Origin of the sequence: Paenibacillus cremeus, assembly GCF_007786445.1 — a bacterium.
GTDB classification, from domain to species: Bacteria; Bacillota; Bacilli; order Paenibacillales; family NBRC-103111; genus Paenibacillus_G; species Paenibacillus_G cremeus.
In genome coordinates, this window is record NZ_VNJI01000037.1 from 1 (window position 1) to 57,671 (window position 57,671).

At 54.2% G+C, this 57,671-nt stretch carries 51 protein-coding genes (1 of these 51 running past the window's edge); 35 read left to right on the forward strand and 16 right to left on the reverse strand.

Annotation, left to right across the window (positions count from 1 at the left end; genetic code table 11):
* The first annotated feature begins 438 nt into the window (after window positions 1-438).
* Both FPZ49_RS23705 and FPZ49_RS23710 read left to right on the forward strand, forming a co-directional pair.
* Complete coding sequence (locus FPZ49_RS23705) at window positions 439-1,467, forward strand: DUF3231 family protein (protein WP_261381570.1); 1,029 nt, start codon at window positions 439-441, stop codon at window positions 1,465-1,467.
* Window positions 1,468-1,544: 77 nt separating this feature from the next.
* Window positions 1,545-2,711: a C40 family peptidase gene (locus FPZ49_RS23710; RefSeq protein ID WP_144851732.1), complete on the forward strand. Its 1,167-nt coding sequence runs from the start codon at window positions 1,545-1,547 to the stop codon at window positions 2,709-2,711.
* A gap of 319 nt (window positions 2,712-3,030) precedes the next feature.
* On the opposite strand, the gene FPZ49_RS23715 is transcribed toward FPZ49_RS23710, so the two are convergent.
* The gene (locus FPZ49_RS23715; RefSeq protein WP_144851734.1) at window positions 3,031-4,086 is read right to left on the reverse strand and encodes a ThiF family adenylyltransferase; all 1,056 of its coding nucleotides are present in this window, start codon (window positions 4,084-4,086) and stop codon (window positions 3,031-3,033) included.
* Entirely contained in the window at window positions 4,083-4,796 is a 714-nt protein-coding gene (locus tag FPZ49_RS37305; protein WP_144851736.1) for a molybdenum cofactor biosynthesis protein MoaE, read from the reverse strand. The genes FPZ49_RS23715 and FPZ49_RS37305 overlap by 4 nt, the downstream gene beginning before the upstream one ends.
* Window positions 4,797-4,905: 109 nt before the next feature.
* Between FPZ49_RS37305 and FPZ49_RS23725 the strand changes: the two genes are divergently transcribed.
* From FPZ49_RS23725 to FPZ49_RS23785, 13 genes are all read left to right on the forward strand, one after another.
* Window positions 4,906-5,385 carry a molybdopterin-dependent oxidoreductase gene (locus FPZ49_RS23725; protein WP_144851738.1) on the forward strand — a complete coding sequence of 160 codons (480 nt, stop codon included), beginning with the start codon at window positions 4,906-4,908 and terminating at the stop codon, window positions 5,383-5,385.
* A 30-nt stretch (window positions 5,386-5,415) separates the two neighbouring features.
* Window positions 5,416-6,858, forward strand: a complete 1,443-nt coding sequence (locus FPZ49_RS23730; RefSeq protein WP_144851740.1) for a bifunctional metallophosphatase/5'-nucleotidase — start codon at window positions 5,416-5,418, stop codon at window positions 6,856-6,858.
* 100 nt (window positions 6,859-6,958) lie between these two features.
* On the forward strand, window positions 6,959-7,765 hold the full coding sequence (locus FPZ49_RS23735; protein ID WP_144851742.1) for an undecaprenyl-diphosphate phosphatase: 807 nt from the start codon (window positions 6,959-6,961) through the stop codon (window positions 7,763-7,765).
* A 179-nt stretch (window positions 7,766-7,944) separates the two neighbouring features.
* Complete coding sequence (locus FPZ49_RS23740; protein WP_144851744.1) at window positions 7,945-9,051, forward strand: HD-GYP domain-containing protein; 1,107 nt, start codon at window positions 7,945-7,947, stop codon at window positions 9,049-9,051.
* 133 nt (window positions 9,052-9,184) lie between these two features.
* The gene (gene yfkAB, locus FPZ49_RS23745; RefSeq protein WP_144851746.1) at window positions 9,185-10,312 is read left to right on the forward strand and encodes a radical SAM/CxCxxxxC motif protein YfkAB; all 1,128 of its coding nucleotides are present in this window, start codon (window positions 9,185-9,187) and stop codon (window positions 10,310-10,312) included.
* A gap of 77 nt (window positions 10,313-10,389) precedes the next feature.
* Complete coding sequence (locus FPZ49_RS23750) at window positions 10,390-11,757, forward strand: hemolysin family protein (protein WP_144851748.1); 1,368 nt, start codon at window positions 10,390-10,392, stop codon at window positions 11,755-11,757.
* Window positions 11,758-11,773: 16 nt separating this feature from the next.
* The gene (ytvI, locus tag FPZ49_RS23755) at window positions 11,774-12,823 is read left to right on the forward strand and encodes a sporulation integral membrane protein YtvI (RefSeq protein WP_144851750.1); all 1,050 of its coding nucleotides are present in this window, start codon (window positions 11,774-11,776) and stop codon (window positions 12,821-12,823) included.
* A gap of 127 nt (window positions 12,824-12,950) precedes the next feature.
* The gene (locus tag FPZ49_RS23760; RefSeq protein WP_144851752.1) at window positions 12,951-13,841 is read left to right on the forward strand and encodes a YitT family protein; all 891 of its coding nucleotides are present in this window, start codon (window positions 12,951-12,953) and stop codon (window positions 13,839-13,841) included.
* Between the two features lie 160 nt (window positions 13,842-14,001).
* On the forward strand, window positions 14,002-14,205 hold the full coding sequence (locus FPZ49_RS23765) for a spore coat associated protein CotJA (protein WP_144851754.1): 204 nt from the start codon (window positions 14,002-14,004) through the stop codon (window positions 14,203-14,205).
* Between the two features lie 24 nt (window positions 14,206-14,229).
* Complete coding sequence (locus tag FPZ49_RS23770) at window positions 14,230-14,496, forward strand: spore coat protein CotJB (protein WP_144851756.1); 267 nt, start codon at window positions 14,230-14,232, stop codon at window positions 14,494-14,496.
* Between the two features lie 32 nt (window positions 14,497-14,528).
* Window positions 14,529-15,098 carry a manganese catalase family protein gene (locus FPZ49_RS23775; protein ID WP_144851758.1) on the forward strand — a complete coding sequence of 190 codons (570 nt, stop codon included), beginning with the start codon at window positions 14,529-14,531 and terminating at the stop codon, window positions 15,096-15,098.
* Between the two features lie 28 nt (window positions 15,099-15,126).
* A complete protein-coding gene (locus tag FPZ49_RS23780) occupies window positions 15,127-15,729 on the forward strand; it encodes a DUF975 family protein (protein WP_261381571.1) in 603 nt (200 codons plus the stop codon).
* 222 nt (window positions 15,730-15,951) lie between these two features.
* Window positions 15,952-16,599, forward strand: a complete 648-nt coding sequence (locus tag FPZ49_RS23785) for an HAD family hydrolase (RefSeq protein WP_144851854.1) — start codon at window positions 15,952-15,954, stop codon at window positions 16,597-16,599.
* 88 nt (window positions 16,600-16,687) lie between these two features.
* Here the strand turns inward: FPZ49_RS23785 and FPZ49_RS23790 are convergent, their stop codons facing one another.
* From FPZ49_RS23790 to FPZ49_RS23820, 7 genes are all read right to left on the reverse strand, one after another.
* The gene (locus FPZ49_RS23790) at window positions 16,688-17,839 is read right to left on the reverse strand and encodes a YheC/YheD family endospore coat-associated protein (RefSeq protein WP_144851760.1); all 1,152 of its coding nucleotides are present in this window, start codon (window positions 17,837-17,839) and stop codon (window positions 16,688-16,690) included.
* 14 nt (window positions 17,840-17,853) lie between these two features.
* Window positions 17,854-19,044 carry a YheC/YheD family endospore coat-associated protein gene (locus tag FPZ49_RS23795; protein WP_144851761.1) on the reverse strand — a complete coding sequence of 397 codons (1,191 nt, stop codon included), beginning with the start codon at window positions 19,042-19,044 and terminating at the stop codon, window positions 17,854-17,856.
* Window positions 19,045-20,412, reverse strand: coding sequence for a YheC/YheD family endospore coat-associated protein (locus tag FPZ49_RS23800; RefSeq protein ID WP_144851763.1), 1,368 nt, complete (start codon window positions 20,410-20,412; stop codon window positions 19,045-19,047).
* A 234-nt stretch (window positions 20,413-20,646) separates the two neighbouring features.
* Window positions 20,647-21,840 (reverse strand): YheC/YheD family endospore coat-associated protein, encoded by a 1,194-nt coding sequence (locus FPZ49_RS23805; RefSeq protein WP_144851765.1) that lies wholly within the window; start codon window positions 21,838-21,840, stop codon window positions 20,647-20,649.
* Window positions 21,841-21,858: 18 nt separating this feature from the next.
* Window positions 21,859-23,232 (reverse strand): YheC/YheD family endospore coat-associated protein, encoded by a 1,374-nt coding sequence (locus FPZ49_RS23810; RefSeq protein ID WP_144851767.1) that lies wholly within the window; start codon window positions 23,230-23,232, stop codon window positions 21,859-21,861.
* Between the two features lie 246 nt (window positions 23,233-23,478).
* A complete protein-coding gene (locus tag FPZ49_RS23815) occupies window positions 23,479-24,291 on the reverse strand; it encodes an HAD family hydrolase (protein WP_144851769.1) in 813 nt (270 codons plus the stop codon).
* A gap of 15 nt (window positions 24,292-24,306) precedes the next feature.
* A complete protein-coding gene (locus tag FPZ49_RS23820) occupies window positions 24,307-25,068 on the reverse strand; it encodes a DeoR/GlpR family DNA-binding transcription regulator (protein WP_144851771.1) in 762 nt (253 codons plus the stop codon).
* 195 nt (window positions 25,069-25,263) lie between these two features.
* On the opposite strand from FPZ49_RS23820, the gene FPZ49_RS23825 reads away from it, so the two are divergent.
* Both FPZ49_RS23825 and FPZ49_RS23830 read left to right on the forward strand, forming a co-directional pair.
* Window positions 25,264-26,373, forward strand: coding sequence for an acyltransferase (locus FPZ49_RS23825; RefSeq protein ID WP_144851773.1), 1,110 nt, complete (start codon window positions 25,264-25,266; stop codon window positions 26,371-26,373).
* A gap of 94 nt (window positions 26,374-26,467) precedes the next feature.
* A complete protein-coding gene (locus FPZ49_RS23830) occupies window positions 26,468-26,746 on the forward strand; it encodes a hypothetical protein (protein ID WP_261381572.1) in 279 nt (92 codons plus the stop codon).
* Window positions 26,747-26,842: 96 nt separating this feature from the next.
* On the opposite strand, the gene FPZ49_RS23835 is transcribed toward FPZ49_RS23830, so the two are convergent.
* On the reverse strand, window positions 26,843-27,160 hold the full coding sequence (locus FPZ49_RS23835) for a hypothetical protein (protein WP_144851775.1): 318 nt from the start codon (window positions 27,158-27,160) through the stop codon (window positions 26,843-26,845).
* Between the two features lie 149 nt (window positions 27,161-27,309).
* Between FPZ49_RS23835 and FPZ49_RS23840 the strand changes: the two genes are divergently transcribed.
* Window positions 27,310-28,656 carry a DRTGG domain-containing protein gene (locus tag FPZ49_RS23840; RefSeq protein ID WP_144851777.1) on the forward strand — a complete coding sequence of 449 codons (1,347 nt, stop codon included), beginning with the start codon at window positions 27,310-27,312 and terminating at the stop codon, window positions 28,654-28,656.
* A 131-nt stretch (window positions 28,657-28,787) separates the two neighbouring features.
* On the opposite strand, the gene FPZ49_RS23845 is transcribed toward FPZ49_RS23840, so the two are convergent.
* The 3 genes from FPZ49_RS23845 to FPZ49_RS23855 all read right to left on the reverse strand — a co-directional run bounded on the left by FPZ49_RS23845 (window position 28,788) and on the right by FPZ49_RS23855 (window position 30,053).
* Complete coding sequence (locus tag FPZ49_RS23845; RefSeq protein WP_144851779.1) at window positions 28,788-29,081, reverse strand: YtpI family protein; 294 nt, start codon at window positions 29,079-29,081, stop codon at window positions 28,788-28,790.
* Between the two features lie 130 nt (window positions 29,082-29,211).
* Complete coding sequence (locus FPZ49_RS23850; RefSeq protein ID WP_144851781.1) at window positions 29,212-29,721, reverse strand: hypothetical protein; 510 nt, start codon at window positions 29,719-29,721, stop codon at window positions 29,212-29,214.
* Window positions 29,721-30,053 (reverse strand): YtrH family sporulation protein, encoded by a 333-nt coding sequence (locus FPZ49_RS23855; RefSeq protein WP_144851783.1) that lies wholly within the window; start codon window positions 30,051-30,053, stop codon window positions 29,721-29,723. The genes FPZ49_RS23850 and FPZ49_RS23855 overlap by 1 nt, the downstream gene beginning before the upstream one ends.
* A gap of 117 nt (window positions 30,054-30,170) precedes the next feature.
* Here FPZ49_RS23855 and FPZ49_RS23860 point away from each other — a divergent pair, with 117 nt between their 5' ends.
* From FPZ49_RS23860 to FPZ49_RS23895, 8 genes are all read left to right on the forward strand, one after another.
* Window positions 30,171-33,812 (forward strand): DNA polymerase III subunit alpha, encoded by a 3,642-nt coding sequence (locus FPZ49_RS23860; RefSeq protein WP_144851785.1) that lies wholly within the window; start codon window positions 30,171-30,173, stop codon window positions 33,810-33,812.
* 223 nt (window positions 33,813-34,035) lie between these two features.
* Window positions 34,036-34,527: a phosphatidylglycerophosphatase A family protein gene (locus tag FPZ49_RS23865; RefSeq protein ID WP_144851787.1), complete on the forward strand. Its 492-nt coding sequence runs from the start codon at window positions 34,036-34,038 to the stop codon at window positions 34,525-34,527.
* Between the two features lie 109 nt (window positions 34,528-34,636).
* The gene (locus tag FPZ49_RS23870) at window positions 34,637-34,828 is read left to right on the forward strand and encodes a glutamate decarboxylase (protein WP_144851789.1); all 192 of its coding nucleotides are present in this window, start codon (window positions 34,637-34,639) and stop codon (window positions 34,826-34,828) included.
* A gap of 56 nt (window positions 34,829-34,884) precedes the next feature.
* Entirely contained in the window at window positions 34,885-35,811 is a 927-nt protein-coding gene (gene accD, locus FPZ49_RS23875; protein WP_144851791.1) for an acetyl-CoA carboxylase, carboxyltransferase subunit beta, read from the forward strand.
* Window positions 35,801-36,781 (forward strand): acetyl-CoA carboxylase carboxyl transferase subunit alpha, encoded by a 981-nt coding sequence (accA, locus tag FPZ49_RS23880; RefSeq protein ID WP_144851793.1) that lies wholly within the window; start codon window positions 35,801-35,803, stop codon window positions 36,779-36,781. Before accD ends, accA begins: the two co-directional genes overlap by 11 nt.
* Window positions 36,774-38,534, forward strand: coding sequence for a pyruvate kinase (gene pyk, locus FPZ49_RS23885; protein ID WP_144851795.1), 1,761 nt, complete (start codon window positions 36,774-36,776; stop codon window positions 38,532-38,534). Before accA ends, pyk begins: the two co-directional genes overlap by 8 nt.
* 104 nt (window positions 38,535-38,638) lie before the next feature.
* Window positions 38,639-39,064: an acyl-CoA thioesterase gene (locus FPZ49_RS23890; RefSeq protein WP_144851797.1), complete on the forward strand. Its 426-nt coding sequence runs from the start codon at window positions 38,639-38,641 to the stop codon at window positions 39,062-39,064.
* Between the two features lie 134 nt (window positions 39,065-39,198).
* Complete coding sequence (locus FPZ49_RS23895; protein WP_144851799.1) at window positions 39,199-41,286, forward strand: RNA degradosome polyphosphate kinase; 2,088 nt, start codon at window positions 39,199-39,201, stop codon at window positions 41,284-41,286.
* Here FPZ49_RS23895 and FPZ49_RS23900 read toward each other — a convergent pair.
* Entirely contained in the window at window positions 41,252-42,811 is a 1,560-nt protein-coding gene (locus FPZ49_RS23900; protein ID WP_144851801.1) for a Ppx/GppA family phosphatase, read from the reverse strand. The genes FPZ49_RS23895 and FPZ49_RS23900 overlap by 35 nt on opposite strands.
* Before the next feature lie 148 nt (window positions 42,812-42,959).
* On the opposite strand from FPZ49_RS23900, the gene FPZ49_RS23905 reads away from it, so the two are divergent.
* From FPZ49_RS23905 to FPZ49_RS23935, 7 genes are all read left to right on the forward strand, one after another.
* Window positions 42,960-43,355, forward strand: a complete 396-nt coding sequence (locus tag FPZ49_RS23905; protein ID WP_144851803.1) for a DUF1640 domain-containing protein — start codon at window positions 42,960-42,962, stop codon at window positions 43,353-43,355.
* A 273-nt stretch (window positions 43,356-43,628) separates the two neighbouring features.
* Window positions 43,629-44,741 (forward strand): citrate synthase, encoded by a 1,113-nt coding sequence (citZ, locus tag FPZ49_RS23910; RefSeq protein WP_144851805.1) that lies wholly within the window; start codon window positions 43,629-43,631, stop codon window positions 44,739-44,741.
* 194 nt (window positions 44,742-44,935) lie between these two features.
* Complete coding sequence (icd, locus tag FPZ49_RS23915; RefSeq protein ID WP_144851807.1) at window positions 44,936-46,231, forward strand: NADP-dependent isocitrate dehydrogenase; 1,296 nt, start codon at window positions 44,936-44,938, stop codon at window positions 46,229-46,231.
* Window positions 46,232-46,540: 309 nt separating this feature from the next.
* Window positions 46,541-47,482 (forward strand): malate dehydrogenase, encoded by a 942-nt coding sequence (gene mdh, locus FPZ49_RS23920; protein WP_144851809.1) that lies wholly within the window; start codon window positions 46,541-46,543, stop codon window positions 47,480-47,482.
* A 205-nt stretch (window positions 47,483-47,687) separates the two neighbouring features.
* Window positions 47,688-48,281 (forward strand): TetR/AcrR family transcriptional regulator, encoded by a 594-nt coding sequence (locus FPZ49_RS23925; RefSeq protein ID WP_144851811.1) that lies wholly within the window; start codon window positions 47,688-47,690, stop codon window positions 48,279-48,281.
* Entirely contained in the window at window positions 48,278-51,397 is a 3,120-nt protein-coding gene (locus FPZ49_RS23930) for an efflux RND transporter permease subunit (RefSeq protein WP_144851813.1), read from the forward strand. The genes FPZ49_RS23925 and FPZ49_RS23930 overlap by 4 nt, the downstream gene beginning before the upstream one ends.
* A gap of 103 nt (window positions 51,398-51,500) precedes the next feature.
* Entirely contained in the window at window positions 51,501-51,926 is a 426-nt protein-coding gene (locus FPZ49_RS23935) for a hypothetical protein (protein WP_144851815.1), read from the forward strand.
* Window positions 51,927-52,152: 226 nt separating this feature from the next.
* On the opposite strand, the gene yfbR is transcribed toward FPZ49_RS23935, so the two are convergent.
* On the reverse strand, window positions 52,153-52,734 hold the full coding sequence (gene yfbR, locus FPZ49_RS23940) for a 5'-deoxynucleotidase (RefSeq protein ID WP_144851817.1): 582 nt from the start codon (window positions 52,732-52,734) through the stop codon (window positions 52,153-52,155).
* Between the two features lie 120 nt (window positions 52,735-52,854).
* Window positions 52,855-54,000: a polysaccharide deacetylase family protein gene (locus FPZ49_RS23945; protein ID WP_144851819.1), complete on the reverse strand. Its 1,146-nt coding sequence runs from the start codon at window positions 53,998-54,000 to the stop codon at window positions 52,855-52,857.
* A 245-nt stretch (window positions 54,001-54,245) separates the two neighbouring features.
* Between FPZ49_RS23945 and FPZ49_RS23950 the strand changes: the two genes are divergently transcribed.
* Both FPZ49_RS23950 and pnpS read left to right on the forward strand, forming a co-directional pair.
* Window positions 54,246-55,784, forward strand: a complete 1,539-nt coding sequence (locus tag FPZ49_RS23950) for a fumarate hydratase (RefSeq protein ID WP_144851821.1) — start codon at window positions 54,246-54,248, stop codon at window positions 55,782-55,784.
* Window positions 55,785-56,002: 218 nt separating this feature from the next.
* A protein-coding gene (pnpS, locus tag FPZ49_RS23955; RefSeq protein ID WP_144851823.1) for a two-component system histidine kinase PnpS crosses the window boundary here: on the forward strand, window positions 56,003-57,671 show its 5' portion. 128 nt of this gene lie beyond the right edge of the window; 1,669 of the gene's 1,797 nt are visible here — the first part of the coding sequence; the start codon lies at window positions 56,003-56,005; the stop codon falls past the right edge of the window.

The window sequence follows — 57,671 nt, forward strand, 5'->3', positions numbered from 1 at the left end:
GTTGCTGGACACTTCCATGATACCAAACAAAGAAGGTGTTTTTTTGTCAAGAGAAGGAAAAAATGCGCTCCGTCCTTACAGCCGTAGGGCGTTTAAGCTAATTTGTAGCTGCGAAAGTTGAGTAAAATAATTCGTGATACAGAAATCATCGGGAACCCGCATAAATAAAGGATTTATGATAAAATGCGATATTCCAAAATCAACCCCAATATGGTTGAAATAATAAAGTTCGAGATGGAAGGCAGTATTGGATAACCTTGATACATCAAGGTTTCTAGTGAACATAAAGAACGTGTCCGCTGTGACCGATCACGCTTGCGTGCTCTAGTCACTCGGACACGTTTTTTTTGTGCTTGAAAAAAATCCTACGATTTATCTGTATATTTCCGATCCAAGAGAACATTCTATTTTCATATGGAAAAATTGGAGGAATTTTGATTGGGTATTTTTGGATCAACCAAGATAAATAAATTAACTGCTGCGGAAGTATCCGCATTTTGGCTTCAGTATATGGGCGATAGTATGGCGATCTGTGTTTACAACTATTTTCTTAAAATTGTTGAGGACAAACCTATTAAGTCGATACTAGCGATCGGATTACAATTAGCGGAGAACCAGATATCGAAGATCAATGAATTTATGAAACGAGGTGGATTCCAAACTCCAATCGGATTTACGGAAAAGGATGTGAATCCGAATGCTCCACGCTTATTTTCGGATCCATTTTTACTTTTTTACTCCTACATTATGACGATCCATGGGTTAACGGCTTATAGCTTGGCCATCACGAATTCCGAGCGACAAGATGTCCAAAATTATTTCTTTGAATGTTTGGCAGACTCAAAAGAATATTTCCAAAAAATAGTCCAAACCGCAAAATCGCAACCCCAATCCAAGTATACAAGTGTTCCATGGATTCCTTCGCCGCTTGGGAATGAGTTTGTGAATTCAAGGGGAATCATTTCGAATTTAATCGGTGACAAAAGGCCGCTGAATAGCTCGGAGATTAGCAATCTATTCTTTAATTCCATGAAAACGGGAATGGTCAAATCCTTAAGTTTAGCCTTTAGTCAAGTGGCCAAGACAGAAGATACTCGTGATTTTATGTTGAAAAATGTGAAATTGGCAGGGAGAGATGCGGAAAGCTTTAACAAAATATTAAAGGAGGATCATTTGCCCATTCCTGAGAGCTGGGATGCGGAGATTTCGGATTCTACGATAAGTCCGTTCTCGGATAAATTGATGATGTTTCACTGTGCATTTTTAATCAATGCAGCCCTTTCATATTATGGAGCAGCCATAGGCTCCAGCTTAAGATCGGATATCATATTAAATTACACAAAAGTATTTACACATGCGACAGAGGCTGGCGCTTCTTGTTACAATATTTTGGTTAAACATGGGTGGTTAGAGAAACAGCCGGAAGCGATTGACAGGAGGTCTTTGGCACAAGGTTCAGAGAAATGAGACGCCTATGCATAGGCGAGGCTCGCTTTTCCCATGCTATGAGCGAGCAAAAAACCTACAGCAAGGAGCATGAGAGCATGAAGGGATTGCGATTGTCTTGGCGGTGTACGGCGTTAACGGCATTATCCATTATGGTGGCAGCAACAACGGGCTGTGGAGCGCAGCTGTCTAAGGAACAGAAGGAAAGTGGACAAGTAGGTATGCCGCGCACGAGCGGATATGCAGCCGACCGAAAACTCAGCGAGGAGCTGAACGGATACAAGAAGATGCCAGGCGCTTCGTCGTCCGGTTCTAGCACAGCCCAGTCCCAATCCAATGGAAATACGATTAAGCTTCAATCCGCGGCTCCGGCATCGGGGGACATGTCCATTCCGATCGTCAGCATTGGGGGAAAAGACTACATTGTAGCCGCTGATTTGGCCAAGGCGCTGGGCTTCAATACGGATTGGAATGCGCAGGATCAAACCTTTCAAATGGGCGATAACGATGCGGAATATCTTCTAAAGCCGGGCAGCACCACAGCCACTAAAGAAGAGGATCAAATCAGCTTGAGCGATCCGCCGATCCTTCATAATTCACAGCTGCATATTCCGGTGTCGGCATTGAACTTATTCTCGGAGGATGTAAATACGGAGGCTCAAGGCAAAACACTAGTGCTGCACGCGTCGGATTTGGCCGTGGATGCCGCGATGGACGGACCGGAAGAAGCGAATACGGGGGCTGAGGACGATTTTGAAGACGATCCGGCGGATCCGTTGAAAGGCGAGAGCGATACAGAGCCTTCGGCTGCTCCTACGGCCTCTTCCATCAATGAGGACGAACCGGCCGTACCGGTGATCAAAAATATTAACATCAACGGTGTCATTCAGAATGCGAAACGGTACATGGGAGTCAAATACAAGTTCGGGGCGAAGCCTTACCCTGTCTCCGGAAGGTTTGACTGCTCTACGTTTACGCAGTACAATTTTGCTAAATTTGGTGTGAAGCTCCCGCGCGTGGCCAGGGCGCAATCTAAGGTAGGGACGACGGTAAGCAAAAAGCAGCTCCGAAAGGGGGATTTACTCTTTTTCTATGTACCAGGTCGGTTCCGCACGAATAAGGTTGTAGGCCATGTGGGGATTTATATGGGCAATCAAAAAATGATCCACTCCTCGCCGGAGCCGAAAAATGGGGTGCAGATCAGCATGATCAACAAACCGTATTGGAAAAAGACGTTCCTCAAAGCCGAACGGATTGCATATTAGGCGAAAACGCAGGAAAAAGACCGACAGAATTCACAGTTCATGTGATCTCTGTCGGTCTTTCAGCGTTAAGGCTGCCGTGATAGCGGAACTGAGTTCCTCTATTGGGCTGCGAGCAAGCCATTTCCGAAGCTTGGCGGAACTGGCTTCCGATATTTGATCATTTGGGCTCCATACTGAGCCGATTGGAGGCAAATAGCGGATCGCTGTTCCGCTAGTGAGTGGACAAGTGCGGGATTCGACTGGATAACGGAATACAGTTCCGTAAAGTCCGTCAAGCGCACGCATATCACAAAATGCAGCTCGAATGGGCCGCGCTGCCTTACATGCCGATATAGCGGCTGTATAAGCTCTTGGCCTGGATTGGATCATCGGTGCCCTGAACGATCATACGTCCGTCCGGGAACAGCACGAGGGTGATGTCGCCCTCCAGGTGCAGCTTCAGCAGGAACGGGTTTTGCTCCACGCGGCCGAGCGGCCTCAGTTTGTCCGCCCATTCGGATAACTTCAGGTGGGCGGGGCGCACCGGCTGGATTTGGACGGAATTGCGCCCGCACAGCGACTGAATCGTGTCCTCCTCGATTGCGGAGTCCAAATATTCGAAGCGGCGCTCTCCGCAGCAGGGACAGTCCGGCTTGCGGGCCTTGGACACGTCGACGGCCGCGTATTGGTTGTGCCACAGGTCCCAGTGGACCATTTTGCGGTTGCGCTGGGCGTCAGCCCCTACCAGCAGCTTGAGCGCCTCCGTCGCTTGATGCGACGCGACGGTGTGGATGATCGAGCCGATGACTCCGGACGTATCGCACGTCTCCGCCGTGCCCTGCGCCGGCGGCTGGCCAAACAGGCACCGCAGGCATGGCGTCTCGCCCGGCACAATCGTCAGGCTCACGCCGCGGGAGCTCACGGCGCCGCCGTAAACCCACGGGATACCGTGCTTAACGCTCACGTCATTGAGCAAAAACCGCACGGAAAAGTTATCCGTGCCATCCAAAATGAGCTGCACATCCGTCAGCAGCTCTTCTACATTGGTCGCGTTCAAATCCGCGACCACAGGCTCGATCGTCACCCCCGAGTTGGCCGCGCGCAGGCGCGCAGCCGCGGCTTCCGCCTTGGGTGACGATCCGACCGCGTCGGCTTCGTCATAGAGCATCTGCCGCTGCAGATTGCTCTTTTCGACGAAGTCGCGGTCGATCAGGCGCACGAAGCCGACACCGGCGCGCACCATGTGGTTCGCGAGCACGGTGCCGAGTGCGCCCATCCCTACAATCGCGACGCGCGAGCGCAGCAGCTTCGCTTGCCCCTCCGCGCCGATCGGCGCGAACAGCATTTGCCGCGAATAGCGCTCGGCATCAGCTACTATACCTAGGTGATCGATCATGATGGAGCTCCTCCTATGCTGGCGGTCGGATTCCAAGGGCCTAGCTGGTGGCCCTTCCATTCGGAGCCATCCTCCCAAATTTCCTTTTTCCAAATCGGGACGATTTGCTTCAGCCGTTCAATCGCATACCGGCTGGACTCATAAGCGGCGTCGCGATGAGGCGAGGAGACGGCGATCACGACGCTGATCTCCCCTACAGGAACGCGGCCCAGCCGATGTGTTATCGCACATAGCGTGCCTGGAAACCGCTCCCCGATCTCATCGACGATCTGCTGCATCGTCCGCAGCGCCATCGGTGTGTACGCTTCATATTCGAGCAGCACCGTGCGCTGGCCGTTCGTGAACTCACGGGTCGTGCCGATGAACGAAATCGCCGCCCCATGATGGGGGTGGAGCACCTTAGCCGTGACATCCTCGACCCGGATCGGCTCCAGCGTAATCTCCACGGGCTCTAAAGCGGGCTCTCCCCCGGAAACCGGCGGAATCAGCGCCACCTCGTCCTGTTCGTAAATCCAGCTGTCTGCTTCCGCATACGCTTGATTTACCGCCAGAAAAGCCTGCTCCAGCGCCCCTGCGGCAGAGGGGAATAGCCCCTTTAAATGGTCTTTTAATTGGGCAGGCGACAGCCTGTCCCCTTCTATGTCGAGCGTCAGCATCGGTCCGCCGAGCTGTTCCGCCAAACCTGCAAATACCAGCAGCTGCAGCTTCATTTTACATGCCTCCTACCACACGGTAATTCCTCAAGCATATCATATTTTAGCAAATAAATGATATAATGTAGGATGTGTTTTCAGTGGGACAGGGGATGGAGGCATATCGATGAAAATCGCGGTATATGATGAAATACACGGCTCAGCCGAGCTGGAGGTACAGGAGCTGGCTGGCCTTGGTCCGATGCAGCTGCGTGCGGAGGAACGCATTCCCGGAGTCACGGGCAAAGCGTTTGATCTGATGGCGTGGTATGAGGCGTGGTGCCGCATACGCAAAGGCAGCGTGCTTCAAAACCCGACTCGGCTTCAAGTGGAAGCGGCCGATGAGTTTCAGGCGTCGGTGCCTTGGAACGAGCTGGGGCAGGCGATGTTTTTATACGCACAGGAAAATGGCGAGCCTCTGCAAAAAGGGTACCCGATCCGTCTTTACGTTCCTGATGGCAGCAGCGAGTGCCTGAATGTGAAAAGCGTCGTACGCATCCGTTTTGATTATGGGAACAGCGAGGATCTAACGGCAACCTATGGCTTCAAAAATGTCGTCTCCCCCGATCAGCTAAAAAAGGGGAAAGCACCGAATTCAAATACATAGCTGCCAGTTTTGCACAAAGGGGGCATAGTGTTGAATAAAACGAATTCAATCAGGCTGCGCATTGTTCATACCAACGATATTCACAGCCGATTTGAAGCGATGCCTGCCATTGCCTCGATAGTGGACAGCCTGCGTTCGGAAGCAGGAGCGGAGCGTACGCTTACGCTGGACATCGGTGATCATATCGACCGGATGTGGCCGGCGACGGAAGGGACGCGGGGCCGCGCCAATATCGCGGTCATGAATGCAACAGGGTATGATGCCGTGACCATCGGCAATAACGAAGGACTAACCTATTCTTCAGAGGTGCTCTCCGAGTTGTACGGGCGTCACGCTGAATTTGCCGTCGTGCTGGACAATATGAGGGAGGCGCAGTCCGGAGAGGTTCCCGCATGGGCGAAGCCGGCGCATATCATTGAAAAAGCCGGCGTACGGTTCGGCCTAATCGGTGTGACCGCGCGCTTTACGGATTTTTATCGCTTGCTGGGGTGGGACATAGAGGACCCGTTCGAGGCCGTCCGCCTTGCGGTGGAGGCGCTTCAGCCGCAGACGGATCTGATCATCGTGATGTCGCACTTAGGTTTGCGCAATGATGAACGGCTAGCCGCCGAGGTGCCGGGCATCGACCTGATCCTGGGCGGGCATACGCACCACCTGCTGGAGCAGCCTCTGCTCATCGGCGACACGCATATTTGCGCCGCAGGCAAATTTGGGCAATACGTTGGCGTCGTCGATGTGGACTGGGATCCGCAAAGCAGACTGCGCGCCGGGTTAACCGCCCGGGTCATCCCTGCAGCCGAGGCGCCGCAGATGACGGCGGTGAAGCAGCTGATCGAGCGGTTCGCAGGTGAAGCTGCTGAGGTGCTGGATCAGGAGGCGGTGCGCTTGTCCGATGCGATCGCCGTAGATTGGTATGAGGAGTCGCCTCTAGGCAACTTACTGGCGGCAGGACTGCGGCGGCGTACCGGTGCGGAGATCGGTCTCGTGAACGCGGGGCAGCTGCTGAAGGGGCTTCCCGCAGGCGCGATCAGCGCGGGGATGCTGCTGGAGCTGTGCCCTTCGCCGATCAACCCCTGCCGATTGAAGCTGACAGGCGCCCAGCTGATCCAGGCGCTGGAGGAATCGCTTTTGCCCGAGTTCCAAGAGAAGCCGATCTATGGGTTTGGCTTCCGCGGCAAGGTGCTTGGCTCCCTCAGTGTAGACGGAATGGAGATCGAATATGAGCCTCAAGGCGAGCCCTATCATAAAGTCCGAAGCATCCGCGTAGGAGCGGAGCATCTGGTACCGGAGCGGGAGTATACGGTCGGCATGATTGACATGTTCACGTTTGGCATCGGGTACATGTCCCTCAGCCAAGGAACGAAGATCGAATACTTTTTGCCGGAGTTTTTGCGCGATGTGCTGCTGCGGGAGCTGAAAAGCCCCCAAGCGATAGTTGAAAGCCGTGCTAAGCGGTATACAAAGCTTTTGTAAAAAAAGCACGAAGGATTGCACAAAACCAGGAAAACAAGCTAGAATAGGAACTGCTGTACAAACCTAACAACTATTTTCGAGAACACGTAGGAGGCTTTATATGTACGATTGGTGGGTAGCGGTAATAATCGGGATTGTGGAGGGCTTGACGGAGTTTTTGCCTGTCTCCTCCACTGGCCACATGATTTTGGCGGGATCGCTTCTAGGCATTCCGGATTCGGACGAAATGATGAAGACGTTCGAGATCGTCATTCAGCTCGGCGCGATTTTGGCGGTGGTGATCGTTTATTGGAAGCGGATCCTGCGCCTGTTTGGACTTAGCAAGGATAAACCGAGATCGGGCAGAGGAATGAATTTGATTCATATCCTGCTGGCGATCGTGCCGGTGTTGCTGCTGGCTTATGCCACAAAGGATTTTATTAAGCATTATTTATTCTCGCCGTATACGGTGCTGATTGGCTTGGTGCTGGGCGGGATTTTGCTGATCATCGGGGAAAAGAGCAAGACCGAGATTACGGCTCACGACGTGGACGAGCTGTCCTATAAGCAGGCCTTCATCATTGGTCTGTGGCAAATTTTGTCCTTATGGCCGGGCTTCTCCCGTTCCGGATCGACGATTGCCGGCGGGATGCTGGCCGGTGCTAGCCGCGGGGCGGCAGCCGATTTTACCTTCATAATCGCGATTCCGGTTATGGTATGCGCTACCGGGTACGAGATGCTCAAGAGCCTCGACCAGTTTACTTCGAATGTATTCGGCTTTTTTGCCATCGGCTTTATCGTTTCGTTTGTAGTAGCGCTGCTGGCGGTCGTCACCTTCATCAAGTTCGTTCAGAAGTTCAACCTGTCTTACTTTGCCTACTATCGCTTCATCATCGCTGTGCTCTACTGGCTCTTTCTGCTGCGATAGTACCAAAAATAGGATTAATTTCATATAAAAATTTGCCGGAAACTAGGACAAAAGGTCTATGTTTCCGGTTTTTTTGTCAAAAAAGCTAAAAAAATATATTGCTTCTTCCGATTGAATCTTATACGCTAAGCCTATATGACTTTTTTGTAAATTTTTCTTAAGAAAGATGGGGCACCTGCATGCGCTTGCTTCCTTTAACGATGGTTAAACCTGGCATGAAGCTGGGTAAAAGAATATATAACGAAGAAGGCTTGACGCTGCTTGGCGAACGGGTCGAGTTAACGCAGAGCCTGCTTTATCGCTTGGGTGATCACGGTGTGGATTTTGTGTACATCGACGATCCGAGAACGAGAGACATCGTGGTCCAGGATATGATCTCGGATGAGACGCGGATGCGGGCGATCTCCGAGATTCGGGGCTCCTTCCGTACGATCATGCAGGATCAGATGAAGCGCAAAGCGGTCGGCAGCCTGAACGTAGGCAAGACGTTTGGCAGCATGATGAGCATGATTTTGGACGATCTGACCTGTCATAAGGATGCGATGATCATGCTGTCCAACATCAGTGTGATGGACAACTACTTGTTCCAGCATTCGCTCAACGTCTGTATTTACGCTACGATGCTAGGGATGTCCTATGGCTATTCCCGGGATGAGCTGATGACGCTGGGGCTGGGCGGATTGCTGCACGATGTGGGCAAGACGCAGATCCCGCTCGAGCTGCTCCGCAAGAAGGAGCCGCTGACAAACGAGGAGTACGAGCGGATCAAGAAGCACACGACCTTCGGCTATCAATTTCTGAAGGACGAGCCCAACATCCCGCTGATCTCGGCCCACTGCGCGTTTCAGCATCATGAGCGGATGGACGGAAGCGGCTACCCCCGCGGGCTTAAAGGCGATGAGATTCACGAATATGCCCGTTGGGTCGGGCTCGTCGATTCGTACGATGCGATGACGACGCACCGCGTTTATCGCAATGCTATGCTTCCACATCAGGCGATGGAAATTTTATTTACCGGCTCCCAGACGCTGTATGAGAAGAAGATGATTGAGCTGTTCCGCGATAAAATCGCCATTTATCCCATCGGCATCACCGTTACGCTGAATACTGGGGAATCCGGTGTCGTAGTCGATCTGAATGCGAAGATGCCGCATCGACCGGTCGTACGTATTTTGCAGGATGCGGATGGTCAAGAATTGATGAATCCGTCCGTCGAGATCGATTTATCCAAGAAGCTGTCGGTCATGGTGACCGGTGTCAATGAGGACAAGATGGAATTTTCGTAAGCTGTGCACATAAAGCCTAGTTTCCTGAAATGGTGGGAAGCTGGGCTTTTTTGTAGTATTAAGATACAATGGGTAATATATTGGGTAATATAGTTTAAAAAAACTTTTGGCAAAGACAGGTGTATGGAACAAGATGTACGATCAAGCAGCAAAACAGGCACTCGAGCCGATCAGCCCGCAATACGATCCGTGGGATCCCATTCGCTCCAAAGAGCGGCATGGGGAACACCGGCTGACTAGTGTGGAGCTTACGGTGACCAATCTATGCAATATGCGGTGCGAGCATTGTGCCGTAGGTGAATCGCTTACCCTGACGGAAGGTCCGCGCATCCCGCTGGCTGTGATTTTGAAGCGGCTGGACGAAGTGGAAGAGCTGGAGACGATCAGCATTACGGGCGGTGAGCCAAGCTATCACGAGCAAACCGTACGCGACTATATAGTCCCTATTCTGAAGTACGCCAGGCAGCGCGGAGTTCGATCACAGATCAATTCCAACGTCACGCTGGACTTGTCGCGATACGAGCAGATGGCGCCTTACCTGGATGTCATGCATATTTCCTTCAATTATTTGAATGCGGATGATTTTTACCAGGTCGGGTTTGTTAATTCCGCTCGCAAGGTGGGTAAGGAAACCGCGGTGAAAATGTACGATCGAATGGTCGACAATACGGTGGCGCTCGCCAAGGGCGGCATGTTCGTCTCCGCCGAGTCGATGATCAACTATCGTACGCATGAGAAGCTGACCGCGATTCACCGATTGATCGAGGAAATGGGCTGCCGGCGCCATGAGGTACATCCGATGTATCCGAGCGCCTTCGCTTCCAAGCTGCCGGTGCTGACGCTGGAGCAAACCCGCGCAGCCATTCATGGCCTGCTGGACGGCCGCAGCCGTGATTTGTGGATGCTGTTCGGCACACTTCCTTTCTACGCCTGCAGCTCGCTCGAAGCGGATCTGAAGCTGGTGAAACGGCTTCGCGAGGAGCCGAATGTCACGGTGCGCAACGATCCGGACGGCCGCAACCGGTTGAATGTGAACTTGTTCACAGGCGATGTGTACGTGACCGATTTCTCCGATGTCCCGTCACTCGGCAATGTCCACACGGATCGGCTGGACGAAGTGTACGCAAGGTGGAAGGCGCACCCGCTCGGCGTCACGGTCGACTGCTACTGCCCGGCGGCCCGCTGCTGCGGCCCTAACCTTCTGGTAGCGGATATGTATTATAAGCAAACGGATTTTACGTCACGGCAAGCGGTAGTTTAAGCGATTTTATCGTTTTAGCAGGTTAAGCAACACTGGGTCTCTTCGTTATTTTTATCAGCAAAGGAGTTTGAACATCCTTGGGAAATGGCCATACAGGGTTTGATTTCGGATCGATCGTGCTGAATATCCTCCTGGTGCTGATCCTGGTCCTTCTGAACGGCTTTTTTGTGGCGGCTGAATTTGCCCTTGTGAAAGTCAGACAAACCCGTTTGCAGCAGCTTGTCAGCGAGGGCAACGGGAAAGCGAAATATGCGCTGGCCGTAACGAAAAAGCTGGATGCCTACCTCTCCTCGACACAGCTGGGCATCACGCTCGCCTCTCTAGGCCTTGGCTGGGTGGGGGAGCCGGCGATTGCCCATCTCATTGTGGATCCGACCTTTGAGGCCCTGGGATTAGAGAATGCTTGGTACGCCAACGCAATATCGTTTGCGATTGCGTTCGCCGTCATTACGTTTCTCCATATTGTGCTGGGCGAGCTGGCGCCCAAATCGCTGGCCATCCAAAAGTCGGAGGCTGCCTCGCTGTGGCTGTCCGCACCGTTAATGGTGTTTTATAAGATTTTTTTTCCGGCGATTAATTTGCTTAATGGCGCAGCTAATCGCATGCTGCGGCTGGTCGGCGTCGAGCCCGCGTCAGAGCATGAAGGGGCGCATACGGAAGAGGAAATTCGGATTTTGATGGACCAGAGCGCGAAAAGCGGTCACATCAACAAAGACGAGCTGGCGCTCTTCGACAACATTTTCGAGTTCTCCGATCGGGTGGCAAGGGAAATCATGCTGCCGAGAACCGATATGGAATGCTTATTTACCCAGCTGTCGTTTACGGACAATTTGAAAATTGTCTATGAAACGAAGCATACGCGCTATCCGGTGGCAATGGATGACAAGGACGAGATTATCGGCTTCGTGCATATGTCGGACCTGCTGCTCGCAGACCCCGAGAAGGATCACGATCTGCGGGAATTTCTCCGTCCGGTGCTGATGGTGCCGGAGTCGATGGAAATCAGCCATGTGCTGAAGCTGATGCAGAAGAAGCGCTCCCAGCTTGCGGTCGTTATCGACGAATATGGCGGTACGGCCGGGCTGATCACGACGGAGGATATTTTGGAGGAGATCGTCGGCGAAATTCACGATGAGTTCGACGAGAAGGAGCGCGCTGAGGTGGAGAAGCAGGGCGACGTCTACTCGGTCGACGGTCGTATGCTGCTTGAGGAGCTGGACGACCTGCTTGGTCTTGGCATTCACGACGAGGAGGTCGATTCCATCGGCGGCTGGTTGTTCAAGCAGCTGGAGGGCAGCGTAGCCAAAGGCAAGCGCCTGGAATACGAGGGCTATTGCTATGAAATTTCGGAGGTCGAGAGGCTTCGCGTCCTGCGCGTGACCATTCGCCGCCTGCCTAAAGAAGAAACGGCCGATGCCGTGGCCAGCCACCAGCACAACGAATAGGGGGGAACGCTCTTCGATGTCGCTTCGTACGCTCGTGTTTTGCTTTTTAGGTGTAGTGCTTTTGTATGGTTTGTTTACGATCGGCTTCCCGTTTTTGCTCGCCATGCTGGTGGCTATCCTGCTGGAGCCGGTCGTACAGGCATTAGTCCGGTATTTTCGGATGGGGCGGATGCTCTCTGCCGCGGCGGCGTGCACGCTGTTCACGGGCCTGATTCTCGGGTTTGTGTATCTGGTCGGTTTCAAAATGGTTACCGAGCTGATCCAGTTCTGGAATAATGCGCCGGATTATATTAACGAGGCGCAGTTGTTTTTCGAGGACGCAACCGCAAAAACCCAGCTGTTCTATGAGACACTGCCTGCGGGCATGGCGCTTCAGCTGCAAAAATGGATCGAAACCGGTCTCACGGTGCTGACTGAGAACATTAAGACGATCGTGACTGCGATCTCCGGTTACTTCGTCAGTGTGGCGAAAACGATCCCGAGCTTATTCATTTTCTTTGTTGTCTTCGTCATAGGGCTCTACTTGATCTCGTTCAGCCTGCCGAAGCTGCATGAATCGTTCCTGAATTTGTTCGATAAGCTGTCCCGAGGCAAGGTGACGGCCGTGCTGGCGGATTTGAGGCGGGCCATTCTGGGGTTTATTTTCGCCCAGTTTATGATCAGTGTGCTGACTTATGTGGTGACGCTGGTCGGCTTGCTGGTGCTTGGAGTCGATTATCCGCTCGCCATTGCTCTATTGATCGTGGGGGTGGACGTTCTTCCGGTGCTGGGAACGAGTGTGGTCCTCATACCGTGGGCTGTTTACAGCATGCTGTCGGGCAACTCGCATTTGGGAATTGGGCTCTTGGTGCTGCTGCTCGGCCTGATGATTTTCCGCCGGTTGATCGAGCCGAAAATTATTGGAGATGCCGTCGGGATCAACGCGCTTGCCGCTTTGGTCAGCATGTACGTTGGGTTTCAGCTCATCGGAGTGATCGGCTTGATTCTCGGGCCGGTGCTCATTATTGTGTATCAAGCGCTGCGTAAAGCGGGGCTGTTGAAAATTAACATTAAACTGGATACTTAACGCTAACGAAGCTGGCTTTCCTACGGAAAGTCCAGTTAACGCTTACGAAGTCAGTTTTTCCTTCGGCAAAACTCGGCAAATGCTTACGAAGCTGGCTTTCCTACGGAAAGCCCTGAGGGGGAATCGCATGAACGCAGGTATTCAAAGAACCAAAATCAAACAGCATTCAAAGCTAGCCCTGTCCAAAATTATTCGCCGTGCCGTATTTATTATTTTTGGAGCGGCGCTCGTCTCCGTGGGACTGGAAATTTTCCTCGTACCCAACAATATCATCGACGGCGGCATTGTCGGTATATCCATTATTACCTCGGCTTTATCAAAAATCCCCATCGGGGTCTTCCTGCTCCTGTTCAACCTCCCGTTCTTATTCGTCGGTTATAAACAAATTGGTAAAACGTTCGCTTACTCCACTCTTTTTGCGGTCATGATCATGTCGATCGGAACGTGGCTTTTGCATCCTGTTCCACCGCTTACGATTGATCCGCTGCTAGCTGCCGTGTTCGGAGGAATCATTCTCGGCATCGGTGTCGGCATGGTCATCCGCTCCGGCGGTTCGCTCGATGGGACTGAGATTGTCGCCATCCTGTTCAGCAAGAAGGCCCCGTTCTCCGTCGGCGAGATCGTCATGTTCTTCAACCTCTTCATCCTGGCCAGCGCGGGCTTCGTGTTCGGCTGGGACCGGGCGATGTACTCGCTCATTGCCTACTACATCGCGTATAAGATGATCGATGTCACGATTGAAGGCTTCGATGAGTCCAAGTCGGTCTGGATCATCAGCGAGAACAGCCGCGAGATCGGCGAGGCGATCATGCAGAGGCTAGGCCGGGGCATTACGTACTTGCAAGGCGAAGGCGGGTTTACCGGCGGCAACAAGCGGGTCATCTTCTGCGTCATTACGCGGCTGGAAGAAGCGAAGATGAAGGCAATCGTCGAGGAAAAGGACCCTGGGGCGTTCCTAGCCGTGGGCAACATCCATGACGTGAAGGGCGGCCGCTTTAAGAAGAAGGATATTCACTAAGCTTAAGAATGGATCGAACTTATACAAGCCATTGTGCTCACCCTAGGGGAAGGTTAACAGCCCTAGGGTGGGCTTTTTTTATTTGCATGCTTTTTACACATAATGGACTAGCCAGCCCTGTATACATATTCATAGCAATCCTAAGGAGGCATGCCGCCGAATGGAACAGGTAAAAGTGTGGTACCCCTATGTCGGTCCCTTCGATCCTTGTCCGCCCATTAGAGAGAAGTTCTACAGTACGCCGCCGCAGCTCTATATGACATATCAGCCGATGAATTTGCCGCAGTTCTCGCCGCAGGAGGCGCTCCGCTACGGGACGCTGTGGCCTGCACTGTACAGCCCGTATCAGCCTAAAATGACGTAAAGCAGAACGAAAGGAGCGGCCCTCATGAAAGAAAATGTACTGCCAGACCGGTATTACACCATGCTGCAGGAGCTGCAGGCCGTTGATTTTGTGCTTGTGGAGCTCACCCTTTATTTGGATACGCACCCGTTAGATGGAACAGCGCTTCAGCAGTACAACCAAATGGCTCAAAAACGGATGCAGCTGGCGCAGCAATTTGAGATGGAGTTCGGCCCGCTTATGGCTTACGGACACAGCTTTTCACGTCATCCCTGGCAGTGGATCGAGACGCCTTGGCCCTGGCAGGTTTGAATCGGGTGCACACTTAGGAGAGGAGGAGTTTCATGTGGATCTATGAGAAAAAGCTGCAGTACCCGGTTAGGGTCAGTAAATGCGATCCTCGAATGGCAAAGCTGCTGCTGGAGCAATACGGCGGAGCAGACGGCGAGCTGGCAGCGGCGCTTCGATACATCAATCAGCGGTATTCGATCCCGGATAAGGTGGTCGGGCTGCTGACGGACATCGGCACAGAGGAGTTCGCTCATCTCGAGATGATTGCGACGATGGTGTATAAGCTGACCAAGGATGCCTCGATTGAGCAGATCAAGGCGGCAGGACTGGAAGATCATTACGTGGCCCACGATCGGGGGCTCTTTTATCAAAGTGCATCCGGCGTGCCGTGGACGGCTACCTATATTCAGGCCAAAGGCGATCCGATTGCCGATTTGTATGAGGACATCGCTGCAGAGGAGAAAGCCCGGGCGACGTACCAATGGCTGATCGATATGACCGACGACGTGGATTTGCAGGATGGGCTCAAGTTTTTGAGGGAGCGGGAAATCATCCATTCCTTGCGTTTTCGTGAGGCGGTGGAAATTTTGAAGGCCGAGCAGGGGACGAAGAAAGTATTCTAAGTTTACGTAAAAAAGGAGACTGGTCCTAGTGGAAACCGTACCGATTGCGACCCGAGCGGAATTGAAAGGACGCGCCCTCAGCCATCTTCAGGGCCATTGGGGCAAAGCGGTCGCCGTGACGCTCATCGTGATGGTGATCTCGATCGTGCTGTCCAAACTGCCGAGGGTCGGATCGCTCATCAGCTTCGTGATTACGGGGCCGCTGACGCTTGGCGCAGCATATTTTTACTTGCGTCTGGTTCGGCAGCAGGCGACGAATGTGGCGGACATCTTCGAGGGCTTCTCCCGGTTTGCGCAGGCGTTCCTGCTGCACCTGCTGTCGTCCATCTTTGTGTTCCTATGGATGCTGCTGCTGATCGTCCCCGGAATTATCGCCGGAATCCGGTATTCCATGGCCTTCTACATTTTGAACGATAATCCCGGGCTGACCGCGATGGAGGCGATCGATCGAAGCAAGGAGCTGATGGATGGGCACAAGCTGCAATATTTCAAGCTGGCGCTCAGTTTTTTGGGCTGGGGCCTATTAAGTGTGGTCACGCTCGGCATTGGACTGATTTGGCTAATTCCTTATTTTGCGGCGACGAACGCGAGCTTTTACGAAAACTTAATACAAACCAAACAGACCGCTTGAATAGACTAATAAGGAGAAAAGCCCGGCTTCCGTGCTGCATCAAAATGGCACTGGGGCTGGGCTTCAGGCGTTGGGCGGCCTACGATTTATAGCGCAACCGATAGCCAAGGCGCAAGCGGTCTGCATTGACATTCCCTGCAAATCATGGTTCGATAGAACGTGAACTTTCATGATTATCGGGAGGGAAGGACGTTGAGCCTGAGCACAAACAAGCCGGAGGCGATGATTTTCGATTTGGACGGAACGCTGTTCCAAACGGAGACACTGCTGCTGCCGGCCTATCACGCAACATTTGAGCAGCTGCGCGCAGAGGGGCTGTATGAAGGGGAAACGCCGCCGGAGCAGGCGATCCTTAGCTGCCTGGGCATGCTGCTGGAGCATATTTGGCAGAACGTGATGCCGGAGTCCGACGTTCAGGCACACCGCAGAGCGGACGAGCTGCTGCTGAAGTTTCAAGAAGAGGGACTGGCGCGCGGAGAGGGCCAGCTATACGATGGTGTGGCCGAAGCGCTGCGGAAGCTGAGAGAGCAAGGCGTTCGCCTGTTTATTGCCAGCAACGGGCTGGAGGCGTACGTCAAAGGCGTCATCCGGTTAAAAGGGCTGGAGCCGTTGTTTGAGCCAGACGGCTTGTACAGCGCCGGGGAGCATCAAACCCGCTCAAAGGTGGATTTGGTGCGCATGCTGCTGGACAAGCACGGCATTTCGAGCGCCTGGATGGTCGGCGACCGCTCCTCGGATGTGGAGGCGGGACACGCCAACGGGCTGTTCGTAGTCGGCTGCGACTACGCCGGCTTCCGCAAAGCAGGCGAGCTCGATCAGGCGGATGTGCGCATCGCCAGCTTTGAGCAGCTGGTGGAGCTGCTCCCGTAAGAACAAACAAAAACAGTCGAGCCATGGCGCAACGTTCTACCTGTAGATCAGGTTAGACGGCACGCCCCGCGCGACTGTTTTTTTTATTTTATTTTAAAAACGTAGGTCTCACACTAGCGGTCGCTGCCGCTGCCGCTCCCTTGTCGGCCTGCTTGCGCTGCTTCAGCAGCCAGAGCGAGAACTCCAGCGGCCGGCGGATCGCTTTGCGGTACGTTTCCTTTTCTCCGATGCGATAAAACACTTCCCGGGACGGCTTCGGATTGACTTCCAGCAGCCACACATGACCCTTCGGGTCGACGGCCAGGTCAATGCCGACCTCGCAGAACGTGTCAAACTTCGTATCCAGATGCTCGACGACATTGAGGCCGAGCGCATATGCGGTCTCCTTGATTTCAGCGACCTTCTCGCTGGAGCCGAAGCGGGATTTCAGCAGTGAATCCATGGGCGAAGCCGTCCCGCCCCCATGCAGGTTCGAGGTCACCGACTTGCGTGGCCCGATGCGTCCGGCACAGCCGGTGATCTGCCATTGGCCTGTGCCGTCCTTTTGCACCAGCATGCGAAAATCATGCACTCGGCCGTCCTTCAGCTCTAGTTGAATGCCCTGCTGCACAATATATCGATCGTTCAGCTTCAAGGAGCTAAGCCGGGTGGCCAGCTGGGTCGCTTCCACCCGGTGCGCTGGAATGATCTGCCGAGACGGGTCGCGGCCCTGCAGAAGGAACGCCTCGCCGCCTTGCAGGCGCTGCAGCCGCAGGATGCCTCGCCCGCCCGTACCCCCTTGCGGCTTCAAATAGACCGTGCTGTACCGCTTGCAAATTTTGAGCAGCTCCTTGGAATCCTTGTAGCGCGTAGTGGAAGGAAGGTGCGGCACAATCTTTTCACTTTCCGATAAAATTTGATGCATCCGCCACTTGTTGGCCAGCGGCCGGCTGACGTAATTCAATTTCGTGAACGTGCGGCGGAAGTGAGAGATTTTACGGTAATTGTCTGCGCCGTGATACCGGCACCGATCATAAATAATCGGCGGGAAGCCGACTTTTTTTCGTGTCCATTTGTCGGAGGCCGTGTTGTAGGTGATCGCATGGATCTGCCTCTTCGATTCATCCACATCATCGGGTGTGAACACGAGCACCTCGACGCCGAGCTTCTGACCGCTGACGCACAGCTTCCGGAAGAACGCCAGTTCCTCCAGCCGCCGCCCTGCCAAGTACAAAGCAAGTACGCCAACCTGGTAGCTCATGGGGTTTCACCTGCCTATCTCGCTTTTTTCTTCAAGAGTGTGGTCCCTTCCGATGGGGAATCAGCCGATTTCTTGGCGAGGAGATTACGGCTTTGTTTAGTTAAATAAATACTATATCGGATTAGACTTTCAAGCGATTTTTTGCGGATCGGCGGCTCATCGAATTTCATCGGCTTGGAGTTAGCTTCGAAAAACCAAATGCTCCCCTCCGTGTCGACCCCCAGATCCATCGACATTTCCCCGAGCATGTTTTCGCAGGCCGATTCAATCTGCTTGGCGATGAGCAGCGCCGCCTTCTTGGCCCGGAGAATAATCCGTTTGCTCCCTTGGGTGCCAAAGGAGGAAGCCAGCAGCTTAGATGGATCGTCGATCGACCCGCCCCGCGGGACATGCGTGGTAATGCTCAGCTTGCCTGCGAGCCGTGCTCCGATGCCGGAAACGTTCCATTCACCCTTACCGTTCTTTTGCACCAGCACCCGCAGATCGAACGGACGCTGCTTGTAGCTGGAGAGGGTGATGCCCTGCTGGATAATATACTCTTTGCCGGTCGTCTGCTCACGCACCTGCGTCCACAGCTGAGATAACGAAGGATAGCGGGAAATGTGGCTTTTCGTTTTTTCCTGGATGCTGAGCTCGTAGAGCTGGGATTTCGCCTTCTCGGTCGTAGACCGGCTGACGCGCATAATGCCTGAGCCGGCCTTGCCGCGAATCGGCTTGAGGTAAAGAGAAGGGTAGGATTGCAGCAGCTTCTCCAGATCCCTTTCGCTCGTGAGCTGCAGGGTCGCCGGGATGAACGGCTGGGTATCCTTGGATTTGTTCAGCCATTCGAACAGCGCCCACTTGTTAAAAAACGCCGGGTTAAAAAACTGGATTTGCCCATGACGCATGCACGTCTGAATAATCTGCTGCACCTCGGGCAGCAGCTCGAATTTGCGGTAGGGGATCCGGTTATAAATGACGTGCGGCAGCGGCAGCAATTCTTTTTTCCAGGTTTTGGTGAGTGGGTAGTACTTGTAGCCGATCGCCAGCTTACCGTCCAGTTTAAAATCCGAGGTCGTCATGACGTACACCAGTACGCCATGCTCTTCCCCGGTTCGGACTAAGTCTGCAAAATTTTCCTGATTTCCGCGAAAAAGCCTCGTTTTATCCGCGTAAGTGAGAATGGCCAGCGTCGGCTTCTGTTTCTGCTGTATGAGGACGTCCACTCACGTATCCCTCCTTGCTCGAAAGCGGCTCAGGTAGAGACAGTAATCATAAATATATTGCAGCGACGCACGGCCTTGCTCCTTGAGCGCCGGATGCTTGAAGATCGAACGGCCCGGCTTGGAGTTGGCCTCGAACATCCAGATGCGCTCATTCATATCGATCCCGATATCAAACCCCAGCTCGCCGAGCGTGTGGCGATAGTTTCTCTCGATATCTTCCGCGAGCTTGATGGCGGACTCTTTGGCGCTCGTCAGCACGGTGTCCGCGCGGGAGCCGAAAATTTGCTTCAGCACCTGCTCCGGTGTCATCAGCTGGCCTCCTGTGCGCACATGTGTCGTCACACTGCCTTTGCCCGCTTTCTTTGCGCCGATGGCGGCGACGACCCACTCGTTCGCGTTGTTTTTGGTCATGTGAAAACGGAAGTCGATCGGGCAGCTGTCAATCTCGATCAGACGGATCCCCTGCTGCGCAACGTAACCGTTCAGGCTGCGGACTTGCCGATTGAGATGGCTCATGAGCGAGTCGAATCTGCTAAAGCGCAGCAGCACATTCTTATCGCTTCGGCGGAAGCGGGCGTAATAGCCGCGCTTCGGATTGTAGGTCAGCCGGTAAATGCCGATGCCGAGGCTGCCTGCGGTCGGCTTCAGGTAAATGAATTTATGCTTCTCCAGCATTTCTTTGATTTGAGCGCTGCTCGGGTTGATTTTGGACTCCGGCACGTGTGTGAATGCGTTGGTGCCTTCGAGCAGATTATAGACGTCCCATTTATCGAAGAAGCTCCAGTTAAACAGCGGAATGCCGCGTTTGACGAATCGCTGCTTGAAAGCGCTCATGGAGGCCAGCTTTTCTGCGCTTCGGCTCGGAAGCCGGTTATAGATGACGTCCGGAAGCGGAATCACCTTGCGGACCCAGCCGCCTTCGCTTTTCGGAATGGTGGCGGTGACCGTTTCCTGCGACCAGTTTACATCGCTGGGCGAGAAGCCGAAATAGAAGGCTTTATCGCTATTCACGCGCATAAACGAACGGATAAACTCCGTGCGGGAGCCGAACGGGGCTTCGCTGCTGCGGTTTACACTCGTGAGGATCCCGATCATCGGGCCGAGCCGGAGCTCTTTTCCATCGTGGCTCACGATCATGCTGGTTCCGAGCCTCGGCAAGCGAAGCTGGTTGCTTAGGGAATGAGGCAAATACAGATGGTTGCCGCTTTTTTTCAGCAGCTTGAGTCCTAACGCGACACTCTTGCTACCGAGCATCAACGTCACGTTTCTGGTTTTGGCCAGCTTGAGGGCGTCCGCTAGATCGCTAGACAAGTAAAGCATTCTATCCTGCCGCTGGGTGACATGAATCGTGCAAGTTGTCAAACTCATGTTGAACCTCCTGAGAGTTTTGCCGCAGGCAAAACTGGCTTCGTAAGGATGTGCGTTTCGTAGGTCGTGAAGCTAAAAAGAAAAAGTAAGCGAAAGGGGGACAGCGTGTGAAAGGATGACGGGTGTGAAGGGGAGAGGGTGTTTGCGGTGTGTGAAGGTGGGTGTTCCGCTGAATGAAAAACGTAATTTATCGCATGAAACGGAATCGTGCTCCGTTGGTTGGTAGCCAGGTCGTTAGCGCGCGTTGATGTTGCGCTGGCGTTCGGTTACGGCCGGTTGCAGCTGTGTGAGTAGAAATCGCGCATACCGGATCGGATTCGCGATCGCTTCGTGTCTGCCGTGGTGATCCTGTACATAAGTAAAAATGGAGCGGCCAGGTTTGGAATTCACCTCAAGGATCCAAATATTGCCGCCGGTGTCGACACCAAAGTCAATGCCGAGCTCAGCGAGCCGCCCGTGACGGGATTCAAGCGCCTCCGGCAGCTGCAGGGCGAGCCGCGTAAGCTCGCGCTGCAGCTCCTCGGCGCGGGCTGGCCCGAACTCGCGGGCCAGAAAACCTTCGGCGGGCAGCGCGGTGCCCCCGCCGTGCAGGTTCGAGGTCAGGCTGCCGCCCTGACCTCGGCGGACGGCCATGCCGGTCAGCTGCCAGCGACCGGCGCCGTCTTTTTGCACCAGCGCACGCACGTCGTACGCGTCGCCGGTGCGGGTCTGCAGCAGCAGATACTGCTGCAGCAAATAGCTGCGCTGCGCCACGAAGCGGCGCAGCCAGCGCAACAGCGCGGCCTCGCCCGCGAAGCGGCGCTCGAGGCCGCGGTTGCGCGCGTCGCGCCCGCGCACGGAGAACGACGCCCCGGCGTCGTTCTCCGTGCTCCCGGGCGCATCCGCGCCTTCGCGGCGCACGAGCAGCACGCCGCGGCCTTGCGAGCCGCCCTGCGGCTTCAAGACCGCCTCCCGGCGGTCCTGAAGCCAGGCGGCGAGCGTGCGCATGCTGCGCAGCACCTGCGTCTGCGGCAGGTAGCGGTCGAAGCGGCCGTCCCGGCGGAGCAGCTGCTCCGTGTCCCACTTGCCTTTTAGACCGCAGCCCAGCAGCCGAACGGAGCGGTGCTCCTGCAAGCGACGCAGTGCCAGACGATACTCGGCGTACTGCTGCTTTGACGTAAAGAAGCATCGGTCATACACAAGCGCCGGGAGGGGGAAACGACCCGGGACCCAGCCGTGCGCGTCGTCGTAGGTGAAGCCGAAGACCTCCAGGTGCGGCCAATCGAAGCCCTGCGGGGTAAACACGAAGACGGTCAGTCCGCTCCGTCGGCCATACAAACAGAGCCGACGATAGAAATCCCGGTTCAAAAACGGCGGATCGTCCTCCGTCTGGGTCGTCAAAATACCCATCGCATGTTGACCGCTGTGCTGCCAAGAAGGCCTCCACATACGCCTCACCTCCGACGATTAAAACTTGGAAATAAATCGAGCATACTGCACCAGCCGCTTCACGGAAGGCCGTATTTTGCGCTCTTCCGCCGATAGCGGGGTATTGTCATCCTTGGACGGCTTGGAATTCACTTCAATCAGCCACACCCGGCCTTGGGTATCCAAGGCCAAATCAATGCCCAGCTCGGCAAAATGCCCCGAAACCTGCGTCTCGATCCCCTTGGCGATGCGGAGCGCGGCCAGCTGCAGCTTGGAGTAGCCGCCGCTTGCCGCCGCCGTACCGGCTCGGGAGAGCGCCTCCTTCACCGTGCTGAGCGTGCCGCCCCGCGCCAGATTGGAGACGAAATGATCGTTGCCCGCAATGCGGGCGACAATGGAGGTGATTTTCCAGGCTCCGGCTTCATCCCGCTGCACCAGTGCCCGAAAATCGACCGGCCGCCCGCCTACCGTCAGCAGATTGATGCCTTGCTGGATCTGGTAGTTTTGCGATTTGATCTTGCCGGAGATGGCCGAGAACAGCGTGCTCAGACTGGGGTACGACTGCCGGCGCGCCCCGCTCAAATCCGTAAAATGGCACGTATACGTGCCTTCCGGATTGCGGCGGATGCGGATAATGCCCTTGCCTAAGCTGCCTGTGATCGGCTTGAGAAAGACGACGGGGTGCTTGACGCACATCATTTTCAGCAGCTGGGGGCTCTTGAGCAAATACGATTCCGGCAAATACACCTGAAGGCCGCTTTCCTTCCGCAGCGCGTCGAACACTTCCGTTTTGTTCAAATATTTCTCGTTAAAAAAAATGGCGCTATGCTCGGATTTGGCGTACCCGAGAAACTGCTGCACGTTGACCTGGTTTTCCAGCTTCCGCGAGGTCAGACGGTTGTAAATCACGTTCGGAATGGGGAAGGTGGATCGGACCCATTTGTTCGTATACTGCCAGCCTCGGATCGTCTCGCTTTGGCTTTGCACATCATCCGGCGTGCAAAAAAAGACCGCAGCGCCATAAAGCTTGCAAGCGTCCGTCAGTTCCCTGGTAAACGCGGTGCTGGCACCGAACGGTTTATCTGGGTTAGAGGTGTATACGCGGCTGACCAGCACGCCGATGAGCGGTCCGATCAGCAGCTGCCGGGTACCGGGGCGGTACTGAAGGCACAGCTGGTCGCCATGGGTTAGCCCCCAGCGGGAAAGCAGCGGCTCGCTGATACGCATGACGCTGGCCGTCTGGGATACGGGAACGACCATAACCTCCTGTTGGTATGAACCGTATTGTAGCTGCAGAGACTGGCGGAGAGGAATTTTCCACTTTTTTGCTATGGCTTCGCTGAGCATGATGGCTGAGCCGTCCATGGAGATGCTGGGACTTTGTAGTTGCAACTTTACCTTCGTTCTTTTCATGCGGAACTCCTTCCCAGCATCGATTTGCCGTAGAGACAGCCCCTAAATGCTTGGAACAATGACAAACGAACTACTTCATCATATGAGGACGCTTACCCCTTGGTGAAAGGAAACTGTGCCAAACCTGCAAGTGCGAAGGGGACAGACGGAAGGGAGGGACATGAGCTGGGGAAAACGCAAAAAAAGAGCGCGAAAGCTGCCTCCAGCCCGCACGCTCTTCCGTCAGCGCTAAACGCTGCTATATGTCTACTGCTTCTTCACAAGCTCCTGCTCGTTGTGGCGGAACACCCAATCCAGCGCTTCCGCCACGCTGCCAACCGTCCGAGCGGCGTGGCGCTGCACCTCCGGGTGGCTCGTAGCCATCGCGAAGCTATGCGGCGTGACCGCGAACATAGACAAGTCGTTGAACGCATCGCCGAAGCAGGCCGATTCCTCCGGACGCACCCCAAGGAGCTCTCGCAGGGCGTTCAGACCGGCGCCTTTGGAGCTTTGACGCGGCATGACGTCCAGACAGTTGACATCGGAGATGTACACGTCGACCGCGTCTCCATGCTCCGCCTCCAGCGCTTGCTTCAGCTCGAGCAGCCGGGGAACCTCGCCGATATACGAGATTTTGCCGCAAATCAGCTCCCGGCCAAGAATCTCCAGCATGTTCGTCGCTTCCTCCAAGGGAGCCATCAGATTGGCTTGAAGCGGCCGGGTGCGATCATCCAGCTGCTGGACGATATAGCTGTCCGGTCCGGCAATCACGGTGAGGAGTGGTGTACCTTCCGCTGCTTCTGCGAGGCGAACGATCAGCTCTCGCTCGAAGGCGGCGGACTGCAGCAGCGTCCCGTCTTTCAGATGCACGTAGGCGCCATTTTGTGAAATCGCGTGAGCGGGCAGCGCCAGCTCCTGGGCGATGACGGTTATCTCCGGCCGCATCCGTCCCGACGCGAACGCCACGGTAATGCCGAGCTCCTCCGCCTTCAGCAGCGCCTGCCGGTCTTCTTCGCGGATCGACTTGGTATGACCGACCAGCAGGGTGCCGTCCAAATCGCTGACAACCAGTTTAATCATGGTTCATCTCTCCTTTTATATAGCTGCAATCATGATGTTGATATCGTGCTGAAGGAGCGCTTCCTTCATTCGTTCCTCCGGCTCCCGGTCGGTGATGAGAATATCGATGCTCTCCAGCCCGGCCACGCGAAAAAACTGCCGCATCCCAAACTTCGTATGATCCGCCAGCACAATCACTTGGTCCGCCCGCTGGATCATCTCGCGCATGGCGTAGCCTTCTTCCTCGTACGGGTTTGTGATACCGTCCGGCGTAATCCCGCTGGTGCCGAGGATCAGCTTATCCGCCTGATAATCGCGCAGCATATCGAGCGTTCGCGCCCCGTATATAAAACGGTGCCTCGGGTGAACCTTGCCGCCCAGCAAATGGACGTCGATCCCTGGGCGCTCGTATAGAATTCCGGCAATATCGATAGAATTGGTGACAAGCACGTGGCCTTCCGTCCGGATATGCTCCGCCGCGTGAAGCACCGTCGTGGAGGCGTCCATGAACAGGTAATCGCCGTTTTTGAGCAGGGAGGCTGCGAGCCGTCCGATCGCCTGCTTGATCTGGGGCTCGGATTGAAGCCGATCGCCATAGCTGGACACCTCCTTGTTCAAGGTAGGCCAGATGGCGCCACCGCGGGTACGGAGAATTTTGCCGAGCTCCTCCAGCTTTACAATATCCCGCCGGGCCGTATCCCGGGACACCTCGAACAGCTCGCAGATGTCCTCGATCGAAATGCGATGATGCTGCTGCATATGCTGCAAAATGCCCTGTAGTCGTTCCTCTTGATACATGAGCTTGAAACCTTCTCCTTTCAAACTTCCTGATGAGCAGGGAGCTGCACGTATGAATAAGGAAATCATAAGTTAATCGCTTGAATTGTGCAAGTAAAAATAAGTAATTGTAAGCAAAATGGGTAAGCCTCGCGAAAAAATCCCGTAATGTGTTACAATGACAGGTAAAATGTTTCAGAGGAAGGATAGAGATTTTTGACGACAACACCACCCAAGAAAAAATCCAAGCCCAAGCTGCTTGAGCTTGATATTGTGCGAGCTATCGCCATTTTGGCGGTTGTAGCCATTCATTCCACCTCGGATGCGACGGTGGATCTCGCGTTTGGAAGCGGATCGCATGCGCTGTATTTGGCCATTAACAAGCTGTGCAATTTTGCCGTGCCGGTGTTTATTATGGTCAGCGGGCTTGTCCTGTTTTACCGTTACGACGGAGATTGGAGCGGGCGGCAATCGGTGCAGTTTTATTTGCGCAGGGTCAAGCAGGTGCTGTTCCCGTATTTGCTGTGGTCCTTCTTTTACTACATGTACAATCAATGGATTTATCAGCGGGCTACGCTGCATTTTAACTGGTCGGAGTTCGGTGATCTGCTCCCGTGGGCGGACGCTTCCTACCATCTGTATTTCATGGTCATTATCGTGCAGTTTTATTTGCTTTTCCCGATTATGATGTGGCTGTGCGGCTATTCTTGGTTTCGCCGAGGGCTTATATGGGTCGGGCTGCTGATTCAAGCGGTTTTCTACTCGTACAACCATTGGGTGGAGCCGATCGCTAACATGCCATCCCTGTGCGTGAACTACTTCAGCATGTTTATGCTCGGCGGTTGGATGGGGCTGAATTACGAGGTTTTCTTCGGGTGGCTGAAAAGGTGGATTGGACTCGTGCTGCCGGTCACGGTGCTTCTCGGGTGCAGCTTTATGCTGCTGTTCGTGCTGGAGGGACGGCTGCCGTTTATGCTCGAAGGGACATGGTATACGCTGCTGTTTTTTGCCTATGCCGCCTTTGCTTGCATGAGCTTCATCTGGCTTGGCCGGGTGCTGGTGAACCGCGCTCCGAAGCTGGCCCAAGCGTTCCTGTCGCTCGGCGCCGCTTCCTTCGGCATCTACCTTGTCCATCCGGCGGTACTGACCTATTGGAAGTCGCACGTGTCCAGCGATGTAGGGGATATTCGTCTGTACCACGCCTATGTCGCTGTCGCTTTTGTGCTGACTCTGTTTGTGCCGTGGCTGCTCGTCTACGGATACGGCAAATTCATGAAGCTGTTTCGCAAAAAGTCCAAGCCGGCCGCTCTTCCAGGACGCGCCTGATCGTCCCTACGCTCAAGTGCTATTTTGCAAGTCCTTCTCATACACTGTAGTGTACAAGTTTGCGCGGGTGCGCACGGCTGGGAGGGACACCGACTTGAAAGGGAAAAAAAGCTTGGTTTACATGGGACTCGCACTCGGTATGATCATTTACGCGGTGCCGCGGCTTGATTTTGGCGGCGGGCTGTCGCTGCAGTCCGTTTTTGTGGTCGCGTGGATCGGGTTTGCGCTGCTCGTGGTGGCGGCCCATCTGCATGAGCTGCTGGGTGTCGAGGAAGAAGCGAAGCGGGAGCAGCTGAGGGTGAAGCGTATGCGGCGCTGGCAGCTGGAACAGACGGTGCTGGGCAGACGGAAGCTGCTGCAGGTGAAGAAGTAAATCGTTTTGCGTAAAAAAAGAGAGTCCGCGGGGCCGTTCACACATCGGCTGGCGGGCTCTTTTGTTTGGGTCATCTCACGTCAGTGGTCGTCCAGGTCAAGCGATCAGGGCAATGGTCAGCAATTCGAACAGCACCAGCGGCAAAATCACGTTGTTATAATAGCTGTACGGGCCGTAAGGCAGCAGCGCCCGGCTGTGTCCCGGCAGCATCTGCAGATAGACGTAATAGGCATCGATATGTACGATGACACCGTCGTGCGTTTGGCCGTGGATCGTGGTTACCCGCACCTGCTTGTGCATGTGCTCCTTGCAAATCGAATGCAGCCTTTCTTTGCATTTATGCAGCGCTTCGACCATATGGGGCTCCTGCTGATAAACCTTTTGCGTCGGTCCCTCGAATGGATTAATGTCCATAGTGCAGCCACACCTCCTGTAATGTAGGCAATTTGATACATTGTATGCGATGTCCGGCAAATTCTTGTTCTTGGGCTATTCTTTTTCTGGAAAAATCTTTATACTTATAGTACAGACTGGTACAGTTGAATCGGGTGGGGGGCAAACAGATGCAGGACACGGACACAAGCTTACAGGAAGCGGCGACCAAGCACGAACAAATTATTAAATATATCGAAGGGCTTAAAATCGGCAGCAAAATTTCCGTACGCAAAATAGCGGAGAAGCTGGGTGTCAGCGAAGGGACTGCCTACCGTGCGATTAAGGAAGCGGATACACTGGGGCTTGTCGCCACCAAGGAGCGGGTCGGCACCGTGCGGGTGGAGAAGAAGCTGCGCGATCAGCTCGATAAGCTGACGTTCGCCGAGGTGGTCAACATGGTGGACGGCGAAGTGCTGGGCGGCCGTGCAGGCCTCGAGAAGACGCTGCACAAGTTTGTGATCGGCGCGATGGAGCAGGAAGCGATGATGCGCTATATCGACCCGGGCAGCCTCCTGATCGTGGGGAACCGGAGCAAAGCCCACAGCGGGGCGCTGGAGCAAGGCGCAGGCGTGCTTATTACCGGGGGCTTTGGAACGAGCGAAGAGGTCAAGAAGCTCGCCGACCAGCTGGAGCTGCCGATTATCTCCAGCAGCTATGATACGTTTACGGTCGCTTCGATGATCAACCGCGCCATCTACGACCGGCTGATCAAGAAAAAAATATTGCTGATCGAGGACATCGTCCCCAAGCAAATGCAAGTCTTCTCGCTCAAGGTGAATCATACGCTGAAGGATTGGCAGCGGCTGCATGAGGAGACCGGGCACAGCCGGTTTCCGGTGGTGGATGAATGGAACCGGGTGATCGGAATGATCACCTCGAAGGATTTGATCGGCGCCGAGCCGGACCAGACGATTGACAAGCGGATGACACGCGGGCCTGTCACGGCGGGGCCAAGCACGTCGGTCGCTTCGGCGGCGCACCTGATGGTGTGGGAGGGCATTGAGCTTTTGCCGATCGTCGATATGAACCGGAAGGTCGTGGCGGTCATCAGCCGCAAGGACGTCATGAAGGCAATGCAGCATATTCAGCGTCAGCCGCAGCACGGGGAGACATTCGAGGATTTGATCTGGTCGGGCTTTAACGAGGTCAAGGATGTGTCCGGACAGATCGTGTTCCGCGGCATCATCACACCGCAGATGACCAATCAGCTGGGGACGATGTCTGAGGGCGTGCTGACCGTACTGATGACACAGGCCGCTTACCATGCGGTGCAGGATGTGAAGAAGGGGGACCTGGTGCTCGACAACATGTCGTCGTATTTCATCAAGCCGGTACAGATCGACAGCGAGGTCGAGATCCGCGCGAAAATTATCGAGGTCAGCCGCAAATTCGGCAAAATCGATGTCGAGATGTTCCACGGTGCAGCGCTGGTGGCCAAGGCGATGCTGACGGCGCAGGTCATCGAGCAGGCGTAGAGGCGGTTAGAGGAACGGAGTTCCGTTATTGGGCAAAAATAAAGGCCCCGCTTTAAAGTAGCGGAACCTAGGATGGGGCGATTTTAACACCACGGGCAGGAAAAACCGACGAATAACGGAATCCAGTTCCCCTATTGTCCCAGTCGGCTAAAATGACTATGATTGCGGATCCCGGCAAACAGGTTGAACAGCCCCAAGAGCAGACAGATCGTTCCGAAAATGCGCCGAGTGACCGAATCGGTGAAAAAGAACAGCTGAGTAATCGCAATGATGACGAGCATTATGCCCATGGCCATGTTCATGCGGGAGGCATAGAGTCCCCGCAGCTTTGGGTCCCGTTCCCGGCGGTAACGGAAGCTGTAGAACACAGTTATGAATAACGTAACGACAATGAGTGCGCTGAGCACGATCTGAATTGTTTGCATACGGAAGCAAGCACATCCTTCTAGGACAAAGTCGCCTCCCGATCCGACAGGGACGTCGGCATCCAAGGGCATCATCTGTTTACTTTAGCGATTTTTCCCCAGAAAATCAATCTTCCTCCATATGAAACGGCTACGATACCGGGAGACGCTTCCACTCCTTGACCGTCACCCATATTTTCAGCTCCGTTTGGGTGACAACCATCCATTTGACATTTTGCACGATATAATCTTTGTCCATGACGCCGAGGTACGGCTTTTGCACCAAGATTTGTTCGTAAACGTCTGGGTTCTCGGCAAAATTGCTGATTTTCCGCCCGATGACGACCTTGCGCAGATCAGTGTGAATGCGCCGCTTCAGCTCCGCCTCGGCGAGCTTGTCCAGCACGGTGTGATCGGCGCCCTCCACATAGATATTCAGCAGATTGATCGTGCTTTGCTGGTTTTTACTTTTTTTGAGGTCGCTGATCTCGTCCGCCTGCTTGTTGTTTTCGGTGCGCAGCAGGTGATTTTGCTCGATCATGAAGCTGAGCTGCTGATGATAAATGCTCATGAACAGGGCGGCGCCGATGACCATCCCTGCAATGACCAGACCGACATAACGCAGCACGCTGCCGGTCTGCTCGGCCTTCTCAGGCGGCATCAACCGTTGCTCCCTCCTTTGCAAATCCACTGGATGAGCGTCGATCCCACATGAGCTCCTGTGAATGCGCAGACGATGTACATAATTTGCTTGATGGCTGGCGAGATATGGCCTTCAATAAAGTTCGTCTCGATCGCCCGGATCGGATCGATGGTTCCGCCGATGGCCGCGACCAAGGCCCATATTTTGATCTGCTCCGCCACGCTGGCCATGCGCCATGCCGGAGGCTCCAGCGTCAGCACGGCGCAGATGCCGGCCAGCATAGTCCCGCCCAGCACCACACCGAACGCCACCAGGAAATCGAGCAAGCATTTGGATATAAAGGATGCCACCTCTTGTCCTCCTTCCGCTTTCAAACAAGCTGTCCTCTTTCTACTCTATGGCACACCTGTTCGCATTATGCTAAAATATTATGAAAAAGCGATTATTACCTGGAAGGGGGCGGCCGGATGAGCGGCTTTGTCCATTTGCACGTCCACAGCGAGTACAGCCTTCTCGACGGCGCCGCACGGATCGACGATTTGGTCGGACAGGCAGCGAAGCTCGGGATGAAGGAGCTGGCGCTTACGGATCACGGCGTCATGTACGGCGCGATTCCTTTTTATAAAGCATGCAAGAGTCACGGCATTAAGCCGATTATCGGTTGTGAGGTTTACTATACGGCAGGGTCGCTTCGGACGAAGGGGAACCGGCAGGAGCAGCCGATCTATCATTTGCTGCTGCTGGCGAAGAATATGACCGGCTACCAGAATTTGATGAAGCTCGTCTCCATCGCGCATCTGGAGGGCTATCATTATAAGCCGCGCATCGACTTAGAGCATTTGCAGCGGTATTCGGAGGGCCTCATCTGCACAAGCTCGTGCCTCGGCAGCGAGGTGTCCCAGCATTTGCTGCACGGGCGGTATGACGAGGCGAAGGCGGCGGCGGAGCGGTACCGGGATATTTTCGGCGACGACTTCTACCTGGAGCTGCAGGATCACGGCCTGGCGGAGCAAAAGAAGGTGCTGCAGCTGATGCTGCGGCTGAGCAAGGATACGGGGATCCGGCTCGTAGCTACGAACGACGTGCATTACGTCCGGGAGCCCGATCATGCGGTGCAGGACATTCTCATTTGCATCGGAACGGGGAAAACGGTAGAGGACGAGGAGCGGCTAAAGTTTCATTCTTCGCAGCTGTATTTGAAGAGTGAGAGCGAGATGGCGCGCTTGTTTCCGCATGTGCCGGAGGCGATGGCGAACACGGTGGCGATCGCGGAGCAGTGTAATTTGGAGCTCGAATTCGGACGCTCCATCCTGCCGCAGTTCGAGCCGATTCCTGAAGGGCTGACCTCGGGCGAATATCTTGCCGAGTTGTGCCAGGAAGGGCTGAAGGCAAGATATGCGGCGCTTGAAACCTGGCAGGACGAGGCTTGGCGGGCAAACGTGCTTCAGCGTCTCGACTACGAACTGTCGGTCATTGAGCGGATGGGCTACTCCGATTATTTTTTGATTGTGTGGGACTTTATCCGCTACTCGCATGAGCAGGGCATCGTGACCGGACCGGGGCGGGGCTCGTCGGCGGGAAGCTTGGTAGCGTACGTGCTGCGGATTACCGATGTGGATCCGATCAAGTATAACCTGCTCTTCGAGCGGTTTTTGAACCCGGAGCGGGTGTCGATGCCCGATATCGATATTGACTTCAGCGATTTGCGGCGTGACGAGGTCATCGATTATGTCGTCGGCAAATATGGCCGGGACCGGGTCGCCCAAATCATCACCTTCGGGACTATGGCCGCGAAGGCGGCGGTGCGCGATGTGGGCCGGGTGCTGAACATGCCGTACAACGAGGTCGATCGGGCGGCGAAGCTGATTCCGCATCAGCTTGGCATGACGCTGTCTGAAGCGCTGGTGGCGAGCCCCGAGCTGAAGGCGCTGGCCGCCAGCCAGCCGAAGACTGCGGAGCTGCTGGAGATCGCGATGAAGGTGGAGGGCATGCCGCGCCATGCCTCCACGCATGCGGCGGGTGTCATCATCTCGCGCGAGCCGCTGACGCAGTACGTGCCGCTGCAGGAAGGGACGGAGCAGACGGCGCTGACGCAGTATCCGATGGAGCATCTGGAGGCGATCGGCCTTCTCAAGATGGATTTTCTCGGACTGCGCACGCTTTCCATTATTGAGCGCACGCTGCAATGGATTCGCGAGCAGACCGGCGAGTCGCTGGATTGGACGCAGATCTCCAAGGACGATCCGGCGACGTACGAATTGCTCAGCAAGGGTGACACGACGGGCATCTTTCAGCTCGAGTCGGCGGGAGTGCGGCGGGTGCTAAAGGAGCTGCGGCCGTCCGAATTCGAAGACATTATTTCGGTGCTCGCGCTGTACCGGCCGGGCCCGATGGAATTTATCCCAAAATATATCGGGTACAAGCACGGCCTAGAGCAGGTGGAGTATCCGCATCCGGCGCTGGAGCCGATTCTGCGGGATACGTACGGCATTATCGTATACCAGGAGCAGATCATGCAGATCGCCTCGCTGATGGCGGGCTTCAATCTCGGCGAAGCGGACCTGCTGCGCCGGGCGGTCAGCAAGAAGAAGCGGGAGGTGCTCGATGAGGAGCGCACCCACTTCGTACGGGGCAGCATGAGCCAAGGCTACAGCGAGAAGGATGCGAACCGCGTCTACGATATGATCGTCCGTTTCGCCGATTATGGCTTCCCGCGGGCGCATGCGACGGCTTACGGGGTGCTGGCGTTCCAGACCGCTTATTTGAAGGCGCATTATCCGGTGCTGTTTATGGCCTCGATGCTGACGGCGGTTATGGGGAGCCACCACAAGGTGGCGGAATATGTCGACGAATGCCGCCGGATGGGCATCGACGTACTGCCTCCTGACGTGAACGAGAGCGGGTTCCTGTTCACGCCGGTAGCTCATTCATCGGAGGAACGCAGAGGCGCCATCCGCTTCGGGCTGGCAGCGATCAAGAACGTTGGCACACACGCGATCGAGTCGATCATTGCGGAGCGCCGCACTGGACCATATGCGAGCCTGATCGATCTGTGCCGCCGAGTGGATCTGCGCGTGTGTAACAAGCGCGTGATGGAGTCGCTCATCCAGGGCGGCGCCGTCGATTCGCTGCCGGGCCACCGCTCTCAGCAGCTGGCGATGCTGGAGGGCGCGGTCGAGGCCGCGGTGAAGTGGCGCAAGGACCGCGAGGATTTGCAGCTGGTGCTCGACGGCTTTGGCTTTGAGGAGGAGGCGAACTGGGAGGTCGAATACCCCGAGATCCCGCCGTTCACCCTCACACAGAAGCTGGATTTAGAGCGGGAGCTGCTCGGGCTGTACATCTCGGGCAGTCCGATGGACGATTTCGAGCCTGTGATGCGCAAGCTGGAGATCGATCCGCTGCATCAGCTGCAGGAGTATCCGGATGGCAGCGAGGTCATGGTCGCCGGTCTTGTTTTGTCGAACAAGACGATCGTGACCAAGAAGGGGCAGCCGATGGCCTTCATGGAGCTGGAGGATCGTGTCGGAAAAGCGGAGGTCGTGCTGTTTCCCGAGGTGTGGAAGAAATTCGCGCCGCTCGTGCAGAAGGGCAAGCCGGTGCTTGTACTTGCGAAGCTGCAGCTGGGCGACGAGGACTACAAGCTGCTAGCCGATCAGCTGCTCGCGCTGAGCGATCCGCAGCTGGAGCTGAAGGCGGTGAAGGGCGCGAGCCCGCAGAGCGGCAAGCCAGGCGCCGCCCGTAGCGGAGCGCCGTCGCAGCCGGCGCAGCGCACGGGAGCGGCGACGAGGCCGCCTGCCGGGGTAGCCGCTGCAGCTGCCGCCAGGAGCCCGCAGCCGCGACCGGCTGCCGCGGGCACGGTGCCCCGGCCTGCCGGCGCCGCCGTGCAGCGCGTATATATGAAGATTTCCCCTTCGCACGAGGAGCCCTCGGTGCTCGCGGAGCTGAAGCAGCTGATCACGAAGCACAGCGGCCCGCTGCCGGTCGTGCTCTATTACGAGAAGACGCAGAAGTCGCTCGGATTGAGCGATCAATATAAAGTAAAGCCATCACCCGATCTGTTTCAACAAATTGAGCAATTGCTCGGCAAAGAAACCGTAAAGGTGAAATAAAATCCGCCTCCCCCGCATACATTTAGTAATCCACCACGAAATCGCGTTGCAACTTTACTTCACGAAGTATAGAAGGAAAGTTGTCAACCACGTTGCAATTGAACTCCGCAAGCCATCGAAGCTCAATTGCAACCACGTTGCAATTGAATTCGCGATGAATCGAATCCAATTGCAACCACGTGAAGCGCTAATTACTGAAGGAATCGGAGGAGGCGTTGTTTCGATGTCCCAGGAGCACATTATCGAATGCTTGGAGAAACGCGGCGTCACCATTAAGCAAATTGCCGATATCGTCTATCAGCTGCAGCACCCGTATAACCCTGCGCTTACAGAGCAAGCCTGCAAGGACAGTGTGCTTTCCGTGCTTAAGAAACGGGAGGTACAGTACGTGCTATACACCGGAATCGCGCTGGATGAGCTCGCGGAGAAGAAAGTGCTGCCGGAGCCGCTGCAGACGATCATGGAAACCGATGCCTCCTTGTACGGCGTCGATGAGACGCTTGCACTCGGCATCGTCCACGTGTACGGCATGATCGGCCTCACTAGCTTCGGCTACCTCGACAAGAGCAAGATCGGCGTCATCCGCGAGCTGAACGATCACCCAACGGGCATTCATGTGTTTCTGGATGACTTGATCTGCGGGCTTGCGGCGGCGGCATCGGCGCGAATCGCGCATGAGCATCAGGACGAATTGGACAGCCTTTCGGCTCCGTGAAGCCCAATATTTACCTTGAATAGACCTCCCGGCTCACCGCAATGCTCGGTTGCGGGCAAAAGTGGAACTATGATATCATTATTCCATTATGTTCGGGAGGTCTTTTTTCATGTGGACGGTAATTTACATCGCTCCGACCGCGAAAATTGCGGAAAGAATCAAGCAAAGGCTCACGGAAGAGGGCTTTCTGGTACAAGTACGCGCAATCAACATGACGAAGAACCAATTCGAGATTTTGGTGCCCGAAGGTGAAGTGGAAGAGGTTCAAGAGGTGCTGAACTCCATTTTGCATAGATCGTAACTCCTTATTGAGCCTTTGAAGATCAGGTTCAACTATTGTAAGGCGAGGTGTAGTTCATGCAATTTAAAGATTTATTCCAGAAGAAAAGAAAATATGCTACCATTCCTTCAACGGACAGGCCTGTACAAAGCCGGGTAGTGGACGGGGCTGTGGACGTTCCTGAGGAACGCCCGAAGCGTGAAATCCCGGAAGGCCTGATGAACAAGTGCCCCAAGTGCGGGACGATCCAGTACAATAAAGAGCTGGACAAGAATCTGAAGGTTTGTACGGCTTGCGGATATCACTTCAAATTGAATGCGGTCGAACGGATTCAAATGATGATGGACGGCGGAGAGTTCCAAGAGTACGACAGTGAGATGGCGTCGGTGGATCCGCTCGGTTTTCCCGACTACCCAAAGAAATATAATAAGGCCGTCGAAGCGACCGGGATGAACGATGCCGTGATTACCGGGGAAGGCACAATTGGCGGATACCGCTGTGTGCTGGCCGTAATGAGCTTCGATTTTATGGCGGGTACGCTCAGCTCAGTCGTGGGCGAGAAGGTAACCCGGGCCGTGGAGCAGGCAATCGAGAAGAAGCTGCCGATCATTATTTTTTCCACGTCGGGCGGCGCACGGATGCAGGAGAGCATTCTCTCTCTGATGCAGATGGCCAAGACGAGTGCTGCAATTGCCAAGCTGAATGAGCTGGGCGGGCTGTATATTTCCGTCATAACGGACCCTACCTATGGAGGGGTTACGGCCAGCTATGCGATGCTTGGTGATTTTGTAATTGCCGAGCCGGCTGCAGCGTTCGGCTTTGCGGGACCTCGGGTCATCGAGCAGACGATTCGCCAGAAGCTGCCGGACAATTTCCAAACGGCGGAACTGAACTTAAAGTACGGTCAGGTCGATATGGTCGTGCCACGCAAAGAGCTGCGCGGCATGCTCGCCCAATTGCTTGGCTTGCATACAGTGAAGGAGGAGACAGCTAGTGGCAAATGAATTGCCTTTTGAGCAGCCTCTTGTCGAACTGCGCGGGAAGATTGAAGAGCTGAAGAAATTCAGCACGGACAAGCAGATCGATTTCTCCGACGAAATCGCTCGTCTGGAGCAGCGCTATGAGCAGCTGGAGTCTGACTTGTACAAAAATTTAAGCGTCAAGCAAAAGATGCAGCTGGCCAGACACCCGCAGCGTCCGACGACGCTCGATTTGATCCAGCATATTTTCACGGATTTCATTGAGCTGCATGGCGACCGTCTCTATGGAGACGATCAGGCGATTGTCGGCGGAATCGGTCGATTGAATGGCGTTCCAGTAACGGTTGTTGGGCACCAGAAAGGGAAAGATACGAAAGACAACATTTCCCGCCATTTCGGTATGCCGCATCCGGAGGGCTTCCGCAAGGGGCTTCGCTTTATGAAGCAGGCTAACAAATTCAAACGTCCGATCATCACCTTTATCGATACGCCGGGAGCTTACCCGGGCAGTGCGGCAGAGGAACGGGGACAAGGCGAAGCGATCGCACGCAATCTGATGGAGATGGCCTCCTTCGGCGTGCCGATTTTGTGCGTGGTCGTCGGCGAAGGCGGCAGCGGCGGAGCGCTTGCGCTTGCTCTGGGTAACCGTGTATTTATGCTCGAGAATGCGATCTATTCGGTCATCAGTCCGGAGGGCGCAGCCTCGATTTTATATAAAGATGCTTCAAAATCGATGGAAGCGGCAGAAGCGATGAAAATAACGGCTGAAGAAGTGCTCAAGCTCGGTGTCATCGACGAAATCATACCTGAACCGAAGGGCGGAGCTCATCGGGATGTTGCTGTTCAGGCTGAGGCGATCAAGCGCGTTTTGTGGACGCATTTGCAGGAATTGTCGAAATTCGCGGAGAATGAATTAGTCGAAGACCGTTATAATAAATTCAGACAACTCGGTCGCTTCACAACCATTCAGGAGGGTAATCCAAACCATGCGTAAAACCAAGATTGTTTGTACGATCGGTCCAGTGAGCGAATCGCTGGACATGTTTAAGAAATTAATTGAAGCCGGGATGAACGTCGCTCGGCTTAACTTCTCTCACGGTGACTTTGAGGAGCATGGCAACCGAATTAAGAACGTGCGCCAGGCTTGTCAGGAAATGGGCGGCAGAACCGTTGCGATTTTGCTGGACACTAAGGGACCAGAGATCCGCACAGGGAAATTGAAGGGCGACCAAAAGGTAGAGCTGGTTCAAGATAGCATGATCACGCTCACAACCGAAGAGATCGAAGGCGACGCAGAGCGCGTTTATATTACATACAAGGACCTGTACAAAGATGTGAAGATCGGCTCCACGATCTTAATCGACGACGGTCTGATCGGCCTGACTGTAGAAGACATCCGCGGTACGGATATCGTCTGCCGCATTAAGAACGGCGGATTGCTCGGCGGGAAGAAAGGCGTTAACGTGCCTGGTGTCAAAATCAACCTGCCAGGGATTACGGAGAAGGATGCCAACGATATCATTTTCGGTATCGAGCAGGGTGTAGACTTCATCGCGGCTTCTTTCGTACGTAAAGCCAGCGACGTCATCGAAATCCGCGAAATCCTGGAGCGTCACAACGCGACGCATATCCAGATCATTTCGAAGATCGAGAACCAAGAAGGCGTGGACAACCTGGACGAAATTCTCGAGGTTTCCGACGGCTTGATGGTAGCGCGCGGCGACTTGGGCGTAGAAATTCCAGCTGAAGATGTGCCAATCGTGCAAAAAGCGATGATCAAGAAATGTAACCAAGCCGGCAAGCCGGTTATTACGGCTACGATGATGCTCGATTCGATGCAGCGCAACCCGCGTCCAACTCGCGCAGAAGCAAGTGACGTGGCGAACGCGATCTTCGACGGCTCGGATTCCGTCATGCTGTCCGGTGAAACGGCAGCCGGGAAATACCCGATCGAATCCGTTCTGACGATGGCCCGCATTGCTGAACGTGCTGAAACGGCATTGGAGCATCGCGAAATTTTCATTCGTCAAAGCAACGCGCAGCAAAAGACGGTAACGGAAGCGATCAGCCAAGCGGTAGCGAACTCCGCCTTGGATCTGGATGCGAAAGCGATCCTGACATCCACAGAGAGCGGCTATACAGCACGCATGGTATCCAAGTATCGTCCGAAGGCGCCGATCATCGCAGTTACGCCGGACGAGCGTGTGCTTCGCCGTTTGTCCCTGGTATGGGGCGTTATTCCAGTTAAAGGAGAGCATTGCGACTCCACTGACCAATTGTTCGAGCATGCGGTCGATATGAGCTTGAAGACAGGTCATGTCAGCCTCGGCGACCTCGTGGTCATTACGGCAGGCGTGCCGGTTGGCCGCTCCGGAACGACTAACCTGATCAAGGTACACCAAATCGGCGAAATGATCGCCAAGGGCCAAGGCATCGGCACACAGATCGCAACTGGCAAAGTCGTGACTGCCCGCACTGCAGAAGAAGCGAATGCCAAGGCCTCCGAAGGCTGCATCTTGGTTACCGTGACGACGGATAAAGATTACATGCCGGCATTCCAAAAGGCTGCTGCGGTCATTACCGAAACGGGGGGCATTACGTCCCATGCGGCCGTTGTAGGAATCAGCCTCAGCAAGCCGGTCATCGTTGGCGTGGAGAACGTAACGGAAATTTTGAAGGATGGAGCCGAGGTTTCGATCTATCCGGAAGTGGGCGTGATCTACTCCGGTCGGGCTCGCGTATTGTAATTTCAACTATATGAACATCAAGAGAGCGAAATCGAATACCGGTTTCGCTCTCTTTTTTGAGGTCAGGTCAAGCTGCTGATAAGCCTAGGGGGAACATAATCCACATGGAATGGTTCAAACATGAGCTGCGTGTCCGCTATCAGGAAACCGATCAGATGGGCGTCGTGTATCATGCCAATTACTTGAATTGGTTTGAAATCGGCCGAACGGAAATGATCCGGCAGCTGGGGATGGATTACCGGACGCTAGAGGAGAAGGGGCTGCTGCTGCCGGTTATCGAAGCGGAGCTGAAGTTTCGCCAGCCGGCCCGTTACGATGACGAAATCACGCTGTATACGCGGATAGTGGACTATACGAACCTTCGCCTGCAATTTATAAACGAAATTAGGCGCGGGAATGATCTGCTGGTGAGCGGGGGCACAAAGCACCTGTGGGTGGGGCGCGACTGGAAGCCCAAACGGATCGACCGGGAAGCCCCGGAGCTGTACGCCCTGCTGCAGAATATAAAATTTACGAATCAGGAAGCTTAAATCCGAGAATCTTTACATAAAATTTACAAAACACCGTTCTTCCACTAACATTGTCGAATTATGATGAAAGAAAAGCGTTGGATTTCGGGCTTCGAATGACCAAAACGCACGATACCATGGAGGTTTAGATTACGATGAACACCGTAGCTCGGGAAACGGCAAACAACTATTTGAACCGGGATTTAAGCTGGGTGGAATTCAACTGGCGTGTGCTGGAGGAAGCGCAGGATCCGACTACTCCGCTGTTAGAGCGGGTGAAGTTTCTCTCAATCGTATCTTCGAATCTGGACGAGTTTATGAGCGTTCGTGTGGCGGGCATTAAGGATCAGCTGAAGGCAGGCTATACGAAGAAGGATTTTACAGGCTACACCCCCGCAGGGCTGTTCAAGCGCATCATGAAGCGGTCCGCCAAAATGGTGGGAGAGCAATACAAAACCTTCCGCGACATTGTGAGACAGCTGGCCAAAGAAGACATTTTGTTCAGCGATTACGAGGACTTGAATCAAACCCAGCGCAAAGCGATGGATGAATATTATCATGAAATTGTGTTTCCGGTTCTGACTCCGATGGCGGTCGATCAGGCGCGTCCTTTTCCGCTAGTACATACGCAGGCACTTTATTTGGCTGTCCTGCTGATGAAAGAGGGAGATGACCCGGAGGATGAGCCGTATTTTGCCATTGTGCAGGTGCCGTCCAATCTGTCCCGCTATATTCCGATTCCCGGGCGCACGAACAGCAAGAAACACGAGTTCATTCTGATGGAAGAGTTGATCGAGCACCATATCCAGACGCTGTTCAGCGGCTACATTCCGCTCTCTGTGCATGGCTTCAGGCTGACACGGAACGCGGACCTGTCCTTGAATGAAGAAGGCGCGGAGGACTTGCTGGAGGAGATCGAAACTCAGCTGCGCAAACGTCGCTGGGGCGACCCGGTCCGGCTGGAAGTGCAGAAAGGCATCCATCCATATGCGTTGACGCAGCTGATGGAAGAGTTCGAGATTTCGGAAAACATTTTTGAAATTGACGGTCCGCTCGATCTGACCTATTTCATGAAGCTGGCCGGCTCGCTGCAAGGCTATGAGCATTTGCGCTACAAGCCGATTGAACCGGAATATCCGGCGGAGCTCGATGATACGGACGATCTGTTCCAAAAGCTGAGGCAGCAGGATGTACTGGTATATCATCCGTACGAATCGTTCGATGCCGTGACGGATTTCGTCTGCCAGGCGGCGTACGACCCTCAAGTGCTCGCGATCAAAATGACGCTATACCGCGTGAGCGGCAACTCGCCTCTTATTCAAGCGCTGGCGCGTGCGGCGGAGTCTGGCAAGCAGGTGACGGTGGTCGTGGAGCTGAAAGCACGGTTTGACGAGGAGCGGAACATCGCGTGGGCTAGAAAGCTGGAGCAGTCGGGCTGCCATGTCGTTTATGGCTTGGTCGGCCTCAAAACACACGCCAAAATTACGCTCGTCGTTCGCCAAGAAGCGGATGGACTGCGCCGCTATGTGCATGTGGGCACAGGCAACTATAATGATAACACCGCGAAGCTGTATACGGATGTGGGGCTGTTTACTTCCCATAAGGTGATCGGGGAGGACGCCTCCGCCTTGTTCAATGAGGTGACTGGCTACTCCGCGCCGCACAATTGGAAGGCCTTTGGCGTGGCTCCTACAGATATGAAGGATAAGCTGTTTGAAAAGATCCGCCGTGAAGCGAAGCACGCCGCAGAAGGGAAGCCGGCACGCATTATTGCCAAGTTCAACGCCTTGTCCAATCAAGACATGGTGGATGTGCTGTATGAGGCTTCTCAAGCAGGGGTCAAAATCGATCTTGTCGTCCGGGGCGTGTGCTGTTTGCGTCCTGGAGTACCAGGGTTAAGCGAGCATATTACCGTACGCAGCGTCGTCGATCGCTTTTTGGAGCATTCCCGCATCTTTTATTTCGAAAATGGCGGTGAGCCTGAGGTTTACATTGCCAGTGCAGACTGGATGACCCGTAACTTGACCCGCCGAGTTGAGCTGATGTGCCCGGTGGTCGATAAAAACATTCAGCAATCGCTGATTCGCATTCTGCAGCTGAGCTGGGAGGACAATGTAAAAGCCCGCCAGCTGATGCCTAGCGGGTTGTATGAGCGGGTGAAAGCGAGCGGCGAGCCGCCGCTGCGCAGCCAATTTGAAGCCATGCGAATCAGTTCGTGGAAAGCGTTGGCTCAAGAAGTGTAACCTGGGTTTGAATTGGAATACCCCAAGCCTTCTTAAATTCTTTAAGTAAACCTTCGACCTCTCTGCATTCGGCAGAGGGGTCGTGTTTGGTTTGCAGCTGCAGCTGCAAGGAGCCGCCCTCCGACACGACGCGAGTAAGCTCGAACGGCTGAGTCTCGCTGATATCCAATGCGATCGACAGCCGGAGCAAGAACCCCAAGCGAGCAATGAGATCCACATCGGATTCTTGCAAAATGTCTTTGTACGGCACATATTGCTGCTTGGTTCGCGGTTTCGTTTTGAAGGTGGCTATGAAGGCGGCCAGCAGAATCTCTCTATGGCTGAGCCCGTCAATCCGCGTATTGGCGATCATGTGGAACGAATGCTTGGCATACTGATAGTAGTTTATTGAAGCGCCGATTCGGTACAGCTTTGCTGCCGTTTGCAGGCACAGACGAATTCTCGAGTCGTATTTATGCAAGCCGGCATTCGCCGCGGCGTCATAGAGCATTAATGCGGTCTCGCAGACAAAGGCACTATGTGCAGGCGGAGCAGTGGAATGCAAGGCCAGCAGGTTATCGACACTGCGCTCCGCCACAGGGCGGTTAGCTTCCGCGGCATCGGTTTGCTCGAAGCTTTCGAAGAACAAGCCGTCCCTCAGGCCCGCACCGCTTACCACGTAATGCTTAGCGCCAGTCGCTTGAAAGAGCGTGTGTAAAATGAGCAGGCCAGGAACGATGATATCGTGCCGGTCTTTGGCTAAGCCGTCAACCTTCTTGCGTTTTTCACCCGAAAGCTTGGTGAGCCAATGCACCAGCTCATCCATATCGGCTGCAGAAATGATATAGTTATGGGTCGTTTGCAAGGAATATTTTTTCTTGCGCTGATTGATTTTACATAGCGTTCGAATCGCGCCTCCTAGACCGACAAGCGGCAGCCCTGACGCTTCTTTGATCCACGGCTCCTGAGCAAACGCTTGCTCAGCCATGGCACGGATGCTGCGCAGCTGCTCCTCTTGAAATTCGCCGTTAGGGGCGAATTTGCGTGTCGTGTTGACCGCGCCGAACGGGAAGGACATGCTGCGAAGGCGCTTACCCTCGCGGAATAAGGAAACCTCGGTGCTGCCGCCGCCGATGTCGACCAGAAACCCATCGGGAATATCCATCGTATGAGCCATGCCTAGAAATCCGATGCGGGCCTCGTCTTCACCCGATAAGATCTCGATTGGGAAGCCGGTTGCCCGGGAGAGCTGATCTACGATCTCTTGTGAATTGGTTGCATTGCGAATGGCGGCGGTGGCGGCCACTCGACATTTCTCCACTCCATGAGCGAGGCAGATCCGTTTAAAATGCATTAAAGTGCTGATGAGCCGCTCAATTTCCGACGGGGGAAGCGATCCGTCCGCAGCAATCCGCCCACTGAGCCTGGCGGATTCTTTGAATTCGCTGATCACGCGGTACGCACCGTTTTTTCGTTGCTCATAGATCGCGAGTCGAATCGAGTTGGAGCCGATATCGATGATACCAATGCTGCAGCTGATGTCCATAAGCCAAACCCCCTGTTTCCTAAACCTATAGGTTTTATTTTATCATCCTTTCCCGGCACGTCCAAGTGACAGCTAGCTACCCCGATTGCTAGATTGACTCTGCTATTTTCCGAGGGTAAAATTAAAGGAGTACGGGAGGGGGCTAGTTATGGAGCGTGAATGGATGGATGCTTTTCGGCTTGTGATGAGAGAAGAGTTGGAGCCGTTCAAGCAGGAGCTAAAAGCGGAGATGACGTCGTTTAAGCAAGATATACAAGCGGAAATGACATCGTTTAAGCAAGAATTGCGAGCTGAGATGACGTCGTTTAAGCAAGATATGCAAGCGGAGATTGTTTCGCTTAAGCGAGAAATGGAAGTCCGTTTCGACCGGGTGGACGAGCGTCTGGATCGCATCGAAGTGTTTCAGAACGAAGACGTCGTTGCGATGCTCCATGTGATCCAGGGGAAAATAGAAACCTGCGCTTCGAAAGAAGATGTCATGTATCTGGCTGGAAAACTTGGCGAGCACGACTTGGCATTGGATCAACTGAAGCGGGTAAAATAAAATCGGATTACATAGACAACGGCGCGGCCAAGGAGGCAGCGTCTTTTTTGTCGAATCTCCGGTATAATATAGCAGCAATTAGAAAAGCTTAAACAGTGGATGTAAGTGTGGTTACTCATGGCGAGTATCACGGAAGCAGGAAGAGGCTTGTCAGCGATACAAGTTTTTCTTATGGTGCTGATAATGAACTTTTATGTCTAACTTTGTTCACATTGGCTGGCAAATCCTTTATAGTAGACATATGTGAAATTGAACGCAAAAGGAGAGATTTTCTTGACAGCAACCAAAGGTTTGGAAGGAATCGTTGCCACAACGTCCTCCATCAGCTCCATCATTGACGGTGTGCTTACCTATCGGGGCATCAACATCGACGATCTTGCAGAGAAAGCCACATTCGAAGAGGTAGTATACTTGTTATGGTACGGCAAGCTGCCTAATCGCTCCGAGCTGAATCAACTGCTGAGCGATCTGAGCAAGTATGCTCAAATTCCGCAGCAAGTGCTGGATCAAATCAAGCTGTATCCCAAAGACGTAAACTCTATGGCAGCTCTTCGTACAGCAGTTTCCAGCTTGGCCCTGTATGATGAAGAAGCTAATGATATGACTCCAGAAGCGAACCTGCGCAAAGCAATCAAGCTGCAAGCACAGCTGACGACGATTGTGGCGGCATTCGCACGCATTCGCCAAGGCCAAGAGCCAATCGCACCGAAGTCCGGCGTTTCCATCGCTGAGAACTTCCTGTATATGCTCACTGGCAAGCAGCCGGAAAAAATCGCAATTGAAGCACTGGACAAAGCGCTTGTCCTGCATGCGGATCATGAGCTGAACGCTTCGACGTTCGCTGCACGCGTAACCGTAGCGACGCTGTCCGATATTTACTCTGGTGTGACTTCCGCGATCGGCGCCCTCAAGGGGCCTTTGCACGGCGGCGCGAATGAAGCGGTAATGGCGATGCTCGAAGAGATCGGCACAGCCGACAACGTAACCAACTACATCAACGAGAAGCTGGCTAACAAAGAGAAGATCATGGGCTTCGGGCACCGTGTATACAAGAACGGCGACCCACGCGCGAAGCATCTTCAGAAGATGTCTCAAGAGCTCGGCAAAATTACCGGCAACATGAATTGGTACGATATGTCGATCCAAATCGAAGAACTGGTTACCGGCCAAAAAGGTCTGAAGCCAAACGTGGACTTCTACTCCGCGTCTGTCTATACATCTCTTGAAATTCCGCGCGACTTGTTCACGCCGATCTTCGCTATCAGCCGTACATCCGGATGGACAGCACACATTCTCGAGCAATACGAGAACAACCGCTTGATCCGCCCACGCGCCGAATATACAGGTCCATCGCATCAGGCGTTCACTCCGATCGAGCAGCGCTAATGACTACTCGGTAACGGTACAACCTTAATTCGCTCAGTTATTCAACGGGCTGCTGCGGTGCAATGTTCGGAGCGTTTTTTCCTTAAGGCTCCATGGGACTAGCGCCGCGGCTCCCGTTCGTTTTTGAGATAAACGAATGACACGTATCACGTCAGCATATGCTGACCTATAATAAGAGGAGGCTTACATATCTCATGCCACAATTCGAACAATATTCCCTGCCAACAGAAGGCGAAAAAATCACAATCACTAACGGCAAGTTGAACGTTCCTAACAACCCGATCATTCCTTTCATCGAGGGTGACGGCACAGGTCCGGACATCTGGGCTGCTTCCAAGCGCGTGCTTGACGCTGCAGTAGAGAAAGCATACAAAGGCGAGAAGAAAATCGCTTGGTACGAAGTATTCGCCGGTGAGAAAGCATTCAACCAATACAACAACTGGCTGCCTAACGATACTTTGGAAGCGATCCGCGAGTACATTGTTGCAATCAAAGGACCTTTGACTACGCCAATCGGCGGCGGGATCCGTTCTTTGAACGTTGCTCTTCGTCAAGAGCTTGACCTGTACGTTTGCTCCCGTCCAGTTCGATACTTCAAAGGCGTGCCTTCCCCAGTAAAACGTCCTGAGCTGGTTGACATGGTGATTTTCCGTGAAAACACAGAGGACATCTACGCAGGTATCGAGTGGGCTGCAGGCTCCGAAGAAGTGAAGAAAGTGCTGGCGTTCCTGCAAAACGAGATGGGCGTGAAGAAAATTCGTTTCCCTGAGACTTCCGGTATCGGCGTGAAGCCGGTTTCCTCCGAAGGCTCCAAGCGTTTGGTTCGCGCTGCAATCGAGTACGCTATCGAGCATAACCGTAAGAGCGTGACACTGGTTCACAAAGGCAACATCATGAAGTTCACGGAAGGTGCCTTCAAAAACTGGGGCTATGAGCTGGCTGAGCAAGAATTCGGCGACAAAACCTTCACATGGGCTCAATACGATAAAATTAAAGAAGCACAAGGCGCAGACGCTGCTAACAAGGCTCAAAAAGAAGCGGAAGCTGCCGGTAAAATCATCGTTAAGGACGCGATTGCAGACATCGCTCTGCAGCAAGTATTGACTCGTCCAACTGACTTCGACGTCATCGCTACGCTGAACCTGAACGGCGACTACTTGTCCGACGCTCTGGCTGCTCAAGTTGGCGGTATCGGTATCGCTCCAGGCGCAAACATTAACTACGTAACGGGTCACGCGATCTTCGAAGCTACTCATGGTACAGCTCCGAAATATGCTGGTCTTGACGTGGTTAACCCAGGCTCCGTAATTCTGTCCGGCGTTATGATGCTTGAGCATCTGGGCTGGCTGGAAGCAGCTGAACTGATCTACAAAGGGATGGAAACTGCGATCAACAACAAGACAGTTACTTACGACTTCGCACGTTTGATGGAAGGCGCTACGGAAGTAAAATGCTCCGAGTTCGCTAACCAAATTATCGAAAACTTCTAATATTGGGCAATAGGAACCAAGGGGACGGTGCGGTCAGGCTAGCGCTTGACTGCACGGCCCCAGGGTTCGCCCGTGGACGACGAGTGGCGGTTCTCGCAAGATGATACACCAATGGATTTTGGTGAGGGGAACGCGACTTTTTTTGTATTTACCGTGATCGCGGGGAATACAAAGGATCGCTTATCATGCTTGCGAGGGCACATGAATGGGAGGCTCGTTGGAGAACGCGTTTGTCGAAGAGCGCTTAAGGTCACAATCTTATTTAAGAAGACCTTTAAATCTAAATCCATGCACAGGAGGCAATAACATATGGCTATCCAACGCAAAAAGATTACCGTTGTAGGCGCAGGCTTCACAGGCGCAACAACAGCTCTGATGCTCGCGCAAAAAGAACTCGGCGACGTCGTACTGCTCGACATTCCGCAGCTTGAAAATCCAACCAAGGGGAAAGCTCTCGACATGCTCGAGGCTTCGCCGGTGCAAGGCTTCGATGCCAACATCATCGGCACATCCAACTATGATGATACGAGCAATTCGGATATTGTCATCATCACTGCAGGGATCGCACGGAAGCCCGGCATGAGCCGTGACGACCTCGTCAATACCAACGCAGGCATTGTAAAATCCGTTTGCGAAAACATCAAGAGAACGAGCCCGGAAACGATCGTCATCATTCTCAGTAACCCTGTTGATGCTATGACGTATGTGGCATTCCAAGCACTCGGCTTTCCGAAAAATCGCGTCATCGGTCAATCGGGTGTGCTTGACACTGCCCGATACTGCACATTCATAGCGCAGGAGCTGAACGTATCCGTGGAAGATGTTCGCGGCTTCGTGCTCGGCGGCCACGGCGATGACATGGTTCCGCTCGTACGTTACTCCAACGTGGGCGGAATTCCGATCGAGAAGCTGATCTCCGCAGACCGCATCGAAGCGATTGTGGCACGCACACGTACAGGTGGCGGCGAGATCGTCAACCTGCTCGGCAACGGCTCCGCTTACTATGCACCGGCAGCGTCCTTGGTGCAAATGACGGAAGCGATCTTGAAGGATAAGAAGCGCATCATTCCTTCTATCGCCTTGCTGGAGGGCGAATACGGCTATGACAACCTGTTCATGGGCGTACCGACCTTGCTCGGCGGCAGCGGGATCGAGAAAATTTTCGAGCTCGAATTGCTCCCGGAAGAAAAAGCGGCGCTCGACAAATCCGCCGATTCCGTACGCAATGTCATTAAAGTGGTAACCGGTTAATTCCGGTAGCCTCGAGAAATAATAGCGGCAGTACTGGGCGAGAACGATCGTCCGGGACTGCCGCTGTTTTATTTTTTGCACAGGGTCTGGTTTGCTCTGACATTCTCTGCCATGATATTATTGTTACTGACTGACTAGTCAGTCATAATTGGAGCGGACAGATTTGGGTGGTTCGAAGTAACCATGAACGGGAAGGGGCATCACCATGGCGGAAGAGAAAAAAACGAGCCTGATCGCCTCGGCGCTGAAGCTTTTTGAAGAAAAGGGCTATCATGCGACGAAGGTGTCGGACATCGTGAAGGATGCCGGGATGGCGCAGGGGACGTTTTATTTATATTTTAAAAGCAAGGAAGATTTGTATCGCAGCGTAGCGGAGGCGTGCCTGGATGAGATTGCGCAGGCTTTGGCTCAAGGCTCGTCGGACTCGGAGCAGGTCAGCGAGGATACGATTATGTACCGGATCATTCGGCAAACGCTCACGATCTATTATCATAACCGGACCATTCTGAACATTATTAACCAGCATGGAGCAGCGTCTCCGGAGATCGTGGACATTTCGCGGCAGTTTTACGCTCGAATGGCGGGGCACATCACGCAAATCTTGAAGCACTTCGGAGCCTACCCAGGCTACACCGACGAGCAGCTCGAGATGACGGCGTATGCCAAAATCGGCATGGTGGAAATGGCGGCCTACCAGTGGTTTATCGAGCGCAGGCTTGGACTCGAGAAGATTGATGCGCTGACGGAAATTTTAGTTGGGGTCAACATCAATTGCAAACCGGAAGTGAGTTCCCCATGATCAGCAAGCTTCTCAAGTTTCGCAAAGTGACGCTGCTGTTCTTTTTTATGGCGGTGCTATTGGGCTTTGTCAATATCGCTACGCTGAAGCAGAGGGAGAACCCGGAGATTGAGCTGACACAGGCGCTGGTCACGACGGTCTATCCCGGAGCCTCGCCGGAAAAGGTGGAGCAGTTCGTCACCCGTCCTCTGGAGGAGAAAATCAAGGAGATGAGCGGCATTTCCGTGCTCAGCTCGACTTCGTCTGCGAATGTTTCTACGATCACGGTGGAAGTGAAGCCTGAACTGGATTTGAAGCGTACGTGGGACACGCTGCGGCAGAAGGTGCAGTCCGCCGTCAGCGACCTGCCGGAAGAGGCTCATCAGCCGGTCGTCAATGATGATTTGAGTAAAATCGCGGAGCAGATTCTGCATTTTGTCGTGGAGCGCCCGGAGCAGCTGGAGCCGCTGAGACCAACGATGGATTTGTGGAAAAAGCAGCTGGCCACCGTGGAAGGCGTCAGCAATGTCGAGATCGTCGGTCTGCCGGAGCAAGAAGTGGCAATTACGCTGGATGCCGATAAGCTGGATACGTTCCGGCTGCCCTGGGGCGTAATTGCGCAGGCGCTGACCAATAAGCATGACCGCGTTCCTCTCGGGACAGTGGATAAGGGGAATAAGCAATACTATGTGAATATGACCGGCGAGTGGAAGTCGGCTGATGATATTGCAGCGACGGAGATTTACGGCTTGCCTAACGGAAAAACGCTGAAGATCAAAGATGTAGCGGACGTTCAGCTGCGGCCGAAGAAGCAGGAGGCTTCTATTTTACATAATGGCAAGCCGGCGCTCGATCTCGTTATTAATGCGGAAAAAGGCGCCGATATTCCGGCACTGCAGAAGCGGATCGAGAAGAAGGTGCAGGAGCTGTCGGCAAAGCTGCCCGCAGGCGTGAAGCTGGAGTCGCTGTTTACACAGCAGGAGAGCTTGAACCATTTGTTCGCGGATCTCGGTCGGGAGCTGTTAATCGGGATTTTGGCGGTCATTGTGGTCTGCTCGCTCGGCTTGACCTTCGGGACGTCGCTGATCGTGGCGCTGGCCATTCCGGTTTCTATCACCATCGGGTTTATTCCGGTCGAGATGATGGGTATTGACTTGAATCAGATTACGATTGTGGCGATCGTTATCGTGCTGGGGATTCTGGTGGATGACGCGATTGTTGTGAATGACAATATTCAGCGCAGACTGCAGCTTGGGGATGACCCAGGCAAGGCCTCGCTGGAGGGCAGCCGTGATGTTGCGATCTCGATCTTAACAGCGACGATCGCTACCGCGGCGGCGTTCCTGCCGTTGTTTTTTTTGAAAGGGAACATCGGAAGCTTCATCCGGCCTTTGCCGGTGGTCATCTCGCTGACGCTTGCCGCATCAATGGCGATGTCGCTGACGATCATTCCGATTTTCCGGCAGTGGGTGGGAGAGCGGGGGCGAAAACCACAGGCTGCTGCTTCCAGCGAGCACACTGCCCCGACGAATCTCGTGGCTGCACCGGCGCCTGGGCTGCTGGGCAAGCCGATTCAGCGGCTCAGCACCTTTTATGGCAAGCAGATCCATGCGTTTCTCCGCCGCCCGCTGCTGACGGGGATCGTTGCGCTCCTCCTTGGGACCAGCGCATTCGGCCTGCTCCCACTGCTCGGGGTGCAGTATTTTCCGCCGGCGGAGAAGGATGAGCTGCTGATTGATTTCAAGCTGCCAACGGGGAGAGTGTTCGCGGAGACCGATTATACGATCCGCAAAGCGGCTTCCTGGATGGAGCAGCAGCCAGGGGTCAAGTTTGTTTCGGCCTATGCGGGGCGTTCTGCGCCGCGGTTCTATTACTCTGAGATGGAGCGGACGGGGACGAATATCGGCCAGCTGTTCGTCAAGATTGATCCGAAGGCGATTCACACCAAGGAGGTCATTAACACGTGGCGGGAGCAGCTGCAGAGCATGTTCCCTGCGGAGGTGGAGATTACGCCGCGGGAGCTTGAGCAGGGGCCGCCGGTCGGTGCGCCGATTGCGGTTCGGATCAGCGGAAGTGAGCTGGGGGAGCTGCACCAAATTTCCAGCGATGTGCAAGAGATGCTGAAGAAGATCCCCGGTACGGTTAGTGTATCGGACGATGTCGGAACCGACATGAACAGCATCGAGGTGCAGCCGGATCCGGCGAAGCTGAGCTTATTCGGCGTGAACGATAAGGATTTGTCCATGACGCTGCGGATTGCTACCGAGGGACTCACCGTAACCGAGCTGCAGAAAGGCGAGGACTTGCTGGATGTGACGATGTATGCCCAAGCGAAAACCGTAGATCCGGTCGAGACGATGAAAAAGATGTACGTTCCGATGCAAAAAGGCGGCACGATCGCCGTGCGTGAGGTCGCCGATTTGCGTAACAGCAGCGTCATCAAGACGATTCATCATCGCAATCAAACCCGCACGATCATCGTCCGCAGCTACACGCAGGATCGGCTCGCCGATGAGATTGTAAAGGATTTGAAAGTGGAGCTCGGAAAATACACGCTGCCTACCGGCTATACCGTTGAGCTGGGCGGTGAAAATGAAGAACGCAACGGCGCCTTCGCCTCGATCGGCAAGCTGTCGATCATTGTGATTTTGTTGATTTATATCATTATGGTTATGCAGTTTTATTCGCTGTCGATTCCGCTGCTTATTCTTTCTACGGTGTACTTGGCGGCCGGTGGCGCGGTGATCGGACTGTACCTCACCCATTCGCCGATCGGCTTTATGGCGCTGATGGGGCTCGTCAGCTTATCGGGGATCGTCGTGCGCAACGGGATCATTCTGATCGAATTTATCGAGCAGGCGATGGAGCGCGGTTTGGAGCTGTATGAAGCGGTGGCGGAGGCCGGTAAGGCACGGCTTCGTCCGATATTGCTTACGATGGCGACGGCGATCGGCGGGCTGCTTCCGATGACCATCATGGGCGGCAACCTGTGGCGTCCGATGGGCATTACGATCATCTCAGGGTTGATCTACTCTACGATGCTGACGCTGATCGTCGTGCCTTCGCTATTCGTCATCCTGCAGCGCTGGAGAATGAAGCGGGCAGCCAAGGCCGGGAAAACGCTGCATCATCACTAATCAGCTCAAGGCAGGGCTGCCATTTGCTTCAAGGCACCGCCTTCGATATACTAAACTATGTACATGACAAAATTCGCAAATTCATAGGGAGGCACCCCGTATCATGATGCAAGTGTTTTTATATTTACACGTTTTAGGTGCGGTCTTGATGGGCTTTTACTTAATGCTTCCGTTTCTGGCGGCACGAGTGAGTGCGCTGCCGACCGGCGCGGGACAATACGGCTTTCTGCACGTGCTGTTCGCACTGAACCGCGTGGGTCAACTGGCACTCGTCATCTCGTTCTTGTCCGGCGGCTATCTGGTGGGCAAAGGGAGCTACCCCGTAGTCTGGATGGTTCTGGCCGTGGTCTTGTTATTGGCGATTGGCGCCCTATCCGGCATTGTCGGCAAACGGATGCGTCTCGCACTGGCTGACCCGTCCGGCAGCAAGATCAAGGAGCAGCTCGGCTCGATCCGCACGCTCAGCACGATCATCGGCATCCTGTTCTTCTTGACGATCACGCTGATGAAATTCCCGAACGTATTTTAAAAAGTAAGAAAACAGGCCAGGGGGCATCCCTGGCCTGTTGCTTTTTACTGCCCATCCCTCAACCGACGAGGTGGGAGGAGAGTTTTATCGTAGTCTGAACGGCGAGTTTTTTCCTCCGATCCATCCTACCTGTCTAATCAAAGGATCGGGAGGAAAACGTATCTGAGCTGAGCAAATGCCTTTTCCCTCGGAGGCCATCAAATCGTCCTCCATCCTACAATTCATCCTACAATTCATCCAACGTCTTCTCCAAGCTCGGCGCCATATGCTTCAAAAAGTAATCCAGCTCCGGCATCGCCAGCTTCTCCATGGACTCTTCAATCTGTTTTTTCGCCGTGGCGAATTCACGATTGCCTGCGGACAGCTCGGTCACGCATTTGAGGTACGCATCGAGCAGGTCGGCCGCTTTGACGAAGAGCTTGAGCTCGGCGTAGTCCTCATTTTTCGTGGCGATTAAAGGGTCATACACGCTGCGCAGCGGCTCCGGAATCATATCCAGGAGCCGTTCCGCGGCGAGGTGCTCGATCTCTCGGAAGTTGGACAAAATTTTAGGGTTATGGTGCTTCACCGGGGTCGGAATGTCGCCTGTGAACACCTCAGTGGCATCGTGGAACAGCGCCATGCTGACGGCTTTATCCGTCGGGACGTCCCGTCCGAACACCTCATTGGCAATCGTACAGAGCACATGCGTCAGCAGGGTTACATGAAACGAATGCTCTGCGACGTTCTCTTTCACAACGTTGCGCATCAAGCTCCAACGCTCGATGTAGCGCAACCGGTACATATAAGCAAAAAAATGACTGTCCACTGCACATCATCCTATTCACGCTGCAGCAGTAAGGGTGCCAACGCTCCAACTCAAGGGACCGCTGTCAGCTAATGTTGCTCGCTCCAGCCGTAGGCCGTACCATTCTCGCGCGGCAGCAGCTTATTTGGCTGCTGGGGTTTGGCGCACGGAGTAGCTTTGCACAGTAGGATTATACACGATTTGCGAGCCGATTACCTTCTCCAAATCTTTGAGCTGGATGTAGAGCTGGCTGCTTTTCAGCGTGATCGGCTTCTCCAAGGTGAGCGTTCGGCCATCCGGCGACGTCAGCTGGGTGCTGTTCACAGTTCCGGTCCAGCTGATCTTCTGATACTGGATCGACACTTTATCGTGAGCTAGCTGCGCCTGCCCTCCGAGCTGGCTCATCGTCTCGCCCAGCTTCAGCTCCGTGCCGGGAGCGACAGGGGCAACAATCCGGCGAAGGATCGAGTTATGCAGCACCTCCGGCGAAACCGCTATATTCCCGGCGTTAATCCGCGGAATCTGCATCAGGTCGACCTGGCGGGTCGCCATCTCCGGCACAACCGTGAAGGCGTACTTAATCCCGCCTTGCATAACGTAGCTAACAGCCGTTTTATCAAAGAAGCCGTACGGGTAAGCGTAGGAGTCGACCGGTTCGCTGTACAACTCGTTGAGTTTGGAGACGCAGGTCTCGGTATCGGAGACGACGCGGTTTTTATACTCCTCGTCGGTCTCTTTATGCCCATTCGTCACGAAGCGTCCAAGCAGCGCGGGACTTCCGTCTGGAAGCGTATAGTGAAAATTGTTCGTATGACACTGCGCATCGATGAAATTCGTATCGCTCGTCATTTCGATGATCTCATCTCTGGACATGGAAGGAACGTAGCTCGCCAGCGGGTTCTCCAAATCGCCGGTAATGACGAAGTTGACGGCGGGGATACGCATGCTTTTTAGAATCGGATAAGCGTTTACATAAAAGCTCTCGTAACCGTCGTCGAACGTCACCAGCACCGCATTGTTTGGTACGGACGCGCCGGCCATGTAGGCTTTGAACTGTTTGAGTGTAATAAACTGGTACCCTTTGCTTTTCAATAAGGTCAGTTGGTCGTGAAACAGCTGGGTCGTGATCGTGCCTGCGCTCTTCGCATCATCATCGATATGATGATACATAATAACGGCCACCTGGTCCTTGTACAGCAGGTTGCCTTTGGCGGCATTTAGGGAAGGGAGCAGGGTGCTAAGACCGATGAGAGTAAGTGCGAGCGCCTTGAGGATGAGGTTTCTCATGATAGTACCGTACTCCTTAAAAGATAGTTATAAATGCCTAGTAGTCTATAAAGAAGTTATTCTAGAAACATGAGCATTTTCCTGCATTCGAGATATAATTAATGGCATTAATTTTCGGGTTGTTCAGGCGGTGGCCATCTATGAAAACCATGTTTTTGGTTCCGTGATGTGGTATGATAGAGTTATGCATGTTTATAGTTATCTGAGCCTCATTCATATGAGGGAAAGGAGCCTTTTTACTAATCATGAAGCATTTTCAAGAGAGTATTTATAAGCTGATCGTCGAAACGTCCACAAACCTGCCGGCCGATGTCCGTCAGGCGATTCAAGCTGCCCAGGAGAAGGAGGACGCCGGAACGCGTTCCGCGCTGTCGCTCTCCACGATTGCCGACAATATTCATATGGCGGAGTGCAATGTGTCGCCGATATGCCAGGATACCGGGATGCCGACTTTTATCGTTCATACGCCTGTCGGAGCCAATCAGATCGAGATGAAAAAGCAAATCATCGCTGCGGTAGCACAAGCGACCAAGGACAGCAAGCTGCGCACGAACTCCGTCGATTCCTTGACTGGAGCCAACAGCGGTGACAACGTCGGACCGGGGACACCGGTCATTCACTTTGAGCAGTGGGAGCGCGATGAGATTGAAGCGAAGCTGATTCTCAAAGGCGGCGGCTGTGAGAACAAGAATATTCAGTACAGCCTTCCGATGGAGATTGAAGGGCTCGGCAAAGCCGGCCGCGACCTGGACGGCATCCGCAAGTGCATTATGCATGCGGTGTACCAAGCGCAAGGACAAGGCTGCAGCGCCGGATTCATCGGCGTAGGCATCGGCGGCGACCGGACGACGGGCTATGAGCTCGCGAAGCATCAGTTGTTCCGTGCAGCCGATGATGTGAATCCGCACCCCGAGCTGCGCCAGCTGGAAGAGTACGTCATGGACAACGCGAACAAGCTTGGTATCGGTACGATGGGCTTCGGCGGCCAAGTGACGCTGCTCGGCTGTAAAGTCGGCGTGGCGAACCGTCTGCCGGCGAGCTTCTTTGTTTCCGTCGCTTATAACTGCTGGGCGTTCCGCCGCCAAGGCGTGCTGATCGATGCCGCTACCGGCGACATCAATGAGTGGGTGTACGCGAAGGGCGAGCAAGTGCCGATGGGCGGTGAAAAAGATGCAGCAGCAGCTTCCGATGCTGGCGAGCGCCGTGAGATCGTGCTGCAAACGCCGATTTCCGAGGAGCAAATCCGCGAGCTGCGTGTCGGCGATGTGGTCATTATCAACGGAATGATGCACACCGGTCGAGATGCGCTGCACAAGTATTTGATGGATCACGACTCTCCGACCGACTTGAATGGTGCAGCCATTTACCATTGCGGTCCGGTAATGGCCAAGGACGCGGAAGGCAATTGGGTTGTAAAAGCGGCTGGCCCGACGACGAGTATTCGCGAGGAGCCTTACCAAGGGGATATTATTAAGAAGTTCGGCATTCGCGCGGTCATCGGAAAAGGCGGCATGGGGCCGAAGACACTCAAAGCGCTGCAAGAGCATGGCGGCGTCTATTTGAATGCCATTGGCGGCGCGGCGCAGTATTATGCACAGTGCTTCAAGAAGGTAGAAGGCGTCGACTTTATGGAATTCGGTATTCCAGAGGCGATGTGGCACCTGCAAACCGAAGGCTTCGCAGCGATCGTTACGATGGATTCGCACGGGAACAGCCTGCACGCGGATGTGGAGAAAGACTCCCGCGAGAAGCTGGCTCAATTTAAAGAAACGGTCTTCGCGTAAGATGACGCGTTGCTCATAAGTCCAAGCCGTCAGGCTCACACGGGTAGTGTGGGATGGCGGCTTTTTTAGTGGTGATTTTCGCATTTACAAATCGTTAACTTTCTTTTCGCGTGCCAAACTTGTACGATAGAGAGTAAAACGCAGCTAACAGCCCAGCCTACTGCGCGGGTTTGGTTTGGCTAGCGCGGAAATGGGCTAGAGGAGTGGGAATTTCCTTGATGAACAAGTTTAGAGTCCGGTTGACGCTGATTTTCATCCTCTTGATCGGCTCTTCGGTGCTGGTAGCGGGTATTTTTGTGGCCAAGAAAATGCAGGATTCCTATATCGACTCGCTTCAGGACAATATGGCGCGGGAGCTTCAGATGATTCTGGTGACCATGGACTGGCATCGGGATGGAACCGAGGCGGAGCAAATGCGCTATTATACGGAGCTCGCGGCGAAGCTCAAATTATCGGCGAACGCCCGGGCTACCTTTATCCGTGCGGACGGCAAGGTGTTGGGCGATTCGGATTTTCGGGCACAGGATATGGAGAATCATGCGACGCGCGAGGAAATTGTACAAGCGGCTCAAGCCGGAGTGGGCTATGCCACACGCTTCAGCAGCACGCTGAATCAAAATATGCTGTATGCGGCGGTCCCGGTGAAAATCGACGGAAAGCTCATCGCCTATCTGCGGTTGGCCATGAGTTTGGAGGATGTGGAACGGTCCATTCGCCAAGTATGGTACGGGCTGATCTCCGGCTTATTCCTCGTGTTTGTGCTCGCCGGCCTGATAAGCTACCGGGTTGCCTACGGCATTACGCGCCCCATTGAGCTAATTACGCGCGTAGCGCAGCAGATTACCGATATGAACTACAAATATCGGGTCACGCTCAATAACAAAGACGAGATCGGCCAACTAGGGCATGCCATTAACCGAATGGCGGACAGCCTTCAGCTGCAGATGAAGCGAATCTCAGAGGATGAGAATCGGCTGAAGAGCGTGCTCGAGCATATGAGCAGCGGGGTCGTGATGATCGACCACGAAGGCAAGATCGTGCTGCTGAATCGATCGGCGGAGGAGATTCTGGGCTTTTCGTCGCAGGAGCTGTTAGGCAAGCCGTTCGATCAAGCGAAGCAGCCGTTCGAATTTACGCAAATGATCCAAGAATGCATCGATATCCGGGAGCATATTCGGGACGAGATGATCTTCTACTATCCGACCGAACGGATGCTGGAGATCAACTTGAACCCAGTGTGGCAGCAAAATGAGGACTGGGCCGGCGTACTGATCGTACTGCACGATATTACGGCGATGCGCAGGCTGGAGCGGATGCGCAGCGAGTTTGTAGCTAACGTATCGCATGAGCTGAAGACGCCGATCGCGGCGGTGAAGGGCTTTGCCGAGACGCTGCTGGCCGGAGCTTTACAGGATAAAGATACGGCACGGTCGTTCCTGCAAATTATTTTCGATGAGAGCGAGCGGCTGAACCGTCTGATCGGGGACATTCTGGAGCTATCCAAAATCGAGTCGAAGCGGATTCCGCTGCATTTTTCACCGGTGCACGTACAGACGTTCGTAACCAATGGTCTTCATGTGATGAATACCGAGGCGAAGAAAAAGTCCATCGAGCTGGAGATGCAGGTCCCTGAAGATATTTATATTGAAGCGGATGAGGATCGGCTGCGGCAAATTTTGATCAATCTGCTGTCCAATGGCATTAACTACACGCCGGAGGGCGGCAAGGTGAAGGTCAAGGTGGAGCAGATCGCCAGCGGCGCCGAAGGAGCGGAGCTCGACAAGGTGCGATTCACTATCTCCGATACGGGGATCGGCATACCGAAGAAGGATTTGCCGCGGATTTTTGAGCGCTTTTACCGGGTGGATAAGGCGCGCTCGCGCAGCT

Bases quoted from the DNA above. Each gene is read 5' to 3' on its own strand.
- FPZ49_RS23710 (WP_144851732.1), top strand. From the start codon at position 1,545: ATGAAGGGATTGCGATTGTCTTGGCGGTGTACGGCGTTAACGGCATTA.
- FPZ49_RS23715 (WP_144851734.1), bottom strand. From the start codon at position 4,086: ATGATCGATCACCTAGGTATAGTAGCTGATGCCGAGCGCTATTCGCGG.
- FPZ49_RS37305 (WP_144851736.1), bottom strand. From the start codon at position 4,796: ATGAAGCTGCAGCTGCTGGTATTTGCAGGTTTGGCGGAACAGCTCGGC.
- FPZ49_RS23725 (WP_144851738.1), top strand. From the start codon at position 4,906: ATGAAAATCGCGGTATATGATGAAATACACGGCTCAGCCGAGCTGGAG.
- FPZ49_RS23735 (WP_144851742.1), top strand. From the start codon at position 6,959: ATGTACGATTGGTGGGTAGCGGTAATAATCGGGATTGTGGAGGGCTTG.
- FPZ49_RS23740 (WP_144851744.1), top strand. From the start codon at position 7,945: ATGCGCTTGCTTCCTTTAACGATGGTTAAACCTGGCATGAAGCTGGGT.
- yfkAB (WP_144851746.1), top strand. From the start codon at position 9,185: ATGTACGATCAAGCAGCAAAACAGGCACTCGAGCCGATCAGCCCGCAA.
- ytvI (WP_144851750.1), top strand. From the start codon at position 11,774: ATGTCGCTTCGTACGCTCGTGTTTTGCTTTTTAGGTGTAGTGCTTTTG.
- FPZ49_RS23760 (WP_144851752.1), top strand. From the start codon at position 12,951: ATGAACGCAGGTATTCAAAGAACCAAAATCAAACAGCATTCAAAGCTA.
- FPZ49_RS23765 (WP_144851754.1), top strand. From the start codon at position 14,002: ATGGAACAGGTAAAAGTGTGGTACCCCTATGTCGGTCCCTTCGATCCT.
- FPZ49_RS23770 (WP_144851756.1), top strand. From the start codon at position 14,230: ATGAAAGAAAATGTACTGCCAGACCGGTATTACACCATGCTGCAGGAG.
- FPZ49_RS23775 (WP_144851758.1), top strand. From the start codon at position 14,529: ATGTGGATCTATGAGAAAAAGCTGCAGTACCCGGTTAGGGTCAGTAAA.
- FPZ49_RS23785 (WP_144851854.1), top strand. From the start codon at position 15,952: ATGATTTTCGATTTGGACGGAACGCTGTTCCAAACGGAGACACTGCTG.
- FPZ49_RS23790 (WP_144851760.1), bottom strand. From the start codon at position 17,839: ATGAGCTACCAGGTTGGCGTACTTGCTTTGTACTTGGCAGGGCGGCGG.
- FPZ49_RS23800 (WP_144851763.1), bottom strand. From the start codon at position 20,412: ATGAGTTTGACAACTTGCACGATTCATGTCACCCAGCGGCAGGATAGA.
- FPZ49_RS23805 (WP_144851765.1), bottom strand. From the start codon at position 21,840: ATGTGGAGGCCTTCTTGGCAGCACAGCGGTCAACATGCGATGGGTATT.
- FPZ49_RS23810 (WP_144851767.1), bottom strand. From the start codon at position 23,232: ATGAAAAGAACGAAGGTAAAGTTGCAACTACAAAGTCCCAGCATCTCC.
- FPZ49_RS23815 (WP_144851769.1), bottom strand. From the start codon at position 24,291: ATGATTAAACTGGTTGTCAGCGATTTGGACGGCACCCTGCTGGTCGGT.
- FPZ49_RS23820 (WP_144851771.1), bottom strand. From the start codon at position 25,068: ATGTATCAAGAGGAACGACTACAGGGCATTTTGCAGCATATGCAGCAG.
- FPZ49_RS23835 (WP_144851775.1), bottom strand. From the start codon at position 27,160: ATGGACATTAATCCATTCGAGGGACCGACGCAAAAGGTTTATCAGCAG.
- FPZ49_RS23840 (WP_144851777.1), top strand. From the start codon at position 27,310: ATGCAGGACACGGACACAAGCTTACAGGAAGCGGCGACCAAGCACGAA.
- FPZ49_RS23845 (WP_144851779.1), bottom strand. From the start codon at position 29,081: ATGCAAACAATTCAGATCGTGCTCAGCGCACTCATTGTCGTTACGTTA.
- FPZ49_RS23850 (WP_144851781.1), bottom strand. From the start codon at position 29,721: ATGCCGCCTGAGAAGGCCGAGCAGACCGGCAGCGTGCTGCGTTATGTC.
- FPZ49_RS23860 (WP_144851785.1), top strand. From the start codon at position 30,171: ATGAGCGGCTTTGTCCATTTGCACGTCCACAGCGAGTACAGCCTTCTC.
- FPZ49_RS23865 (WP_144851787.1), top strand. From the start codon at position 34,036: ATGTCCCAGGAGCACATTATCGAATGCTTGGAGAAACGCGGCGTCACC.
- FPZ49_RS23870 (WP_144851789.1), top strand. From the start codon at position 34,637: ATGTGGACGGTAATTTACATCGCTCCGACCGCGAAAATTGCGGAAAGA.
- accD (WP_144851791.1), top strand. From the start codon at position 34,885: ATGCAATTTAAAGATTTATTCCAGAAGAAAAGAAAATATGCTACCATT.
- pyk (WP_144851795.1), top strand. From the start codon at position 36,774: ATGCGTAAAACCAAGATTGTTTGTACGATCGGTCCAGTGAGCGAATCG.
- FPZ49_RS23890 (WP_144851797.1), top strand. From the start codon at position 38,639: ATGGAATGGTTCAAACATGAGCTGCGTGTCCGCTATCAGGAAACCGAT.
- FPZ49_RS23895 (WP_144851799.1), top strand. From the start codon at position 39,199: ATGAACACCGTAGCTCGGGAAACGGCAAACAACTATTTGAACCGGGAT.
- FPZ49_RS23900 (WP_144851801.1), bottom strand. From the start codon at position 42,811: ATGGACATCAGCTGCAGCATTGGTATCATCGATATCGGCTCCAACTCG.
- FPZ49_RS23905 (WP_144851803.1), top strand. From the start codon at position 42,960: ATGGAGCGTGAATGGATGGATGCTTTTCGGCTTGTGATGAGAGAAGAG.
- icd (WP_144851807.1), top strand. From the start codon at position 44,936: ATGCCACAATTCGAACAATATTCCCTGCCAACAGAAGGCGAAAAAATC.
- mdh (WP_144851809.1), top strand. From the start codon at position 46,541: ATGGCTATCCAACGCAAAAAGATTACCGTTGTAGGCGCAGGCTTCACA.
- FPZ49_RS23925 (WP_144851811.1), top strand. From the start codon at position 47,688: ATGGCGGAAGAGAAAAAAACGAGCCTGATCGCCTCGGCGCTGAAGCTT.
- FPZ49_RS23930 (WP_144851813.1), top strand. From the start codon at position 48,278: ATGATCAGCAAGCTTCTCAAGTTTCGCAAAGTGACGCTGCTGTTCTTT.
- FPZ49_RS23935 (WP_144851815.1), top strand. From the start codon at position 51,501: ATGATGCAAGTGTTTTTATATTTACACGTTTTAGGTGCGGTCTTGATG.
- FPZ49_RS23945 (WP_144851819.1), bottom strand. From the start codon at position 54,000: ATGAGAAACCTCATCCTCAAGGCGCTCGCACTTACTCTCATCGGTCTT.
- FPZ49_RS23950 (WP_144851821.1), top strand. From the start codon at position 54,246: ATGAAGCATTTTCAAGAGAGTATTTATAAGCTGATCGTCGAAACGTCC.